Source organism: Rheinheimera sp. D18, from assembly GCF_004345025.1.
Classification (GTDB): Bacteria; Pseudomonadota; Gammaproteobacteria; order Enterobacterales; family Alteromonadaceae; genus Alishewanella; species Alishewanella metallidurans.
In genome coordinates, this window is the sequence record NZ_CP037745.1 from 1,209,898 (window position 1) to 1,267,568 (window position 57,671).

42 protein-coding genes and 2 pseudogenes (1 of these 44 running past the window's edge) are annotated in these 57,671 nt (G+C 44.6%); 28 read left to right on the forward strand and 16 right to left on the reverse strand.

Annotated elements, in window-relative coordinates:
• The first annotated feature begins 18 nt into the window (after window positions 1–18).
• The 3 genes from E0Z06_RS05810 (at window position 19) to E0Z06_RS05820 (ending at window position 1,623) form a co-directional block, all read left to right on the forward strand.
• A complete protein-coding gene (locus tag E0Z06_RS05810; protein WP_132582770.1) occupies window positions 19–777 on the forward strand; it encodes an SDR family oxidoreductase in 759 nt (252 codons plus the stop codon).
• A 95-nt stretch (window positions 778–872) separates the two neighbouring features.
• The gene (locus E0Z06_RS05815) at window positions 873–1,301 is read left to right on the forward strand and encodes a nuclear transport factor 2 family protein (RefSeq protein WP_132582772.1); all 429 of its coding nucleotides are present in this window, start codon (window positions 873–875) and stop codon (window positions 1,299–1,301) included.
• 88 nt (window positions 1,302–1,389) lie between these two features.
• Window positions 1,390–1,623 (forward strand): hexameric tyrosine-coordinated heme protein, encoded by a 234-nt coding sequence (locus E0Z06_RS05820; RefSeq protein ID WP_132582774.1) that lies wholly within the window; start codon window positions 1,390–1,392, stop codon window positions 1,621–1,623.
• A 66-nt stretch (window positions 1,624–1,689) separates the two neighbouring features.
• On the opposite strand, the gene E0Z06_RS05825 is transcribed toward E0Z06_RS05820, so the two are convergent.
• Window positions 1,690–2,796: a phosphoribosylaminoimidazolesuccinocarboxamide synthase gene (locus E0Z06_RS05825; protein ID WP_132582776.1), complete on the reverse strand. Its 1,107-nt coding sequence runs from the start codon at window positions 2,794–2,796 to the stop codon at window positions 1,690–1,692.
• Between the two features lie 193 nt (window positions 2,797–2,989).
• Between E0Z06_RS05825 and E0Z06_RS05830 the strand changes: the two genes are divergently transcribed.
• From E0Z06_RS05830 to E0Z06_RS05840, 3 genes are all read left to right on the forward strand, one after another.
• Window positions 2,990–3,403, forward strand: a complete 414-nt coding sequence (locus E0Z06_RS05830) for a GNAT family N-acetyltransferase (RefSeq protein WP_132582778.1) — start codon at window positions 2,990–2,992, stop codon at window positions 3,401–3,403.
• Between the two features lie 146 nt (window positions 3,404–3,549).
• A complete protein-coding gene (locus E0Z06_RS05835) occupies window positions 3,550–4,770 on the forward strand; it encodes a DUF4397 domain-containing protein (protein WP_165907374.1) in 1,221 nt (406 codons plus the stop codon).
• A 76-nt stretch (window positions 4,771–4,846) separates the two neighbouring features.
• Window positions 4,847–6,031 carry an IS4-like element ISEc29 family transposase gene (locus tag E0Z06_RS05840; protein ID WP_132582782.1) on the forward strand — a complete coding sequence of 395 codons (1,185 nt, stop codon included), beginning with the start codon at window positions 4,847–4,849 and terminating at the stop codon, window positions 6,029–6,031.
• Window positions 6,032–6,065: 34 nt separating this feature from the next.
• On the opposite strand, the pseudogene E0Z06_RS05845 reads toward E0Z06_RS05840, so the two are convergent.
• The 4 genes and pseudogenes from E0Z06_RS05845 to E0Z06_RS05865 all read right to left on the reverse strand — a co-directional run.
• A pseudogene (locus E0Z06_RS05845) lies at window positions 6,066–6,284 on the reverse strand (transposase); the annotation flags it as partial.
• Window positions 6,285–6,610: 326 nt separating this feature from the next.
• On the reverse strand, window positions 6,611–8,026 hold the full coding sequence (locus tag E0Z06_RS05855) for an efflux transporter outer membrane subunit (protein WP_170919401.1): 1,416 nt from the start codon (window positions 8,024–8,026) through the stop codon (window positions 6,611–6,613).
• On the reverse strand, window positions 8,026–11,163 hold the full coding sequence (locus E0Z06_RS05860; protein ID WP_132582784.1) for an efflux RND transporter permease subunit: 3,138 nt from the start codon (window positions 11,161–11,163) through the stop codon (window positions 8,026–8,028). Before E0Z06_RS05860 ends, E0Z06_RS05855 begins: the two co-directional genes overlap by 1 nt.
• A 28-nt stretch (window positions 11,164–11,191) precedes the next feature.
• The gene (locus E0Z06_RS05865) at window positions 11,192–12,331 is read right to left on the reverse strand and encodes an efflux RND transporter periplasmic adaptor subunit (RefSeq protein WP_125891654.1); all 1,140 of its coding nucleotides are present in this window, start codon (window positions 12,329–12,331) and stop codon (window positions 11,192–11,194) included.
• Between the two features lie 136 nt (window positions 12,332–12,467).
• On the opposite strand from E0Z06_RS05865, the gene E0Z06_RS05870 reads away from it, so the two are divergent.
• The gene (locus E0Z06_RS05870; RefSeq protein ID WP_132582786.1) at window positions 12,468–13,010 is read left to right on the forward strand and encodes a TetR family transcriptional regulator; all 543 of its coding nucleotides are present in this window, start codon (window positions 12,468–12,470) and stop codon (window positions 13,008–13,010) included.
• Between the two features lie 120 nt (window positions 13,011–13,130).
• On the opposite strand, the gene E0Z06_RS05875 is transcribed toward E0Z06_RS05870, so the two are convergent.
• Both E0Z06_RS05875 and E0Z06_RS05880 read right to left on the reverse strand, forming a co-directional pair.
• Window positions 13,131–13,292: a hypothetical protein gene (locus tag E0Z06_RS05875; protein WP_243695569.1), complete on the reverse strand. Its 162-nt coding sequence runs from the start codon at window positions 13,290–13,292 to the stop codon at window positions 13,131–13,133.
• 43 nt (window positions 13,293–13,335) lie between these two features.
• Window positions 13,336–13,665, reverse strand: a pseudogene (locus E0Z06_RS05880) (integrase core domain-containing protein); the annotation flags it as partial.
• 107 nt (window positions 13,666–13,772) lie between these two features.
• On the opposite strand from E0Z06_RS05880, the gene E0Z06_RS05885 reads away from it, so the two are divergent.
• Both E0Z06_RS05885 and E0Z06_RS15565 read left to right on the forward strand, forming a co-directional pair.
• The gene (locus E0Z06_RS05885) at window positions 13,773–14,957 is read left to right on the forward strand and encodes an IS4-like element ISEc29 family transposase (protein ID WP_002001451.1); all 1,185 of its coding nucleotides are present in this window, start codon (window positions 13,773–13,775) and stop codon (window positions 14,955–14,957) included.
• Between the two features lie 4 nt (window positions 14,958–14,961).
• The gene (locus E0Z06_RS15565) at window positions 14,962–15,120 is read left to right on the forward strand and encodes a hypothetical protein (RefSeq protein ID WP_165907375.1); all 159 of its coding nucleotides are present in this window, start codon (window positions 14,962–14,964) and stop codon (window positions 15,118–15,120) included.
• A 79-nt stretch (window positions 15,121–15,199) separates the two neighbouring features.
• On the opposite strand, the gene E0Z06_RS05890 is transcribed toward E0Z06_RS15565, so the two are convergent.
• Window positions 15,200–16,669 carry an outer membrane protein transport protein gene (locus tag E0Z06_RS05890; protein WP_132582788.1) on the reverse strand — a complete coding sequence of 490 codons (1,470 nt, stop codon included), beginning with the start codon at window positions 16,667–16,669 and terminating at the stop codon, window positions 15,200–15,202.
• 305 nt (window positions 16,670–16,974) lie between these two features.
• Between E0Z06_RS05890 and E0Z06_RS05895 the strand changes: the two genes are divergently transcribed.
• From E0Z06_RS05895 to E0Z06_RS05910, 4 genes are all read left to right on the forward strand, one after another.
• Complete coding sequence (locus E0Z06_RS05895) at window positions 16,975–18,048, forward strand: efflux RND transporter periplasmic adaptor subunit (RefSeq protein WP_132582790.1); 1,074 nt, start codon at window positions 16,975–16,977, stop codon at window positions 18,046–18,048.
• A gap of 15 nt (window positions 18,049–18,063) precedes the next feature.
• A complete protein-coding gene (locus tag E0Z06_RS05900) occupies window positions 18,064–21,333 on the forward strand; it encodes an efflux RND transporter permease subunit (protein ID WP_132582792.1) in 3,270 nt (1,089 codons plus the stop codon).
• Window positions 21,330–24,383 (forward strand): efflux RND transporter permease subunit, encoded by a 3,054-nt coding sequence (locus E0Z06_RS05905; RefSeq protein ID WP_132582794.1) that lies wholly within the window; start codon window positions 21,330–21,332, stop codon window positions 24,381–24,383. The genes E0Z06_RS05900 and E0Z06_RS05905 overlap by 4 nt, the downstream gene beginning before the upstream one ends.
• Before the next feature lie 138 nt (window positions 24,384–24,521).
• Complete coding sequence (locus tag E0Z06_RS05910) at window positions 24,522–26,204, forward strand: Zn-dependent hydrolase (RefSeq protein ID WP_132582796.1); 1,683 nt, start codon at window positions 24,522–24,524, stop codon at window positions 26,202–26,204.
• Window positions 26,205–26,283: 79 nt separating this feature from the next.
• On the opposite strand, the gene E0Z06_RS05915 is transcribed toward E0Z06_RS05910, so the two are convergent.
• A complete protein-coding gene (locus E0Z06_RS05915) occupies window positions 26,284–26,931 on the reverse strand; it encodes an energy-coupling factor ABC transporter permease (protein WP_132582798.1) in 648 nt (215 codons plus the stop codon).
• 76 nt (window positions 26,932–27,007) lie between these two features.
• Here E0Z06_RS05915 and E0Z06_RS05920 point away from each other — a divergent pair, with 76 nt between their 5' ends.
• The 6 genes from E0Z06_RS05920 to E0Z06_RS05945 all read left to right on the forward strand — a co-directional run bounded on the left by E0Z06_RS05920 (window position 27,008) and on the right by E0Z06_RS05945 (window position 33,864).
• Window positions 27,008–27,421, forward strand: coding sequence for a hypothetical protein (locus E0Z06_RS05920; RefSeq protein ID WP_132582799.1), 414 nt, complete (start codon window positions 27,008–27,010; stop codon window positions 27,419–27,421).
• Between the two features lie 81 nt (window positions 27,422–27,502).
• Window positions 27,503–29,356 carry a protein translocase subunit SecD gene (gene secD / locus E0Z06_RS05925; protein ID WP_132582800.1) on the forward strand — a complete coding sequence of 618 codons (1,854 nt, stop codon included), beginning with the start codon at window positions 27,503–27,505 and terminating at the stop codon, window positions 29,354–29,356.
• Between the two features lie 11 nt (window positions 29,357–29,367).
• Complete coding sequence (secF, locus tag E0Z06_RS05930) at window positions 29,368–30,312, forward strand: protein translocase subunit SecF (protein ID WP_132582801.1); 945 nt, start codon at window positions 29,368–29,370, stop codon at window positions 30,310–30,312.
• Between the two features lie 101 nt (window positions 30,313–30,413).
• A complete protein-coding gene (locus E0Z06_RS05935; RefSeq protein ID WP_132582803.1) occupies window positions 30,414–30,890 on the forward strand; it encodes an NYN domain-containing protein in 477 nt (158 codons plus the stop codon).
• A gap of 65 nt (window positions 30,891–30,955) precedes the next feature.
• Entirely contained in the window at window positions 30,956–31,561 is a 606-nt protein-coding gene (locus tag E0Z06_RS05940) for a HutD family protein (protein WP_132582805.1), read from the forward strand.
• A 62-nt stretch (window positions 31,562–31,623) separates the two neighbouring features.
• Window positions 31,624–33,864, forward strand: coding sequence for a YgiQ family radical SAM protein (locus E0Z06_RS05945; protein WP_132586711.1), 2,241 nt, complete (start codon window positions 31,624–31,626; stop codon window positions 33,862–33,864).
• Window positions 33,865–33,892: 28 nt separating this feature from the next.
• Here E0Z06_RS05945 and E0Z06_RS15860 read toward each other — a convergent pair whose 3' ends face one another.
• Window positions 33,893–35,647 (reverse strand): PAS domain-containing methyl-accepting chemotaxis protein, encoded by a 1,755-nt coding sequence (locus E0Z06_RS15860; RefSeq protein ID WP_132582807.1) that lies wholly within the window; start codon window positions 35,645–35,647, stop codon window positions 33,893–33,895.
• A 269-nt stretch (window positions 35,648–35,916) separates the two neighbouring features.
• Between E0Z06_RS15860 and E0Z06_RS05955 the strand changes: the two genes are divergently transcribed.
• The 7 genes from E0Z06_RS05955 (at window position 35,917) to E0Z06_RS05985 (ending at window position 51,122) form a co-directional block, all read left to right on the forward strand.
• Complete coding sequence (locus E0Z06_RS05955) at window positions 35,917–41,733, forward strand: MG2 domain-containing protein (RefSeq protein ID WP_132582809.1); 5,817 nt, start codon at window positions 35,917–35,919, stop codon at window positions 41,731–41,733.
• 20 nt (window positions 41,734–41,753) lie between these two features.
• Window positions 41,754–44,084, forward strand: coding sequence for a penicillin-binding protein 1C (gene pbpC / locus E0Z06_RS05960; RefSeq protein ID WP_132582811.1), 2,331 nt, complete (start codon window positions 41,754–41,756; stop codon window positions 44,082–44,084).
• A gap of 68 nt (window positions 44,085–44,152) precedes the next feature.
• On the forward strand, window positions 44,153–45,298 hold the full coding sequence (gene rlmC / locus E0Z06_RS05965; protein WP_132582813.1) for a 23S rRNA (uracil(747)-C(5))-methyltransferase RlmC: 1,146 nt from the start codon (window positions 44,153–44,155) through the stop codon (window positions 45,296–45,298).
• A 73-nt stretch (window positions 45,299–45,371) separates the two neighbouring features.
• A complete protein-coding gene (gene imuA, locus E0Z06_RS05970) occupies window positions 45,372–46,040 on the forward strand; it encodes a translesion DNA synthesis-associated protein ImuA (protein ID WP_132582815.1) in 669 nt (222 codons plus the stop codon).
• Between the two features lie 4 nt (window positions 46,041–46,044).
• Window positions 46,045–47,439 (forward strand): DNA polymerase Y family protein, encoded by a 1,395-nt coding sequence (locus tag E0Z06_RS05975; RefSeq protein ID WP_132582817.1) that lies wholly within the window; start codon window positions 46,045–46,047, stop codon window positions 47,437–47,439.
• A gap of 9 nt (window positions 47,440–47,448) precedes the next feature.
• Window positions 47,449–50,565 carry an error-prone DNA polymerase gene (locus E0Z06_RS05980; protein ID WP_132582819.1) on the forward strand — a complete coding sequence of 1,039 codons (3,117 nt, stop codon included), beginning with the start codon at window positions 47,449–47,451 and terminating at the stop codon, window positions 50,563–50,565.
• Between the two features lie 11 nt (window positions 50,566–50,576).
• A complete protein-coding gene (locus E0Z06_RS05985) occupies window positions 50,577–51,122 on the forward strand; it encodes an isochorismatase family protein (RefSeq protein WP_132582821.1) in 546 nt (181 codons plus the stop codon).
• A gap of 39 nt (window positions 51,123–51,161) precedes the next feature.
• Here the strand turns inward: E0Z06_RS05985 and E0Z06_RS05990 are convergent, their stop codons facing one another.
• Both E0Z06_RS05990 and rlmJ read right to left on the reverse strand, forming a co-directional pair.
• Window positions 51,162–51,941: a S1/P1 nuclease gene (locus tag E0Z06_RS05990; protein WP_132582823.1), complete on the reverse strand. Its 780-nt coding sequence runs from the start codon at window positions 51,939–51,941 to the stop codon at window positions 51,162–51,164.
• A 15-nt stretch (window positions 51,942–51,956) separates the two neighbouring features.
• Window positions 51,957–52,793, reverse strand: a complete 837-nt coding sequence (gene rlmJ, locus E0Z06_RS05995) for a 23S rRNA (adenine(2030)-N(6))-methyltransferase RlmJ (RefSeq protein ID WP_132582825.1) — start codon at window positions 52,791–52,793, stop codon at window positions 51,957–51,959.
• A 202-nt stretch (window positions 52,794–52,995) separates the two neighbouring features.
• On the opposite strand from rlmJ, the gene E0Z06_RS06000 reads away from it, so the two are divergent.
• Both E0Z06_RS06000 and E0Z06_RS06005 read left to right on the forward strand, forming a co-directional pair.
• On the forward strand, window positions 52,996–53,220 hold the full coding sequence (locus tag E0Z06_RS06000; protein WP_132582827.1) for a hypothetical protein: 225 nt from the start codon (window positions 52,996–52,998) through the stop codon (window positions 53,218–53,220).
• A gap of 187 nt (window positions 53,221–53,407) precedes the next feature.
• Window positions 53,408–54,298 (forward strand): tRNA/rRNA methyltransferase, encoded by an 891-nt coding sequence (locus E0Z06_RS06005; RefSeq protein WP_132582829.1) that lies wholly within the window; start codon window positions 53,408–53,410, stop codon window positions 54,296–54,298.
• A 120-nt stretch (window positions 54,299–54,418) separates the two neighbouring features.
• Here the strand turns inward: E0Z06_RS06005 and E0Z06_RS06010 are convergent, their stop codons facing one another.
• The 4 genes in view from E0Z06_RS06010 to E0Z06_RS06025 are tightly spaced (at most 15 nt apart) and all read right to left on the reverse strand, a layout consistent with a single transcriptional unit that may run on beyond the window.
• Window positions 54,419–55,657 (reverse strand): ABC transporter permease, encoded by a 1,239-nt coding sequence (locus E0Z06_RS06010; RefSeq protein ID WP_132582831.1) that lies wholly within the window; start codon window positions 55,655–55,657, stop codon window positions 54,419–54,421.
• Window positions 55,650–56,357 (reverse strand): ABC transporter ATP-binding protein, encoded by a 708-nt coding sequence (locus E0Z06_RS06015; RefSeq protein ID WP_132582833.1) that lies wholly within the window; start codon window positions 56,355–56,357, stop codon window positions 55,650–55,652. Before E0Z06_RS06015 ends, E0Z06_RS06010 begins: the two co-directional genes overlap by 8 nt.
• Before the next feature lies 1 nt (window position 56,358).
• Window positions 56,359–57,519 (reverse strand): efflux RND transporter periplasmic adaptor subunit, encoded by a 1,161-nt coding sequence (locus E0Z06_RS06020; RefSeq protein WP_132582835.1) that lies wholly within the window; start codon window positions 57,517–57,519, stop codon window positions 56,359–56,361.
• 15 nt (window positions 57,520–57,534) lie between these two features.
• On the reverse strand, window positions 57,535–57,671 hold the 3' portion of the coding sequence (locus tag E0Z06_RS06025) for a YIP1 family protein (protein WP_132582837.1). It continues 556 nt past the right edge of the window; 137 of the gene's 693 nt are visible here — the last part of the coding sequence; its start codon lies beyond the right edge, outside the window; its stop codon occupies window positions 57,535–57,537.

Sequence of the window (57,671 nt, forward strand, 5' to 3'; positions counted from 1 at the left end):
GACTACGGAGAAAGACAAATGAACCTGCAAAACAAAACCATCGTTATCACGGGCGGTGCTCAAGGCCTAGGCTTAGAAATGGCGCGTATGTGCGCCGAGCAAGGTGCTAAGTTAGCGCTAATTGATATGAATGCTGAGCAACTGGCTGCGGCCAAAGCCGAGCTGTCGGCAACCACTACCGTGCACGTTTATAGTGCAAACGTAGCAGATGAAGCGCAGGTTGAAGCCACGTTTGAGCACATTGATCGCGACTTTGACGGTATTGACGGCTTAATTAATAACGCGGGTATTTTACGTGACGGCTTATTGCTGAAGTTTAAAGATGGCGAAATTCAAAGCAAATTGTCACTGGCACAGTTTCAATCGGTTATCGACGTAAACCTTACTGGCGTGTTTCTGTGTGGCCGTGAAGCGGCAATCGTTATGGTTAAGCGTGGTCGTAAAGGCGTTATTATAAATATGTCTAGCGTTGCTCGTGGCGGCAATATGGGTCAAACCAACTATGCCGCGGCAAAAGCCGGTGTAGTGGCAATGACAGTTACTTGGGCACGTGAACTTGGCCGTTATGGCATTCGGGTGGGTGCTATTGCCCCGGGTGTTATTCGTACTGCAATGACCGATGCCATGAAACCTGAAATGCGTGAACGTTTAGAGAAAATGAAACCGGTCGGTCGTTTAGGTGAAGCTAGCGAAATAGCCCATACAGCGAAATACATTTTTGAAAATGATTTCTTTACTGGCAGAGTAGTAGAAATTGACGGCGGCATTAGCATGTAACTACAGTTATTGCTTATGGTTACTGCTTAAAAAGTGTTACAAATGAAGGGCGCAATTAGCGCCTTTTTCATGTGCGAAATATAAGGAAAACAAGAATGAAAATGCTTTTTTTATTAACTACTTTACTACTAGCACCAACATCTGTGTTTGCGGATGACAAGGCTGACTTAACCGCTTTACTAACTGAGTTTCTTGATGGCGCAACCCGTAATGATGCCGCTATTCATAATAAATTTTGGGCTGATGAGCTAATTTATACCAGCTCTAGTGGCAGCCGTTATGGTAAAGCTGAACTAATGCAGGGTGTTACCAGTTCGGGTTTAATAAAACCTGCAGATATTGATGCCGTTTATGGCAGTGAAGATGTGCGCATTATGCAGTATGGCGACATAGCGGTTGTGGCTTTTGTACTAGTAGGGCGTTCAGGTGAGCAAACCAAGCGTTACTTAAACAGTGGCACTTTTGTAAAACGTAATGGCCAATGGCAAGCAGTAAACTGGCAGGCAACGATTAAAGCCATATAACTGTGTTGCTTACTGCTATATTTAAACCTGCAAGATAAGAAGTAAAATAATATAACGACCAGCAAGTTAAAAATGAGGAGAGAATACAATGTCAGATGTATGGCTTAATACGTTAATAACGAACACTCCGCAAGAAGGCTTTGAGCTAGCAATGACACTAAGTCGTCGCGGTGTAAAATATACGCAGCCAAATCCAGAAACACTAAAAGCATTGCGGCCAGAATATGCAAATTCGGCAGATGGTTTAACGGCGGCATCACATGTTATTGCCGTGAATTTTCAAACGGTTGCTGCAGCAAATAATTATTGGCGTAAAGGTTAATCGTTTAAATATTAACAAGGTTATCGGCCCATTTCTGGGCCGTTTATTTAATGGCGTAGCAAAGCGTTATTTAGCAATAAGGCCGTATTGCGTATCTAATACCTGGATTATTTCTGCTTTAGGATTAGCTGATAACGTAATTTTACGACCAATCACCTTTTCTGCTATAGCCAAATAGGTGCGCGAAATATCCATCATCACATTGGTTGGTAATGCATTGTCACGAGCTAATGCTGCGCGTTCTGGCATGCGATCCTTATTAAGTAAAATATCCGCATCAGGGAAGTGGTTAAGCAGCCATTGGCGAAAGCCTTCTTTTGACTGCTCAACAATATTACCACTGCGCCAGCTGGCACCATCCCATATACGAGAACTATCGGGTGTGCCTACTTCGTCCATATAAATTAACTTTTCAGTACCGTCAGCCGCACTCACGTAGCCAAATTCAAACTTGGTATCAACAAATATTTGGTCTAGCGCTGCTAGCGCATCACTAATGACGACAAAACCTTGTTTTAATAGCGTTTCGTACAAATTGATATCATCTGGCTTAGTAAAACCAAAAGCGTGGCTGTGGCGTTCAATATCTGCACGTGAAATATTTACATCATCAGCTTCAGGCACCCCAGCAAGGCCAGTTAAAACCCCTTTAGTTGAGGGCGTAATTAAGATTTCAGGTAGCTTTTGGTCTTTTTTCAAGCCTTCAGGCAGCGTGATGCCGCAAAACTCGCGTTCGCCTTTGCTGTAAGCGCGCCACATTGACCCAGTAATATACTGGCGGGCAATAGCTTCAATTTTTACCGGCCGAGCTTTTTGTACTATCCAAACCAACGGATGTGGAATATCAAGAATATGGCTGTCGGCTAAACCCTGTTGCTTAAACAAAGAAAACCAGTGGTTAGAAATAGCATTTAATGCAGCGCCTTTGCCTGGTACGCCATCTAAGCCGTTTTCGCCATGCCAAATGCAATCAAAGGCTGAAATACGGTCGCTAATTACCATAATAGCTAAAGGTGTATCTGCGGCGACCGGATATTCTTTTTCACGAATAAGCCGAGCACTATCATCAGCGGTTAACCAATAAACGCTGCGCACCTTGCCGGAATGCACCGGTAAATTTGTACGAATTGGCAGATCGTCATTGACCGCCAGAACCTGAGTTGCAAGAGTCATCTTCACTTCTTTTGGAAACTGAGAAAAGGCGCGCTGAGTTTACCAGATTATATTGTTGAACTGAATCGGTCTAGTGCAAGCAAATAGCGGATCAATGCCAGATTAAACGTTATTAACGTTAAGTCGTCTTTTACTCGATTACGCTTGGTGGTAGTTTAAGCCGTACTTTTTAGCAGAACAAAACGGAGACACGATGAGCAACTTTATTACCGATCATAGCAGCGATTTTGCTGATACGGCAAAACAGAAAATTATTGAATTTAACGCCCAGCATTGGGATGCGTCTACCCGTTTACCGCTAGGGTTAAAACGTTTAAATGCTAGTGGCGAACTCGTTGCAGCGCTGGCTGGGCGTACCTTTGGTAATTGGTTCTATTTGGAAACATTGTGGCTGGCTGAGTCGGAGCGCGGGCAGGGCACAGGCTCGGCAATTTTAGCTGCTGCAGAGGCTATTGCTAAGGAACGCGGTTGTCGCTTTGTGATGCTTGATACCTTAGATTTTCAAGCTCGACCGTTTTATGAGCGTTTGGGTTATGAAGTGCAATTAACCCAACAAGATTATCCGTTTGCCGGTGGTGCTAAATATTTTATGATGAAAGTGCTCTGAGCTATCTGTCACTACTGCCGCAACGTAATTAATTTTATTAGTCTGTAATTGAGTGTAACTAACTGTTGTTAATGGTAAGTAGATATAGAGTTATTAGCGTGAAGTCCTTACCCTGATCCGGTTTAAATTACCTTTGGATGGACTTGATGAAAGCAGTGTATTTATCTTCAATTTTGGTGTTGTCTGCCGTGCTAGCGGGTTGTGGCGGCAGCAGCAATAACGATGATGCAACAACGGATAGCTATATCCAGTTTTATAACGGTTCAGCTATTGCTGGTAGCACAGAGCTTAAAGCGGGTGAAACTAGCGTAGGCTCTACTACTTATGGCGATGTAAGCTCGGTGGTGGGTATTAAATCAGGTGAGTATGAATTAGCCTTTACCGATAGCGCAACATCAACGGAGTTATTGAAAAAAACCGTTAGCCTAGCTAAAGATAATAAAGCGCTATTTATTCTCACTAACGAAGGTGAGCAATATAATCACCTAAACGTGAGTTTTAAATATGATGAACAGTTAGATAAAAAATTTAATTTACATTTAGCTAATTTATCTAGCCAGCAACCTGAACTCGATGTCTATATTGCTGCTGAGGGGAAGTCTTTTGCTGATGCCGAGTTACTGGATTCACTTAGCCGCAATGAAGTAACTAGCGCGGCGAAAACCCGTGATATTGGCAAGTATAATTTGTATCTAACAAAGCCCGGGCAAACTACACCGATATTTACTACTCAAGCCGTCAATTTTGCTTATGAAAACACCTATGTTGTGTTAATACGTGATAAAAATGGCCCATTAGCGGGGCAGTTATCGTTAGATGTTGTGCTAAATTCTTCTAGTGTGCAGGCTAATAATAATATAAATGCTAAGGCGCAATTTCGTTTATACAACAGCCTTCAGCAAAATGTAGAATTGGCTTTAGATTCGAATGTTGTTGCTAGTGTTGCAGCTGGGCAAATGAGCCCTTATATTGCCAGCGAAAAGGGCGATTACAGCCTGTCAGTTCGTAATGACAGCGCTGACTTACTATTAAACAGTGCCTTACTAAGCATCAATGCTGGTGACAGCAAAATGGTGTTGTTGTACCAAAATGCGAATGCTGTGGTTGAAGCCTTAACCAGCCAAGAAAAAGATACGCCGCAGCTACAAGCACATGATGTGCTAGTGGCCAATTTAGTGTCTGATTTACCTAAACTGCAGTTTTACTTTGTGCGTCAAAATGAAACGATAAATACCGCCAGATATAACATCAAAAATGCAGAGTTTAAAAAGCAACAAAGTATTAATTTACCAAAAGATTACTACGCAATTGCTTTAGTACACATTGCTGAAAATGGTCTGAGGTATCCCCAGAAATTCTGTAGTTAAAATAAAATGTTAGTTGATTGGGGAACATTCATGGCGGTTCCTGATCTGATCATTCGCCAAAACTCCCACACCGCGGATGCTCACCATGAATGTAAAAGCTATGCTCGCTGATTTCCTCACCTTTGTCACGCCAAAATCAATGCATAAAGCCCGATTTTCGGTTTTGCTAGATGCGGTAACCGCCCTGGCAAAGGATGCGTGTTGCACCGTTACTGCGATTGGCCGGGCGATGCCTGGCTCTTCAGATAAGGTCAGTATCAAACGGGCAGATCGTCTACTCAATAATCCTAACCTGCAACGAGAGCTGCCATTGATTTATGCTGCGCTGACGGCTTCTAGTGTTGGCCATAAAACTAAGCCGATGATTTTGGTTGACTGGAGCAATGCCGATACTGCCAAGCGACACTTTACCCTGCGTGCCAGCATTGCCGCTGACGGTAGAGCGTTGACTCTGCTACAGAAGATTGCCGCCGCAGAAGATTATACCTGCCCACACCTACACGGGGCGTTTTTAAAGCAGCTTAAAGCCATGCTACCCAAGGACTGTAAGCCCGTAATTGTCACTGACGCGGGGTTTAAAGTTCCATGGCTGAAACAAGTGCGTAAGCTGGGATGGCATTATGTAGCTAGAGTTCGAGGCAATGTGAAGCTTAAATTGGCAGAGCAGGACAAGTTTATCAGTGTTAATCAGCTTTATCGGCAAGCGAAGAAGGATCCAAAAAGTGTAGGAAAAATCATGCTTGCCCAAACACAACACTATGAAACGCAGGCCGTCCTGGTTGGCAAAGGTTATAAGCTATTGAAACGCGATAAAAATAAGACGTATAAGGAACCATGGTTGTTGGTGTCATCCTTAGCTGACTGCCATGGGTATGCGGATAAAATTGCTAAGTGCTACAGTAGCCGAATGCAAATTGAAGAAAGCTTCCGTGATCAGAAAAGTCACCGCTATGGCCTGGGTAGCGATTTGCATGGTACCAAGAAGAAATCTCGCTTAGAGATACTGCTACTACTGGCCGCATTGGTTAATTGGTTTCATTACCTGCTAGGTAGCGCAGCGGAGAAAGCGGGTTTGCACCTGCGTTATCAAGCTAACACCGTTAAAAATAGGCGGGTATTGGCCCTGAATTTCCTTGGGATATTACTTTGCAAAGAACCCAAACAGCGAATACGCAGGCAATATTATCAGCAGGGACTTAAACAAATACTACAGTGGGTGGTTCAGTGGGACTGGGCAGTAATCAAACAGGCTGATAGCTGATTGTATGAATGGAAATTTTGTGGGGATCCCTCAGGCGCACTGATTTACGACTTTTACCGTTGCGGGAGTTACCGGTGTTTTTACCGGCGGCATCATGTTTGGCATAACCTAGATGCTGCTCCATCTCGGCTTCAAGGGCGCGTTCGGCAAGCTTTTTGGTCAACTGCTTAAGGATACCTTGCTCACCAAGCAGGTCTTCCGGGGATTTGTAGTCAGCTAATAACTGGTCGATAAGCTGGTCTGATACTGGCATTCTTCATTCCTTTCAAATACATGGATAGAATGCCACTTACACAGATTTTTTTATACTCTCTATTCTTCGGCGCTGTTCATTGACGCGTGAAAAATATTTATTTATAAAAACAACATGTTAAATTAGGATTTGTGAAAAAAAATCAGGATCCCGTTACCACCTCTTGTTGTTTAACACTCAGAGCTTGCTGTGCCAACCGTAGCTCTGCCTGCAGCCGCTGCAGCTCTTGCTCACGTTGAGTTTGTACTGATATTCTGCAAACAAAAAAACAGCTCACTGTAATAGCGAGCTGTTTTACTTTACTGAGTATTTTATTGAGCCAGTAATTAATGCGTTTTGGTATACCAGTTACCGCCAAGTGCTCGAAATAAATCGACAAGTGCGAGTTGATGCTGTGTACTTACCGTGATCAGATTTTGTTGGGCACTAAAATGCTGACGCTGTGCATCCAAATAACGCAGATTGCTATCAACACCCGCACGATAACGCGCTTCGGCTAATTGCAATGTTTTATTGGCTGAACTCGCCAGTTCCGCTTGAGCGTTTTCTTCCCGTTGCAATGAACTACTTGCTACTAAAGCATCGGCAACTTCGCGAAAAGCACTTTGGATTTGGTACTCGTACTCTGCTATTGCGATATCTTTTCTGACCTCGGCCAGTGTTAAGTTAGCTCGGTTGCGGCCACCAGTAAAAATAGGTAATGAAATTTGTGGCATAAAAGCCCACGCCTTTGAACCACTTTCAAATAAACCCGACATTTCATTACTTGCTGTACCAAAATTGCCTGTTAATGAAATTCTCGGGAAAAAAGCAGCGCGTGCGGCACCAATATCGGCATGCCGCGCTTTTAAACGATGCTCACTGGCCAAAATATCTGGCCTATGAGCAATTAAAAGCGATGGCGTGCCAGCCGCAATACGCTGCACAATGCGTTTTTCATTAGGCTGTGCCAATAATGTACTTTGCAACAGCGTTGTAGTATTGGATGTGCCTAGCAATAACACTAAGGCGTTCTGTGCCTGTTGATGTGCCCGATTAGCTTGTTCCAAGGCAATATTTGCTTGTTGTAATAAGCTATAAGCCTCTTGATAATCCAGCGCTGATGCGTCACCTAAACTACGTCTTTGCGTCACCAATTCTAACGATTTTGCGCGCGTTTCACTGGTGCTATTAGCCAAAACGGCCTGTTGTTGGGTACTTTCGTAGGTTAAAAATGCTTGAATAACCTCAGCGATAAGCGCAATTTGCGTAGCCCGACTCCCCGCCTCTGTTGCCAAATATTGCTCTAATGCCGCATCTGAGAGGTTTTTTACCCGAGCAAACAAATCTAGTTCATACTCCGGCAAACTCAGCCCAACCTGGTAGTTGCTGCTAACGCCTGCTACACCAGTTGGAGATAAACTGGCTGGTGTTTGCTGCCGATTACCGCTACCAGTAGCTTGCAGCTGTGGTAATCGATCAGATTGCACAATACGGTATTGTGCTCTGGCGCTTTCTATATCCAACAACGTTTGGCGAAATGAGCGGTTGTTCGTCAAGGCCGTTTGCACTAATTCTCGTAGTGCTGCGTCGGTAACAAAGGCTTCCCAGCCGTGTACTTCTGCTTGCTCGGTTACAGCGGTATCAGCACTTTGCCATGCACTCGCAACTGGCGCCTGTGGCTTTTGATAGTCAGGTGCCAATGAACAACCAGCCAGCGCAACAGATAATGCGATTAACGATGGGACTTTATAAAGCATCATTATTGCGCCTCCTTATTAGGTTGAGTGGTTTGCTCGGCTTTTTTGGCGTTAAATAGACCAAGCACTGCAACAAAGAAAATTGGTGCAAAAATAACACCCAGGACTGTAGCACTAAGCATACCGCCAATAACCCCTGTTCCAAGCGCCTGCTGACTTGCTGCACCCGCACCAGATGCTAACGCCAGTGGTACTACGCCTAAAATAAATGCCGCAGAAGTCATGACGATGGGTCTGAAACGTAATTTTGCAGCTTCAATAGCGGCTTCGCGTAACGAGTAACCTTGTGCCAATAGATCTTTGGCAAACTCCACGATTAAGATAGCGTTTTTAGCTGAAAGCCCGATAATCGTGATTAAACCAACCTTAAAGTACACATCATTGGCCATATTGGCGACAAGTACGGCAAGCACTGCACCTAATGCACCGATTGGGACAATCAACATAACTGATAACGGGATAGACCAACTTTCGTACAAGGCAACCAATAATAAAAACACAACTAAAATAGAGAGTGCTAATAATTTAGGTGCTTGGCCGCTGGCAAACTTTTCCTGATAAGACAGTGCCGTCCACTCATAACCTATTCCTTCAGGCAGCGTACTGATTATTTGCTCCATTGCCGCCATAGCATCACCAGAGCTGACGCCAGGTGCTGCATCGCCACCAATTTTAAAGGCTGGATAGCCGTTATAACGTGACAATTGCACTGGGCCTTTGCTCCACTGTGTTGTGGCAAAAGCGCTAAAAGGTACTTGTTCACCCTGATCATTACTAACATAAAGCTCTAGTACGCTTTCAGCTGTGGCACGGCTATTGGCTTCAGCTTGCACGATAACACGTTGCTGTCTGCCGGTGTTTGAGTAGTCGCCTACCACCATTGAGCCAAATGATGTAGAAAGCGCATTACTAATGGCATCAAAACGCACACCGAGTGCACTGGCTTTTTCACGATCGATATGTAAACTTAGTTGCGGTGCGTCCGCCAAACCTTCCATATAGGCATAGGCAAATGCTGGATTTTGAAATACGGCCCCTAATAATTGATCTCTGGCTGCAATAAGTGCTTCGCGCCCTACACCGCCGCGATCTTGTAAGCGTAATGAAAAACCGCCGGAATTACCTAAACCTTCAATAGGAGGTGGTGACACAGCCATCACTGCACCATCGTTATGGCCATAGAAATGTGCATTAACGGCTTGCACTTCATCGGCGGCGGATTGCCCTTTACCACGCTCAGACCAATCCGTTAAGGTTGGAAATGCTAATGCCGCATTTTCGCCCATACCAGAAAAGCTAAAGCCCATCACTAAAAACGTTGATGCAACACTTTCTCGTTCGGCTAGAAAATTTTCCAGTTCTGCGCTAACAGCATCGGTTCTACCACGGCTGGCACCTGCGGGTAATTGAATATCAACGAACATAAAACCTTGATCTTCTTCAGGTACAAAAGACTCGGGTAAACGCAGGTATACAAATGCCAGTAATGCCAAGATAGCGGTATAAACCAGCATATAACGGCCGGTTTTACTGACTGTGTTGGTCGTTAAATTAACATAACGGCCGGTTAAACGATTAAAGCCACGATTAAAAGCACCAAAAAAGCCCTTTTTCTCATGATGTCCGGCGGGAATTGGCTTTAGCAAAGTGGCACATAGTGCAGGAGTAAAGGTTAATGCTAAAAAGCCAGAAAATAAAATAGATACCGCTAAAGACAATGAAAACTGCTGATAAATAACACCAACAGAACCGGACATAAAGGCCAGCGGTAAAAATACCGCGGTAAGTACCATCGTAATACCGACAATAGCACCCGATACTTGCTGCATCGCTTTTATTGTGGCGGCTAATGGCGGTAATCCTTCTTCTGCCATAATACGTTCGACGTTTTCTACCACAACGATGGCATCATCCACCAAAATACCGATGGCGAGTACCATACCAAACATCGTCATCATATTAACTGAGAACCCCAGCCAATACATAAACACCATGGTTCCCATCAAACAAACGGGTACAACGATAGAAGGAATTAACGTGTAACGCACGTTTTGTAAAAACAAATACATGACAATAAACACTAAGATCATCGCTTCAACTAACGTATAAATAACCTTTTTGATGGCCACATCAACAAAGCGTGAGGTATCGTAAGGTACAGAATATTCGACATTATCTGGAAATGATGCCGATAATTCCTGCAAGCGATCTTTAACGGCTTTCGCCGTAGCGATGGCATTAGCCCCCGGCGATAACTGAATTGCAGTACCAACGGTAGGTTTACCATCTTGCCTGGACATAAAGCCATAGTCTTGATTTCCCACTTCAATTCTGGCCACATCAGATAATTTAACGGTGGCGCCATTGGCGGTAGAACGTAGTAAAATATTGCCAAACTCTTCTGGGTTTTCCATCAAGCCTTTTACTTGTAAAGTAATGGCCAGCTCCTGCTCTTTTAACGAAGGGCTGCTACCAAAGCTGCCGGCGGCAATCTGAATATTTTGTGCACTAATGGCATTATTAACATCCGCAATAGATAAGTCGTAAGCCAGTAACTTTTGTGGATCAACCCAAATTCGCATGGCGGCTTCAGAGGCAAAAAACTGGATTTTACCCACGCCAGGTACACGCAAAATTTCATTATTAACATTACGCACTGCATAGTCAGCAAGTTGCACAATGTCGGCACCTGGCGCATTACCGTCGGTATAACTCAATGAATAAATCATTAAGAAGCCAGAACTGGCTTGTTCAACCTGTACGCCAAGATCCAGCACTACTTGTGGTAAGCGCGATTCAGCTTTTTTCAGGCGATTTTGTACATCAACCTGGGCTAAATCTGGGTCCGTACCGGGCTCAAAGGTAACCGTGATTTCGGCGATGCCGTTGGCATTACTTGATGATTCAAAATACAGTAAGTTTTTGGCACCATTAAGTTCTTGTTCGATAATACTGGTAACAGAGTCCGTTAATACCTGTGCCGAAGCACCAGGGTATGTTGCGTAAATAGTAACTTGCGGTGGCGCCACCGTTGGGTATTGTGAAACAGGTAAATTTGGCAAAGCCAGTAATCCACCTAACGTGATAAACAAGGCTACTACCCAAGCAAAATTGGGCCGCCTAATAAAAAATTGAGACATGGTGTATCCTCTGCTGCTAAAGCATCAATTACTGGGCCGCTGTGGTTTCCACTACCGCACTACCAGGCGTTAAGGCTGATATACCACCGGTAATCACTTTATCGCCGGCGTTTAATCCTTGCGTAACCTGCCAGTTTTTTCCTTGCATAATGCCAAGCTCAACAGCCACTTGTTGTACCGTATTATTAGCATCGACCACCCAGACACTACTTTTGCCGCTGGCATCAAACTGCACGGCGCGTTGCGGGATCAAGATGGCATCCGCTATCTGAGCTTGTGGTGCTTTTACTCTTACGTACATACCCGGTAACAGCATATTCTCAGTATTATCAAACTCACCGCGCAAGGTGATCTGTCCGGTGCTGCGTTCAACGGCAATATCGCTAAAAAGCAAATCGCCTTTTGCTTCATAACGCGTACCTTCGATGGTTGCGGTTAGTTTTTTATCTTGGCTATCAGCAAGTTGGCCGCTTTTCAGCAACTGCTGTAATTCCAGTGCTTTTGCCACCGGCTGGGTAAAATCGACATACACTGGGTTAAGTTGTTGTATGGTAGTTAGCAATGTTGCTTCGCCCTGCCCAACTAACGCGCCTTCGGTTGTTAATGCCCGGCCAATTCGCCCAGAAATTGGAGCGGTTACCGTGGCATAACTTAAATCTAGTTTGGCACTAACAACACTTGCTCTTGCCGAACTAACAGCAGCTTGCGCTGTACGAAGCTCTGCCAAGGCAGTATCTAAATCTTGCTGGCTAATCGCTTCTATTTTGGCAAGCGGTTCATAACGTGTTACTTTTGCTCGTGCATTTACCAACTCTGCATCCGCTTTTGCTTGTTCGCCTTCGGCCCGTGTTAAGGCCGCTTTTAACGGTGCTGGATCAATTTGAAATAATACATCGCCCGCAGCGACATCCGCACCTTCTGTAAAATGCCGCTGTAAGATAATACCGGCAACACGTGCGCGCACTTGTGCAACTCGCATCGGCTCTACCCGGCCTGGCAGATCACTAATCAGCACTAACTTTTCAGCCCTAACGCTAAGTGTGGTTACCGGAAGTGCCCCTGCCTCTTGTGGTACCGCTGGTGTTGAGTCGGAGCATCCCACAAGTGACAAAGCACTGGACAAAAGCACAACAGCGGTAATGCTGCGGCGAGTAAACGGCTTATTCATGATTCACCTTACAAGTTAAAGTACAAAACGCGGCTATTATACACCCTAAAATCAAATGAGACAATATCGTCTCATTTGACACTTTGATGAATTAAGCGCAAACTATCGCAATAGAATTACTAATTGTGGGGTTATCATGCAACTAGACGATAACTTATTAAGAAAGCTAGCAAAGGCCATGGTAGAGCAACCACGCGCAACGGTTAAAGATTTAGCGGAAGCCATTGGTGTGAGTCGTGCCACCTTACATCGTACCTTTGGTTCAAGAGAATCGATAGTTGAGAAAATTAACGAGTACGGCACAGCAGTACTTAATCATATCGCTGATACCATTTCAGCTAAGAGTGTCGAACCTACAGATGCCTCGTTATCATCACTTATCAATATGCATCTTGAACATCGGGAAGTATTGATTTATCAAATGTTTAATTACACAGCCGAAGTTTGTACAGTAGAAAATACCCTATGGGCACATTATAGTAATGCGATTGATCGCTACTTTTTAGCGGGGCAACAAGTGGGCTTGTTTCGTATTGATATTAATGCTGCCGCACTAACAGAATATTTTGTGTCTTTGATTTATAGCACTGCAGATGCTGAGCGACGCGGCCGTTTGGCTAATGCCGAATCAGTTAAGTTACTTACGCGATTTTTTTTACATGGCGCCAAAGGAAACTAGGAGCTGTTTATCTTTTGTGATGAACCGTAACAGTGGAGATATTCGTAATATAACGTTTGAATATCTCCACTGTATACCGATATGGGCAGGGCGAAGCGCTAAAGTACAACAATCTTATTGTTAGCTATTGTCTTGGCGTTCCAGAAAATCTTTAAACTCAATAGTATAAAGCCGTAACAGCACCATGGTTAACGCAAAAATAATTGGCCCATAAATCAAACCAATTAAACCAAAGAGTTGCAAACCACCCAACAGTGATAAAAATATCAGCAAGGTACTCATTTGCGAACTGCCCTGCATCAAAATTGGCCGCAAGATGTGTGATTCATAGAGATCGTTTCAATCTTCTCAGCTCTAATTCAAGCCTGTAGTTTTGTTCTTGTAGGGGTTCTTTTGCTGGCTCATAAAGCTCCTGAACCTCTTCAGAATAAGGCGTTTGTTCAGCCATTTCGAAGTATCGTTCCATGGGTGTTTTTCCATGGTGTGCGCTATGAGGCCTCTCCCAGTTGTAGTAATGCTGCCATTCAGCAAGCAGGCTATCTAAATCGTCTGATGCTAAGTCTACCGTTGCATAAAACTCTGTTTTATCAGTTTTCTGTGAGCGCTCTACTTTGCCATTTAGGTGAGGTGAAGCAGGTTTATTTGGTCTGAATTTGCTGAGGTATCCCCAGAAATTCTGTAGTTAAAATAAAATGTTAGTTGATTGGGGAACATTCATGGCGGTTCCTGATCTGATCATTCGCCAAAACTCCCACACCGCGGATGCTCACCATGAATGTAAAAGCTATGCTCGCTGATTTCCTCACCTTTGTCACGCCAAAATCAATGCATAAAGCCCGATTTTCGGTTTTGCTAGATGCGGTAACCGCCCTGGCAAAGGATGCGTGTTGCACCGTTACTGCGATTGGCCGGGCGATGCCTGGCTCTTCAGATAAGGTCAGTATCAAACGGGCAGATCGTCTACTCAATAATCCTAACCTGCAACGAGAGCTGCCATTGATTTATGCTGCGCTGACGGCTTCTATTGTTGGCCATAAAACTAAGCCGATGATTTTGGTTGACTGGAGCAATGCCGATACTGCCAAGCGACACTTTATCCTGCGTGCCAGCATTGCCGCTGACGGTAGAGCGTTGACTCTGCTACAGAAGATTGCCGCCGCAGAAGATTATACCTGCCCACACCTACACGGGGCGTTTTTAAAGCAGCTTAAAGCCATGCTACCCAAGGACTGTAAGCCCGTAATTGTCACTGACGCGGGGTTTAAAGTTCCATGGCTGAAACAAGTGCGTAAGCTGGGATGGCATTATGTAGCTAGAGTTCGAGGCAATGTGAAGCTTAAATTGGCAGAGCAGGACAAGTTTATCAGTGTTAATCAGCTTTATCGGCAAGCGAAGAAGGATCCAAAAAGTGTAGGAAAAATCATGCTTGCCCAAACACAACACTATGAAACGCAGGCCGTCCTGGTTGGCAAAGGTTATAAGCTATTGAAACGCGATAAAAATAAGACGTATAAGGAACCATGGTTGTTGGTGTCATCCTTAGCTGACTGCCATGGGTATGCGGATAAAATTGCTAAGTGCTACAGTAGCCGAATGCAAATTGAAGAAAGCTTCCGTGATCAGAAAAGTCACCGCTATGGCCTGGGTAGCGATTTGCATGGTACCAAGAAGAAATCTCGCTTAGAGATACTGCTACTACTGGCCGCATTGGTTAATTGGTTTCATTACCTGCTAGGTAGCGCAGCGGAGAAAGCGGGTTTGCACCTGCGTTATCAAGCTAACACCGTTAAAAATAGGCGGGTATTGGCCCTGAATTTCCTTGGGATATTACTTTGCAAAGAACCCAAACAGCGAATACGCAGGCAATATTATCAGCAGGGACTTAAACAAATACTACAGTGGGTGGTTCAGTGGGACTGGGCAGTAATCAAACAGGCTGATAGCTGATTGTATGAATGGAAATTTTGTGGGGATCCCTCAGGAAAATGGTAGTACAACCTTATTAGATAAAACCGAGAGTATAATGTTAGAACTGGGTAAGCATTACAGCTTGCTAGCAGAGAAAAATAACGCAGCGCCATCGGGTTATCAGTTAAAACTAGTGCACTAGCTTGGGCTAAAATAAAAAAGGCGATCTTAAGATCGCCTTTTTTGTTATCAGCACTTATGCGGTTATCCGCGTCGCTTAATTAAAAGCTGTAGTTAGCGCCCAAGGCAAATAATTGGCCTTTGTTGCTGTAATCACCTTGATAACCGCTGTTATATAAGCGTTCATCTTGCTGATTGTATTCATGTTCATTTACCTGCACATCGCCAGTAAATAAATAGCCGTAAGCCAAATCTACACTTAAATTATCCGCCAGCTGCCAGTTCGCACCTACTGATAACCAAACCCGATTATCGGTTGGAATACGTGCGGTTTTACGTTCTGATTTAATCGGGTTTTCATCATAAGCAACACCGGCTTTTAACGTTAGGTCGCTTTGCAATGCATAACTAGCGCCAAGGGCAAATGACCAGCTATTCGTCCAATATTCAGGAATATAACCAATTTGACCTGGGTTGTTCAGATTAGCCTCTTGCTGGGTATTTAATGAAATACTAGGTTGAGCATCGGTGCTGAGGATATCGATGCTTTGAAACTTGCTCCACTGGGTCCATGCTGCGCTAAATTGCACAGACAACGCTTTGCTAAGTTGCTGGTCTAGGCTAAATGCCAGTGTCGCAGGCGTGGTTAATGCAAGTTTGCTTGCTTCAGTAAGTAAGCTTTGTGCTGCAAGTTTACCGGTTTTTAAATCAATTGCCGGTAAGTGAGGTTTAGTCACCATATAGTTTGGGTTGCCAACAACATTGGCGCTAGTAATAGGTGTGTTGGTAATGGTTGAATCACCCGTTAAGGTAAAGTGAAGTGCCGAATGGTAGGTTAGTGCTAAACGAGTACCAACCACAGGCTCACCATGAATACCTAGAGTGTAACCAAATGTAACATCGTCACCTTCCACTTCGTAGTGGCTATTGCAGTAGGCCTCGTTATATACCGGTGCACCGAACATAGCATTAATGGTTTGTTCACCTAGCTCACACAGGCCGCTATGATCTTTCGCTTTAGATAGGGTACCGGTCGCGCGGTTAATTGAAATACCCATACCCACTGACCATTGCTCATTTAGCTTATAACCAATACTGGGTTGTAAACTAAGCACTTGTATTGACGTTTCATCAGCAAAGTATCGGCCAACAAAGTCGTCGTCATAGTCAGATGACAAGCCATAGGGTACATAAAGCCCAATACCCCAACTTAAGGTTTCAGAAAAAGTATCACTATAAAATACATAGGGCACTAATTCGTTAAGGCTATTACTTCCTTCGCTACGGCCAAGTACTGGCTGACCATTAGCACTTTGCGCTTGGGCATTGCTGTAATGTGTTTTTGCCGTAATAAAATTAAGACCGCCACTGAGTTGACGACCAGAAAGCCGTGTTAGGGCAGCTGGGTTCGAATACACTAAGCTAGCATCGGTAATTTGCGCACCACGGCCAGCATAAGCATTACCCATACTACTGACAGACTGTTCAAATAGCTTGTAGCCTTCAGCCTGCGCCGACAGACTAAATAACACAGAACATACGCCAATTGAGATGGCGGTTTTTCTAATCATATATACATACCCTGTTGAACGTAAAAACCTGCAGTATAAAGAGGTCATACCATGGAGTACATACTCTAATTCGTAAATAATTGTTGCTTGGTCGTTAAATTAACAAAATTACTATAGTTAACTATCGTGCATCTGACTAAAAATTCGTGGTTTAGGCCACTCATTTTTAATCCAATTTAATTTGTTAGTATTTAAGCGTTCTATCTTATTGAAAAACAACTGAAATAAGTTGTTACACAAGCTGGCACACGCTCTGCATTATTGGTGGTAACTTATTCAGTATTATGTTTTCCGAAGGATGGACCATGAAAACGCCAAACCATTTTAAACTTACCGCGCTCGCCGCTATTTTCAGTTGCTTTGTTCTAACTGCGTGTAATGGCGCGAATAGCTCAACGGCCAGTAGCACCGCAGATGTGATACTGACGATTCCCGTTGAAGCGGTATTAACCCGTCATGGCGAAATTAGCAGTAGTTATCGCACTACGGCAACACTTGAAGCCCGCGGTGAGGCTGAGGTTATTAGTAAAGCAACGGGTATAGTGCAACATATTTTGGTTGAAGAGGGCGATGCGGTTAGCGCTGGACAATTATTGGCACAGCTAGACAATGAACGTCAGCAATATAGCTTGAATAAAGAAAAAGCCGAGTTGAACCGTTTGGCTAGCGAGTTAACCCGAACCAAAGAGATGCACGAACGTAAGTTGATCAGTAGCGACGTATTTGAAAAGTTGCAATGGCAGTTTGATGCAATGCAAGCCTCGGTTAACTTAGCTGAACTCGCGTTAAAAGAAACTGAGGTTCGTGCGCCAATTAGCGGCGTAATATCGCGTCGTTACGCCAAACTAGGGCAATTGGTTAATCAATACGCAACCCAATCATTATTCCATATTGTCTCTAATCAGCAATTAGAGGCGGTAGTGCATTTGCCAGAGCAGCAGCTAGCCCAAGCGCGTATTGGCCAAAATGCGTTATTAGAATTTGCCGGTATGTTACCCGTTAACGCCGAGTTAGTGCGTATTTCGCCAGTAGTTGATGCGGCTTCAGGCACTGTGCGCGCGGTTTTAAGAGTGGCTAACGAACAGCAATTATTAAAGCCCGGTATGTTTGCTCAGGTGCAGTTACAGTTTGATGTTAAAGCCGATGCATTATTACTACCCAAACGTGCCTTAATGACGACCGATAATAGCCCAACCGTATTTGTGGTTAACGCTGAAAATAAGGTTAGCCGTAAATCGGTAAGCTTGGGGTATCAGTCTGACAACACAGTAGAAATATTGTCCGGTTTGGCACTGGGTGACAAAGTGGTTATTGCTGGGCAGTCTGCGCTTAAAGACGATGCTTTGGTTAATGTGGTTAGCGTTAAACAATTCGAATAGTTCAAGGATGATGCTATGAAGTTAGTTGATACCGCGGTAAACCGTCCTGTTGCTATTTGGATGTTTACGCTAGGCATTTTGCTGTTTGGTTTAGTTGCCGCTGGGCGTTTAGCGGTAAATTTATTACCCGACTTATCGTATCCGTCATTAACCGTACGCACTGAATTTGTCGGCGCTGCACCGGCTGAAGTAGAGCAGTTGGTGAGTAAACCTATAGAAGAGGCCGTCGGCATAGTTAAAGGCGTGCGTAAAGTACAGTCGGTGTCGCGCTCTGGTCGCTCTGATGTGGTCATGGAGTTTGATTGGGGCACCAATATGGATGTTGCCGCGCTAGATGTGCGCGAAAAGCTAGATGTTTTATTCTTACCGCTAGAAATAGAAAAGCCGTTATTACTGCGTTTTAACCCTAATTTAGATCCTATTATTCGCTTTGCGTTAAGCCGTGATAATGCCGGTAACGCCATAAGCCCCGCACAGTTAGTAAGCTTACGCACCTTTGCCGAAGAGGATTTACGTCGCGCACTGGAGTCGGTGTCGGGCGTTGCAGCGGTGCGGCCTGATGGCGGTTTAAGCCAAGAAATTCAAATTTTGGTCGACCCGCAGAAGTTGAGCCAATTACAGCTTGATATTAGCCAAATCAGTTCGCGCTTACGCGAAGAAAACCTAAACCAAGCCGGCGGCCGTTTAGAAACGCCAAGCTATGATTATTTAGTCCGAACCATTAATCAATTTGCCGACTTAAAACAAATTGAAAATTTGTATATTGCTGAAGTGGCAGGCAGCCAAATACGCTTAAAAGATATTGCCCAAGTTAAAGATAGCTTTGTCGATCGACAAAGTATTACCTATGTTGACGGTAAAGAAGCCATCGAGGTGGCGATTTATAAAGAGGGCGATGCTAACACGGTGCAAGTGGCTAAAACCCTACTTGCTCAACTACCAAAATTAGAGAAAACCTTACCGGCTGGCTATAAGCTAACGTTGGTTTATGATCAGTCTGAATTTATTAAGCAAGCTATAGATGAAGTAAAGTCGTCGGCGGTTGTTGGTGGTTTGCTTGCCATGCTGGTGTTATATCTATTTTTACGTAATGTCTGGGCAACAATCATTATTTCAATATCTATCCCGTTATCGGTTATAGCGACCTTTAATTTGATGTATGGCCAGGGCATAACGCTAAACATGATGAGCTTAGGCGGTATTGCATTAGCGGTGGGCTTACTGGTTGATAATGCCATTGTGGTACTAGAAAACATTGCACGACATAAAGAGCTAGGCAAGGACGCATTTAGTGCGGCTAAAATTGGCACCAGTGAAGTTGCCATGGCGATTACCGCGTCAACATTAACTACTGTTGCGGTATTTTTCCCCTTAGTCTTTATTGAAGGCATTGCCGGCCAGTTGTTTCGTGATCAAGCACTAACGGTTACTTTTGCGTTACTCGCATCTTTAGTGGTTGCGCTAACGCTTATCCCTACGATGGCAGCCCGTGAACGCAGCGTTAAAGCCGAGCCGAAGTTAGTAGCGGCTGAACCGGATAAGGTATTGGTGCGTCGTTGGTATTATTGGCCAACCTGGCCGTTGCGAATAGTAGGCCGTGCCCTTAGCGGTTTATTTATGCTTATTGCTACCTTATTCACGCTAGGTTTTCGCCTGATTAGCCGTTCATTAGCCTTTATTTTTAAACCTTTGCTATCGCTAGTGCAGTGGTTTTTAGTTTTGCTAGAAAAAAACTATCGGCGCGCACTGCAAGCGGCATTAGGGTTAAAAGGCTTAACTATCGCTCTGACCTTATTGGTTGCTGGCGGATGTTATACCTTGCTACCTCGATTAGGCGCCGACGTTATTCCTGCTATGAGCCAAGGTGAGTTCTTTGTCGAAGTGCAATTGCCGGTCGGTAGCGCCATTGAACAAACCGACAAGGTATTGGTTAACCTTGCCGCTATTGCGGGTGAGCAAGCTGCGGTTAAACGTAGTTATGCGCAAGCGGGTACAGGTTCGCAAATGACGGTTGATCCAAGTGTGGGCGGTAGCCATTGGGGTAGGTTAAATGTTGTACTCAACAGTGGTACTAGCAAAGAACAAGAACAACAGGTTATTGCTCATTTACGTGACTATTTAGCTCGACAACCTGACATTATGGTGAAAATTGATCGGCCACAGCTGTTCAGCTTTAGTACACCGTTAGAAATAGAGCTGTCTGGGTATGAATTAACACAGCTAAAAACCGCGGCAGATAGTTTAGTGATAGCGCTAGAGGCGGATGCGCGTTTTACTGATGTAAAAACCAGCTTACGTCAAGGCCAGCCTGAAATTACGCTGTACTTTAATCATGCCTTGTTATCGCAACTCGGTATGACATCTCACGATGTCGCCAAACGGGTAGCGGCTTATATTGGTGGCGAACTCGCCGGCCAGTATTCGGTCAATGATCGTAAAGTTGATATTCGCGTACGTTTATCCGAAGAGTATCGCCAGTCCGAGCAACAGCTAGCGCAGCTGATTATTAACCCGGGCAGCAGCAAGCCGTTACCGCTTTCTGCGGTGGCGCAAATTAAACGTGAAACTGGACCAAGCGAAATCACCCGTATTGGTCAGCAGCGGGTTGCTGTTGTTAGCGCCAACCTCGCGTTTGGCGATTTAGAGCAAGCTACTCAAGCCGCCACTGCCGTATTAGCGGCTCAGCGTTTGCCCTATGGCGTAACTGCAGCAGTAATGGGCCAAAGCGAAGAGATGGAACGGGCCTATACCTCGCTAACAATGGCGCTACTATTAGCGGTATTCTTGGTGTATTTAGTTATGGCATCGCAGTTTGAAAACCTGCTACAGCCATTACTTATTCTTTTTACGGTGCCATTAGCTGGCGCCGGCGCAATACTGGGGTTGTGGTTAACCAATACCCGTTTATCTGTCATTGTTTTTATTGGTTTAATTATGCTGGCCGGCATAGTGGTAAATAATGCCATTGTATTGATTGACCGCATTAACCAGTTGCGAGCAGAAGGTTTGGGCATACAGCAGGCAATATTAGATGCGGGTACTAGCCGGTTACGGCCAGTATTAATGACTACACTAACCACCATATTAGGCTTGTTACCTATGGCAATTGGTGGTGGCGACGGCAGCGAAATTCGTGCGCCTATGGCAATTACGGTTATTTTTGGTTTGGCTTTAGCCACCATGCTTACCTTATTATTTATTCCTGTGTTGTATGCATTGTTTAGCCGAGATCATGCACAAGTGGCTGTGAATAATAGCGCCAGCGCTGTGGAGACAAGGCTATGAACCAGCAACCGCTTGGCTTAACTCGCTTTGCTTTAAACCGCCCAGTAACCATTTGCATGTTGTTTTTATCCATGTTGGTATTTGGCATTATTGCTAGCCGGATGCTGTTGTTAGAGCGGTTTCCGGGTATTGATATCCCGCAAATTTTTATTAACGTGCCGTATAACAATGCAACCCCAAACGAAATTGAGCGATTGATCACGCGGCCACTTGAAGAAGCACTGGCAACGGTAACCGGCGTGAAACAAATGCGCTCTTGGTCTAACGAAAACAGCGCAGAGGTGTCGTTAGAATTTAAATGGGAAGAAAATATCAATAGTAAAAGCATTGAAGTACGTGAACGGCTCGATAGCATTCGTCATTTATTACCCAAAGATGTTGAGCGGGTATTGGTATTTCAGTTTAATACTAATGATATGCCGATCTTTCAGTTGCGTATTTCTAGTGAGCGCGATTTGGCAATGGCTTACGATCTGCTTGAAAGGCAAATAAAACGACAGCTAGAGCGTGTGCCCGGCGTATCAAAGGTTGAGCTGTATGGCGTAGAAAAGCGTCAAGTTATTATTCGGCTTAACCCCGATAAGATGCGAGCGTTAAACATTGATGCTGCCGCTATTGTTAATACGTTACGACAAAACAACTTCGCCATGACGGCCGGTGAACTTCGCAATAGCCATAATAGTATTTTGGTTAAACCGGTAGGTGAATACCGCTCGTTAGAAGAAATAGCGGCACTGCCACTGCGCCCGGGCTTAAGTTTACGAGAGGTGGCCACAGTGCAGCTTGAGTTGCCTAAGCGTGAAGATGGCCGGCATTTAGATCAAAGCTATGCGGTTGGCATGAATGTATTTAAAGAGTCAGGCGCTAACCTAGTTGAAGTGTCGCGCGCAGCATTAGCCGTGGTTGATAACGTGCGAAAAGACCCTGCGTTTAATGGCATTAGTTTATTTATTATGGATGATACCGCCAAAGGCGTAACCACATCGTTGGCTGATCTATTAAGTGCCGGCAGTGTTGGTGCACTGTTATCTTTTGCCGTGCTGTATTTATTTTTACGGCACATAGGCACTACCTTAGTGGTGGTGCTTGCGGTGCCAGTTTCGATCAGTATTGCCCTTGGTATCATGTATTTTATGGGTTACAGCCTAAATATTCTTAGCATGATGGGGCTAATGTTAGCTATCGGCATGTTGGTAGATAACGCCGTGGTGGTTACAGAAAGCATTTTTCGTGAACGAGCACTGGATGGCGATGTTAAAGCGGCAACCGCCCGAGGCGTGCGCCGCGTTAGTTTGGCGGTCGTGGCCGGCACTGTAACTACCGTTATTGTGTTTTTACCCAATATCGTTGGCCAAAAAATGATGCTAACTATCTTCCTTGAGCATGTGGCCATTGCCATTTGTTTATGTTTAGCCATTAGCTTATTAATGGCGTTAACGTTAATTCCGCTATTAACTACCATATTAAAAGTGCAAGTGTTACAAGAGCCTAAGCCCGGTGTATCTGATGTTATTTATCGCAAAGTCTTAGGTTGGACGATGGCGCACCCGCGCTGGTCTACCTTTATTTCTATTGTCTTGCTGTGCAGCATTGTTATTCCTATTGGCGCGGTATCTGGCGGCGAAGAAAATAATGATGATCAAAACCGTATTTTCCTCAATTACAACGTACAAGGTAATTATGCGTTGGCTGAAGTTGAAGCCGAAGTGAATACGATGGAGCAGTACCTGTATGCTAACAAAGACAAATTTGATATTGAGTCGGTGTATAGTTATTACAGTGCTGGTAATGCGAGCTCAACGTTAATTCTAAAACCACAGCTAAGCCAGCCGCTTATCGAATTAAAAAAAGCCATTCGCAAAGATTGGCCAACCTTAGTGCGTTCTAAGCCCTCGTTTGGCTGGGGCAGTGATGGCGGCTTGCAGGTACACTTGCTGGGTAACTCGACTGAAATTCTAATGCAACTTGCCGGTGATATTGAACCCATATTAGCGAATATGAAAGGGCTTGAGGATGTCAGCTCAGATATTGCCCGTGGCCAACAAGAAATTCAAATAACCCTTAAATTAGAGCAACTGCAGCGCCATGGTTTAAATGCGCAACAAGTTGCTAATGCAGTGGCACTGGCACTGCGCGGTACTAACTTACGCACCTTTAGAACTATTGAACAAGGTGAGCTGTTAATGCGAGTACTTTATGATGAACGAGTAAGTCACTCTTTAGCGGAATTGTCGGCATTACCTGTTTTAACTAAAGATGGCGTCGTTATTAGCTTGCAGCAATTAGCTGACCTAAAAGCCGCGCCACGCTTAGATAGGATCAGCCGGTTTGATCGACAAACCGGTATCGCCATTCGGATGAATTTAGCTAAAGATTACAACATTGATAAGGCGCGTGAAGATATTAAAAAAGTGATGGATCAACTAGCCTTACCGCCGGGTTTTCGCTGGTCATTTCAAGGCAGCTTTCAAAGCCAAGATGAATCACAACAGGTAATGGTCGTAAACATGCTACTTGCAGTGGCGATGATTTATCTGGTGATGGCTGCGTTATTTGAGTCATTGTTATTGCCTACAGCAGTGATAGGTTCATTACTATTTTCAATGGTTGGCGTGTTTTGGACCTTTATGTTTACCGGCACCACTATTGGCATTATGGGCATGATTGGCATGTTGGTACTAATGGGTATCGTAGTTAATAACGGCATAGTATTAGTCGACCGTATTAATCAGGAGCGAAATGACGCGCCCAACGCACCATTAAAAGAGTTAATTCTTCACGCCAGTGAATCGCGTTTGCGGCCGATATTAATGACGGTAGCTACGACGATATTAGGCCTAGTGCCGCTGGCATTAGGTGGAACCCAATTAGGTGGCGACGGCCCAAGCTATGCGCCAATGGCGATAGCTATTATTGGCGGTCTGCTATTTTCTACTTTAACCAGCTTAGTTTTAGTGCCACTTACTTATTGGGGGCTCGTTAATATGACGTATCGCTGGGCTAACTGGAAAGCGAATACTAAACGATGGGCCGATAAAATTTGGGCTTAGGTTTAACCTGTACTTAGTGTAAAAAGCGAAGCAGCAGCTTCGCTTTTTTTATGGCGCTGATCCATGATTAACTGTTGCAACAATAGGGCGCTTTACCTACCCTATAGTTGATTTTACTAAAAACAACAGGAAACACTTATGCGATATAACGCCTTGTGGTTAGCGCTTGCGATTAGCGGTGCATTAACTGCGTGTTCGCCAGCGGATAAAGCCTCAACTAATGCCGCCACTCAGTCTAGCGACACTGCAACGACAGCCGCATTACTGCCTGAATTCAATAAGCGTTTAGATATTTATTATAACGTTGATTTAACTGCCGATTTATCAGGATTAAATGTTAAGCAACGTCAAATGCTAGGTAAGCTTATTGATGCCAGCAAAGTAATGGATGATTTATTTTGGCGCCAAGCGTTTGGTGAAAATAAAGCCGAGTTTTTGGCAAAGTTACCCGAGGGCAAGGTACGTCAATTTGCCGATATTAACTATGGACCTTGGGACAGATTAAAAGGCGATGAAGCATTTTTAACTGGTTATGCCGAAAAGCCTGCTGGTGCTCAGTTTTATCCTGCTGATATGACTAAAGCTGAATTTGAAGGTGCTGAGCTTGCCGATAAAACCGGTTTATATTCTGTTATTCAACGTAATAGCAGCGGCGAGTTAGTCAGTGTACCTTATTCAGTAATATACAAAACTGAGCTGGAAGCGACAGCCAAGCTACTAACAGAAGCGTCGTTACTGTCTGAGGATAAAGAATTTGCTAATTATTTGCAGTTACGCGCTCAAGCGCTGTTGACCGATAATTACCAGCAATCAGACTTTGCCTGGATGGCAATGAAAAATAACCCTATTGAGCTGGTACTTGGCCCAATAGAAACCTATGAAGACCAGCTATTTGGTTATCGCGCAGCGTTTGAAGCCTATGTGCTGATTAAAGATTTAAGCTGGAGTGAAAAGCTGGCTAAATATGCTGCTACCTTGCCAGCTCTACAAGTAGGTTTACCCGTAGCTGATGCTTATAAAACCGAAACACCTGGCGGCGATGCCGACTTAAATGCCTATGACGTGGTGTATTATGCTGGCCATTCTAATGCGGGCTCAAAAACTATTGCGATAAACTTACCCAATGACGAGCAAGTGCAGCTAGAAAAAGGCACGCGCCGCTTACAGCTGAAAAATGCCATGCAAGCTAAGTTTGAGCACATTATGCAACCGATTGCGAATTTGCTGATTACGCCAGAGCAACGCAAGCATGTCACTTTTAATGCGTTTTTTAATAATACAATGTTCCATGAAGTGGCCCATGGTTTAGGCATTAAAAACACCATTAATGGCAACGGCACGGTACGCCAAGCGTTAAAAGAGTATGCCTCGGCATTGGAAGAGGGTAAAGCCGATATTCTTGGCCTCTATATGATTACTCAGCTGATGCAGCAAGGTATGTTAGACGAGGGCGTACTCGAAGATTACTACACCACATTTATGGCCGGTATTTTTCGCTCGGTACGCTTTGGTGCATCCAGTGCGCACGGTACTGCTAATATGATCCGCTTTAACTATTTTGCCGAGCAGGGGGCTTTTGTGCGTAATGATGACGGCACATACAAAGTAGATTATGAAAAAATGCAGCAGGCGATGACCTCGTTATCTGAGCTTATTCTTACCTTACAGGGTGATGGTAATTACGCAGGTGTTAGCGCATTAGTTGCGGATAAAGGCATTATTAAAGCGCAACTAGCTGCCGATTTGGCCCGCTTAGCCGCTGCTGATATTCCGGTTGATGTGGTGTTTAATCAAGGCAAGAAAGTGTTAGGCCTTAATTAATTTTATAAAGCTGAAAATAAAAAAGGCGCTTTTATAGCGCCTATTTTTGCGTTTACTATTTAAGCTTAAATTTAACAGTTTACTTATCGGGTGCTAAATATTCTCGATCATAAAAGGTGCGTAACCAATGGGGGCGGTAAACCGCCATTAGTGTAATAGCACTGCCATTTAATAAGGCTTCTGGAAACCAAATAAGTAACGACAGCTGCCAATAATCGTTATAAATAGTGCGCCAATCAAAACGACCTTCTAAGCCAAACCAGAGTGCAGTTAAACTGATATGCAGTGTTATGGTTAACGCGGCACAAATAAAACCGGCTACAAAAATATAGACAAAAAGATGCCGCGTTAAATACCTATAGCTTGCCAAAAATAAGGTATAGCTAAATAAGCTGGGTAAAATAAAGGTGCACAAGGAAAATAGCCCAGCATCTTGCCAAGGTAATTTTGCAAACACAATTAATAGAATAGTGGGCAATATACAAATCCAGCAAGCAATACGCCAGCCATGGCAAAGCACCAAGGTAGTGACTAATAAAAAGTGCAAATTAAGGCCATCTTTAATACCTGCCTGCACATTCCAAAATAAACTTAAGGCGACAGCAGAGGCAAAAACTAAATGTTGATAGTCAGGTTCTGAGAGTAATTTAGGTAAAAATTCGCGCGGAAAATAGTATAACAGTAACGCTAATGCGATTAACGCACCGGCAATTTGCCAGCTGGTCATGCGATGGGTTCTCGTAGTAACAAGATGGCAGCATTATAGCGTCTTCTAGCGATGTCGTCATTGGACTAAATTAAATTTGTCGCAGCAACAGCTTGTATTTCTCATTGTTGGCGCTCACTATATTGGCTTGCGGCAATTATATTTTGCCGGAGCAATAGTGTTTTGGGGTGTTATGCGTTGGCTTAGTTTTTTTGCCATTCTATTTTACATAGGTTTATTGTGTACTCCGCAATCTTTTGCTGTGCACGATGTTCGCTTATCACCGTTAGCCGACACTCAGCTACAAGCGTTATTGCCAGGTTTGCCGGCGCATGCTGTTGATAACACACAAAATAATGATGATGACCCTCCAGCGCTTCCCAGCACCCTAATTCCTAATGTACTTAAACGGGTTAGCTGCAATGTTATTGCCTATAGCCGTGTAGTAAGTAATTTCCCTGTATTTAGTCACTACCGCGTACGCGCGCCACCCGCTTTTTTCTCACTATAAATTTATGCGTTTGAGCTTATAAGCTCAATTTTTTGCTAAACCGACGCGGCTATGCTGCGCGGGATTGTGGGAATACCTAATATGTTAAATAAAAACCCTGTATGGCGCTATGTCGTCGTGCTTGGCGTGTTGTTGCTTGCGTTCTTGTATGCCTTACCTAATTTATATCCGGAAGATCCGGCGTTAAATATCAGTGCGAGCCGAGGTGGCGTTATTAGTACTGAAACGACTACGTCACTGTCTGAGCAGTTTACGAAAGAAAATATTGACGTTAAGGCGTTAGCCTTAAATGAGGGCCGGCTGTTAGTACGCTTTAACAGTACTGATGATCAGTTAAAAGCCCGTGAATTAGCCAGCCAGTTTTTAGGCGATAATTATATTACCGCGCTTGATTTAGCGCCGACAACGCCGGCTTGGTTAACAGCTATTGGTGCTAGCCCTATGACATTGGGCTTAGATTTGCGCGGCGGCGTGCATTTTTTGTTAGCCGTAGATATGAAAGCGGCTATTGATAAAAACCTAACCGATTTAGCCCAAACCCTGCGCAGTGAGCTAAGAGAAAATGCCATACGTTATCGTAGTGTGCAATTAGATTTGGCGGGTGCACAAATAGGGATAAATTTACGAAGTAACGATGATTTGGCGGCAGCACAGGCAATACTGAAAAAGTATGATCGTAATTTACTTATTAGCGCAAAAAGCGATGCTCAAGTGTTGCAAGTTAGCTTAAGTGAACTGCAATTAAAGCAAATACGTGAATATGCACTTGAGCAAAACATTACCATTATTCGTAACAGAGTTAACGAAATTGGTGTCGCTGAACCCTTAGTGCAGCGTCAAGGTGCCGATCGTATAGTAGTGCAGCTTCCGGGGGTGCAAGACACGGCTAAAGCAAAAGAAATTCTTGGTGCTACCGCCTCATTAGAGTTTCGTTTAGTGGATGAACAAGGTGATATAGCAGCAGCACAGGCGGGGCACGTGCCAGCAAATGCCGAGTTATATGTTACTCGAGATGGCCGCCCGTTGTTGCTGGAAAAACGCATTATGCTAAGCGGCGAGCATATTACCGGCGCTAATAGTAGTTACGACGAGTATGGCCGGCCACAGGTAAATATTAAGCTTGATACTAAAGGCGGCGACATGCTGTTTGCCAGCAGCAAAAACGCTGTTGGTCGGCGCATGGCATCGGTATTTATTGAATATAAGCCCGGTACTAAAGTCGCTGAAAATGGCACCCCCATACTGGTTAAACAGCAAGAGGTGATCAATGACGCCACCATTCAAATGCGTTTGGGGCGCGACTTTGTTATCTCGGGTTTAAGCTCGCCGGGCGAAGCACAAAACCTTGCCACCTTATTGCGTGCTGGTGCGTTAATTGCACCGGTGCAAATTATTGAAGAGCGCACCATAGGCCCAAGTTTAGGTATGGAAAATATTACCCTAGGCGTTAGCGCTATTATCTGGGGCATGGCCGCTGTGCTGGTGTTTATGCTGGTGTACTACAAAGCGTTTGGCATGGTAGCCAACATAGCGCTAGTGGCTAACTTAGTACTTATTGTTGGCGTTATGTCGATGATACCCGGCGCAACGCTTACCTTGCCCGGTATGGCCGGCATAGTGCTAACTGTAGGTATGGCGGTAGATGCCAACGTACTCATTTTTGAGCGTATCAGAGAAGAGTTAGCCGACGGACGTTCAGCGCAGCAAGCCATACATTTTGGTTATGACCGCGCTTTTGCCACCATCACCGACTCAAATATAACCACCTTACTCGTTGCACTTATTTTGTTTGCCGTTGGTACTGGGCCGGTAAAAGGGTTTGCCGTTACCTTAGCCATCGGCATTATCACGTCGATTTTTACCGCAGTGGTAGGCTCGCGCTTACTGGTTAATTTAATTTGGGGTGGCCGCCGTTTGCAGTCACTACCCGTGTGAGGAGTTAAGCTATGCAAATATTTCAGTTTTCTCAACCACTTAATTTTATGCGGATAAAATGGTTAGCCGTTGGTTTGTCAGGGTTATTAGTTGTGCTATCGCTAGTGTCGGTAGCAATTAAAGGCATTAACTGGGGCTTAGATTTTACCGGCGGTACTGTGGTTGAGCTGGGTTTCACCCAGGCAGCCGATTTATCGGCCGTGCGACAAACGTTAAGTAAAGCCGGTTTTGATGATGCGGTAGTACAGTTATTTGGTACTAGCCGCGATGTGTTAATTCGCATTCCGTTGCGTGCCGATATTGATCAAACTAAAGTGGGTGAAGTCGTATTAACTGCGATTAGTGCACAACACGCCGAGCCCGTAACCATGCGCCGCGCCGAATTTGTTGGCCCAAGTGTAGGTGAAGAGTTAAAACAAGATGGTGGCATGGCGATGTTGGTGTCGTTGTTAGGTATTTTGGCCTACGTTGCTATGCGTTTTGAATGGCGATTATCAGTAGGTGCGGTGGTGGCGCTGGGACACGATGTTATTTTAACCGTGGGTTTGTTCTCAGTACTGCAAATAGAGTTTGATCTTACTGTGCTAGCCGCGATACTGGCATTAATTGGCTACTCTATTAACGACACTATAGTGGTGTTTGACCGTATTCGTGAAAACTTTCGTAAACTACGCGATACCAGCACCACTGAAATTATTAATGTGGCCATTACCTCAACGCTAAACCGTACTGTTATTACATCCTTAACCACTATTTTGGTGTTAGTGGTATTGTTTTATATGGGCGGGGCGCTAATACATGGTTTTGCCACAGCCTTATTATTTGGCGTCATAGTAGGCACGTATTCATCCATTTATATTGCTAGCGCAATTGCCGCTATTTTGGGTATTAGCCGCGATGATATGCTGCCGGCAACGGTAATCGAAGACGTTAAATCAGACGGTGCCGTATTGTAATGCGATAACATTAGCTCACTTATGCCAGCGCGCAATAAATAACGGCTGGCATTTTTCTTGGTCGACAGTTACCGTACTGTTTTATCTTATTAAGGTTTGCCGTGAGTACTGTTACTATTTTGGTCGATGTGCAGAATATTTATTACACCAGCCGTGAAGGTTTTAAGCGTAATTTTGATTACAACGCCTTTTGGCGTCAGGTAACTGCCGATCGTACTGTGGTTAAAGCCATCGCTTATGCTATTGATCGCGGTGATGAAAAACAGCGGCAATTTCAAAATATTCTGCGGGCTATCGGTTTTGAGGTGAAATTAAAACCGTTTATTCAGCGCAGTGATGGCAGTGCAAAAGGTGATTGGGATGTTGGCATAACGCTAGATGCGATTGAATACGGCCAGCATAGCGATATTTTAGTGTTGGCATCCGGTGATGGTGACTTTGATTTGCTGGCGCAAAAATTATGCAATAAATATAACACCGAAGTTGAAGTATATGGCGTTGAAGGCCTAACCGCACAAGCGCTGGTAAAATCGGCTACGCGCTTTATACCCATTAATGAGTCCTTGCTGCTAACCTGATATTGGCCTCATTAACTTTACTAATACGCGCTTTAAACAACGCGCTAAACGGCAAGTAACAGCGAATGAGCATAGACCTGATTACGCCAGCACAGTGGCAAACGCAACCTTGGCAAAATGGCGGCGGCATAACTCATCAGTTGTGCCGACAAGACGACGCCCAAGGCTTGTTGTGGCGCCTATCTATCGCTGAAGTGGCCAGCGATGGCCCATTTTCGCGCTTTAATAACATTGACCGTATTATCCTACTGCTTAGTGGCGCGGGGTTTTGTTTGCATGGTGTAGGCAATAACCCTCAGCGAATAAACACACCGCTGCAACCGTTTTCTTTTGCCGGTGAAACAGCAATTGATTGCCGCCTATTACAAGGCCCAGTGCGCGATTTTAATTTAATGACCCGGCGCAACGCTGTGCAGGCAGAACTGCGGGTACTGACTATTGGCAGCGTGGCACAACCGTTACCGTTATATGCAAACCGGCTTGTTTATGTTGCCAGCGGCACGGTTACGGCGCTGTTGGGGGCAAGGCGTATACCGCTAGATACAGAGCATACGCTTTGGCTTAATAATGAAAGCGTAAACCTGCGGCTAATTAGCAGTAACGCCGCACAAGTGATTGATATCGCCTTTCCCTCACACTCCTTGTACACTACGCGCCCTCGTTATCCTTAGGTGCTTAATTTATGTCCATTGTTGCTAGCGTTAATCTTCGCAAATCTGCTCCTGTAGCACGCATGGCGCCTGAGCGAGACCTATTTTCTTACCCAAAATATTGGGCAGAATGTTACGGTACTGCACCATTTTTGCCAATGTCTCGTGCTGAGATGGACACTCTCGGCTGGGATAGTTGCGATATTATTTTAGTTGTTGGCGATGCCTACGTTGATCACCCAAGCTTTGGTATGGCGGTGGTTGGGCGCATGTTAGAAGCGCAAGGCTACAGAGTGGGTATGATTTGTCAGCCTGACTGGAATAGTAAGCACGACTTTATGCAGCTAGGTAAGCCAAATCTGTTTTATGGCGTATCGGCGGGTAATATGGATTCGATGATTAACCGCTACACTGCAGATAAAAAAATACGCCATGACGATGCGTATACCGCTGGCGATATTGGCGGTAAAAGACCCGATCGTGCGGTTATTGTCTATACACAGCGCTGTAAAGAGGCTTATAACGATGTGCCTGTTATTATTGGCGGTATTGAAGCCAGCTTGCGCCGTATTGCCCATTATGATTATTGGTCAGAGAAGGTGCGACGCTCGGTTATTTTTGATGCGAAAGCTGACATACTTATTTACGGTAATGCCGAGCGGCCATTAATAGAAGTGGCATATCGTATCGCCTCTGGTGAGGCCATAAGCGACATACAGGATGTGCGTGGCACCGCAGTTATTCGTAAAGAAGCTTTACCACATTGGCGCGGTGTTGATTCTACCGCCATTGATAAAATTGGTCGTATTGACCCTATTTATAATCCTTATGGTGCAGATGATGTAGGCTGCAGCAGCTATTCTGAATTTGCTAAAGAAGGTATCGACTTAACCAAGCCGGTTGCGGCTGAAGCTAAACCTATTATGGTGCAAACAGCTCGGCCAAAGCCTTGGGAGCAAACCTACGTTAAATTGCCAGCATTTGAGCAGGTCAGTGTAAACAAGCCGCTGTATGCTCATGCATCTCGTATTTTGCACCAAGAAACTAACCCCGGTTGTGCTCGCGCTATTATGCAGCGCCATGGTGATAGACATATTTGGGTAAACCCGCCAGCATTTCCGCTTAGTACCGAAGAAATGGATTTAGTATTTGGTTTGCCATACCAGCGTGTGCCTCATCCGGTATATGGACAAAATAAGATACCCGCCTACGAAATGATTAAAACCTCGATAAACATTATGCGCGGTTGCTTTGGTGGCTGTTCATTCTGTTCCATAACTGAGCATGAAGGCCGCATTATTCAAAGTCGGTCAAAAGAATCGATCATGCAAGAAGTTAAAGATATTCGCGATAAGATCCCAGGGTTTACCGGCATAATCTCTGATCTTGGCGGACCAACGGCCAACATGTATCGCCTAAACTGTCAAAATCCCAAGGCCGAGCAAACTTGTCGCAGGCCCAGCTGTGTCTATCCAACTATTTGCGAACATATGGATACCGATCAAAGCCCAACGGTAGAGTTATACCGTGAAGCCCGCACTATACCGGGTATTAAAAAGGTATTAGTTGCATCAGGCGTACGCTACGATTTAGCAGTGCAAGACCCTAACTATGTGCGTGAACTAGTGCAGCATCACGTAGGCGGTTATTTAAAAATAGCGCCTGAGCACACAGAGGATGGCCCACTGTCAAAAATGATGAAGCCTGGCATGGGAGCTTATGATAAATTTAAGGAAATGTTCGACCGCTTTAGTAAAGAAGCCGGTAAAGAGCAGTTTTTAATTCCGTATTTTATTTCTGCTCACCCAGGTACGACAGACTTAGATATGGTTAACCTTGGCTTATGGTTAAAAGAACGTGATTTTAAACTGGATCAAGTACAGAACTTTTATCCTAGCCCTATGGCCAACGCGACCACTATTTATCATACGGAAATGAATTCGCTAAAAAATATTAATAAAGCGAACTCCGAAGTGGTGCCGGTACCTAAAGGTGAGCGTCAACGTCGCTTACATAAAGCAATATTGCGCTACCATGATCCTAAAGGTTGGCCGATGATCCGTGAAGCGTTAATACGCTTAAAGCTAGAGCATTTAATTGGCCGTAGTAAAGGTTGTTTAGTGCCGGCAGAAAGTAAAGATGAACAATTTAAAAAGCCCAACCGCAGTGGAAAGCCCGCACTAAGTCGACATACAGGCTTAAACCCTGCAGCAAAAGCGGTGGCGCAAACAGCGAAAAAGCCGTTCGCAAAAAACCATGAACCTGCGGCTAATAATGCAGGGCAAAAAGGCAAGCCTAAAGTAAGAAGCAACCGGCAGCCTTAATCGGCTGCTACTGCGTTTATTGTTGGCGTTAATGTTGTTGGCTATTTAAGGTGTTTAATGTTGCGGCTAAGCTTTTTAGTAAGCTTTGATTTTGGCTAACCACAGCGTTAATTTCGCTAGCCGACTGACCCGCTTTCAATGCCAAGGTACGTACTTCATCAGCTACTACCGAAAAGCCTCTACCGGCGTCGCCAGCACGGGCCGCTTCAATAGCGGCATTTAGTGCCAACAAGTTAGTTTGATCAGCAATAGTATTAATGGTTGAAACAATATTATTAATACTAGCGCCTGATTCTAATAGTTTAGTCATCACCACTTCCGATTGCTTAACTACGCTAATACGCTCGGTAATATCAGTACCATACAGAATGATTTTACTAACGTTATCATATACATCTTTTACTGCGGTGAGGGTAGTGCCAAACCAAATATCTCGTTTATCAACACTCAGCTTTAAATCGATATCTACCGTTTTCCCCTGCAGTAAGGCGGCTTTTTGTGGTTCAGTTAATAGTGTGGTCCAGCTGGGGATTGCTTGCTCAAAACGCTGCTGCATAAAACCTAATGTTTTACTGGGGTAATTATTAGCTTGAATAAATACACCGGCTTTATCCCATTCTACTAACAATTGTGACTGACTAATGGTGCTAAGCCGAGTTTCAAAGTCTAAGGCATTGGTTTTTACGGTAGTAATATCGGCTAAAATAGCAATAAAGCCAATGTGTTTATTCTGTGTGTTAAACACGGGGTTACTGGTTATCGATACCCAGAGCGCATTATTATTTTTTTTATGTATTTCTATTTCATCGTAAAATGGGTTAGGCGCGTCTAATTCGGCAATAATACGTTTTGTGGTGTCGGGATGGGTTTTAGGCCCAACTAAAAAGTTTTTTGGGCTACAACCCATAATTTCAGCGGCATCGTAACCCGTCATTTTAGAAAAGCCTCGGTTTACGTACTGTATTTCACGTTTAGGATTGGTAATAATCACGGCATTATCGGTTTCATTAGCTACCATCGACAGTAAGCGAAACTCAGCACGTTGCTGTACTTCTGCGCTAATGTCATTGGCAAATTTAATAATTTTAATCACTTTGCCATCAGGTGTTTTAATTGGGTTATAAGTTGCGTGGATCCACACTTCTTTATTATGTTTACCAAGGCGTAAGTACTCTGCAGTTTGATATTCACCGGCGCGTAATTTTTGCCAAAACTGCTGGTAGGCATTACTGTTTGCTTCAGTGTCAGAAACAAAAATTCGGTGATGCTTGCCTTTAATTTCGGCCAGTTGATAATCAACTAACGTAAGAAAGTTATCATTAGCGTCAATAATAGTGCCATCTAGTCCAAACTCGATAACGGCCTGGGCTTTATGTATGGCACGTATTTGCGATTCCAAATTTGCCCGAGCCAACACTTGCTGTGTAATATCGGTAGCAAATTTAATTACGCGTTCAACTTTACCATTTTTTACAATTGGCGTGTAAGTTGCCTGGATCCAGACATCATTACCTGCCTTTGTTTTGCGTTTAAACTCGGCGCTGCTCGAGTTGCCGGCACGAAGTTGCTGCCAAAATAACTTGTATGATTCAGAGCCTACTACGTCAGTATCAATAAAAATACTGTGGTGTTTACCAACAATGTCGTTCCTGCTGTAACCCAAAAGTTTAAGAAAGTTATCATTCGCCGATTGAATAATACCGTCTAACGAAAATTGAATAACGGCTTGGGTAGCATTAATAGCTGTGATGATATTGCCAGCATTTGAAGAAAAACTGAACATAGGCGTTCTCTCTAAGTTGTGACCTTATTAAAGCTAGTAAGTGGTTGTTGATTACGCAAATTTTTTCTACTTTTCATATATCTAAAGCATTTGAGTAGGAAGAGTTGTGGTTGAAAGCTGCTATAATTCATCAGTGATTAACATTTGCCGTTTATACTAGCTGCGGCTACAGCGCGGCTAAGTTGTTAAGGTAAGTTGTTTAAACAAATTAGCGAAATACAATAAAGCATCATAAGAAAGCATCAATTTTGACAATACAAGGATAGTTTATGCCTGGTTCAGCGTCTTTTCTTAACAAAGTTTTTGGTTCGGTAAATTGGACTGCACCTCATTGGCTACAACGGCTTAACTATCAGGCGAAACAGCAACCTATTAAGTTTTGGGGTGGCTTTGTATTGTTAATTGCCATGATTGGCGCTGGAATAGGTGGTTATTACTATTATCAGCATTTACCTAAACCGTTGCAGGTAGTGGCGAGCGTACACGGCCCTGAATTAGGCGATTATCAAGACGATGTGGAACAACCAACTTCGGTTACGCTAACCTTTGACTACGATTACGACACAGGCAGCCGCCAAATTATGCCGGTTACGGCACTGTCAGCTGCGCGTTTAGATTTAATTGGCGAGGTGTTAACCGATGGTGTGACTATTAGCCCCGTTATTGCCGGTAAATGGTTATGGCAAGATGAAAACAGCTTAAGCTTTACCCCCGAGCAAGCGTGGCCAGCAGGACAGCAATATCAGGTAACACTGAATAAAAGTATTTTTGCTAACGATATTAATTTAAGCAAGCAGCAATACCGTATTGATAGCCAACCGCTAACGGCAGAAATTAATCGCTTACGTTTTTATCAACACCCGACCGAGCCGAACACGCGTCAGGTAGTTGCGACGTTAAACTTTAGTCACCCAGTGTTACTTGATAGTGTGAAAAAACAATTGTCTATGCTGATGCGCGCCAGTGGCAGTGATAAAAATAGTAAAGCACAAAGCCTCGATTTTACTTTAACAGCCGATAAAACCAACCGCGAGTTTTACCTGCAGTCTGTGCCGTTAACCTTGCCAGAACGTGAGCAATATTTAACCGTATTATTAAACGCTAAGGTTACGGCGTTGCAAGGTGATGGCAAAACCACCGAGCAACAAAGCGAGCAGCTACTGGTACCTGATAAAAGCAGCTTTTTAAAAGTGGATGAAATACGCACTGACATTATTCGCACGCCAGAGTTAGAACCCGAACAAATGCTGCTGCTTAGTTTTACTGATCGTATTAGCCGGCAAGAACTACAACAAAAACTGAAATTATATGTATTACCTAAACACCCAAAGCGTAAGTCAAATTATTGGGCTGTGGGTGAAGTAAATAGTACCGTGTTGCAGCAAGCCAGTTTGCAGCAGTTTGAGTTAATGCCAACCCCAGAGGCACACAGTAATGGCTTTAGTATTAAGCTAGATTTGCCTGAAGGAACTAGCGTATTTGTTAGTGTACCTAAAGGGCTGCAATCTATTAGCGACTTTACCCTAGCGCAAGAATATCGTGCCGTAGTTAGTGCACCAGAATACCCTAAAGAAGCGCGGGTAGTAGGTGAAGGCGCCATGCTTACGCTAAGTGGTGAACAAAAGCTGCAGTTACTAACTCGGGGCCTTAAAGGCGTAAAAGTAAAACTATTTAAATTATTACCGGATCAGCTTAATCATTTTATTAGCCAAACCGGTGGTGATATCAGCCAGCCTTATTTTAATAGCTATGGCTTTGATGAAACCAACATTAGTAGTGTGTTTGAAAAAACCTTTAGCTTAGCCAATAGCCATGCAAAACAAGCTAATTACTTAGCCTTAGAGTTAAAACCTTATTTAGCTAAAGCTGGCATGGGCATGTTTTTTATTCAGTTGTCTGAATTTGATCCTAAGCACCCAGAGGATGAGGGCTCACAGTTAGATAAACGCGTGGTCTTAGTCACCGACTTGGGCTTATTGGTTAAGCACAATGCCGATAGCTCACAACAAGTATTTGTTATGTCGGTAGCCAATGGCAAACCGGTAGCTGGTGCTAAGGTATCGTTACTGGGTAAAAATGGCGTGCCAGTACTTAGCGGTACAACTGATGCACAGGGCTCGTTACTGCTAGGTAAAACTACCGGCCTTAAGCGTGAGCGCGAACCTGTGGTGTATTTAGTTAGTGCCAACCAAGCCGGCATTAGCGACAGCAGCTTTATACCTTATGACAGATACAGCCGCCAGCTTGATTACTCTAAGTTTAATACCGATGGCCGTTATCAAGATGAGCAAACTGCCAAGGCGCTTAGTGCCTATATGTTTAGCGATCGTGGCATTTATCGCCCGGGTGAACAGGTGCAATTAGCGGCTATTATTCGCCATAACGACTTGTCATTAGCCGAGCAAAAGCTGCCATTAAAAATACAGGTGCAGGGGCCGCGCGGTACCACATTTTGGCAACAGAATTTCAGCTTAACTGAACGTGGTATGCACACTTTTAGTTTGGACACTGAGCCTAGCACCGACACCGGTAACTATAACGCCAGCATCAGTTTGTTAGACAGTAAAGGTAACGCTAAGCAATATTTGGGTTCGGTAGATTTTTCCGTTGAAGAATTTCAACCCGACACGCTGAAAATTAGCAGCAGCTTTAACCAAAGCGGTAAGGGCTGGTTAGCGCCAGAAAACTTACAAGCAAATATACAACTAGATAACCTGTTTGGTACGCCGGCGCAGCAGCGCAGAGTAACCGCCAAGTTTGAATTAATTCCTGCCAGCTTTAGCTTTACTGAATATCCCGAGTATCGTTTTATTGCGCCACAAGACGACAATATTAAAACCACGCGAATTAAACAAGACCTAGACGAACAGCAAACCGATACTGATGGTAAAGCCAGTTTTGTTTTACCGTTACAGCAATATAGCGGGGGCACCTATCGCTTAATGTTAACCAGCGAAGGCTTTGAAAGCGGCGGTGGTAAAAGTGTGCGTACTATGAGTAGTGCGCTGTTATCACCGTTAAGTGCGTTAATTGGCGTGAAAAGCGATGGCGAACTAAGTTATTTGAAAAAACAACAAAGCCGCAGTTTAGCGTTTATCGCCATTAATAATGCGTTACAGCAAATAACCTTAGATAACTTAAGCCTGAAGCTAGTAGAAAAACGCGCGCTGTCTAGCTTAGTAAAACAAAACGATGGTACTTATCAGTATCAAAGCATAGTGCAAGATATTACCGTATCTGAAACGCCATTTAGTATTGCCGCAGTGAGCACCCCTTATCAGTTACCCACCGACAACGCCGGTGATTTTGAATTGCAGCTAAGCCAAGACGGACAGCTAATGGGTAAAGTGGCTTTTAGCGTAATTGGCGCAGGTAACATTAGCGCGATGCTTGAGAAAAACGCCGCCCTAAGTGTGCGTTTAGATAAAAGTGATTATAAAGCTGGCGATTGGATAGAACTTAACATTACCGCGCCTTACACCGGTGCGGGTTTAATTAGCATTGAAAGTGACAAGGTGCATGGTTTTAGCTGGTTTACTGCTGACACTACCAGCAGCATACAGCGTATTCGTTTACCAGAGGGCATAGAAGGTAATGCCTATATTAACGTTAGCTTTGTTCGCGGTGCTGATTCTGATGCGCTGTTTGTTAGCCCACTCAGTTATGCTGTGGTGCCGTTTAATATCGACCGTAGCAAGCGCCAATTAGCTATTAGCTTAGTAGTGCCAGAAGAAGTGCGGCCAGGTAAAACCTTTACTATCGGCTATAAAACTGATCGCCCAGCCGATTTACTGCTTTACGGTGTAGATGAAGGTATTTTGCAGGTCGCGGCTTATAAGCTTCCGGATCCGCTGTCGCATTACCTGCAAAAACGGGCACTGCAAGTACGTAGCTTGCAAATGCTTGACCTTATATTGCCAGAATTTAATGCCTTACAACGCCAGCGCGCCGGTATCGGTGGTGACACTGAACGCATGGCGATGGCAGGTATGATGCTAAATAAAAACCTGAACCCCTTTGCGCGTAGAGCCGAGCAACCAGGCGTGTTTTGGTTAGGTAAGGTAAAAGCTGATACTGAACTTAACACCGCGCAAGTAAGCGTACCGGCTAGCTTTAGCGGCAACCTTAAAGTAATGGCGGTAGCGGTAAGCGAAGAAGCGCTATCGGCAACCAGTAAAGATTTACGCGTGCGTGGCCCCTTTGTGTTAACACCTGAAGTATTAACCAGCGCCGCGCCCGGCGATGAATTTGACGTAAGTGTGGCAGTGGCCAACGGCGTTAAAGGCTCAGGCAAAGATGCCGCTATTACGGTGCAGTTAAACTTGCCTGCTAATTTAACGGCAATAGGCGAGATTAAACAGACATTAAACATAAGCGAAAATAGCGAGAAAAGTGTGCATTTCCGCGTAAAAGCGGGTGAGCAGCCCGGCGAGGCTAGTATTGGCTTTAGTGCTCGCTATCAAGAGGATGAACTACTCGAAGAAGCTAATCGCAATGTGAGTTTAAGCATTCGTCCTGCCAGCAATTATCAATCAACACTGCATGCGGGTTATGCCAATAACGGGCCGGTAAAGCTAAATACTCGTATGGGTTTATATCCCGAATTTGCTGAGTTAAATGTTATCGCGTCGGCTAAGCCGTTGGTATTGGCTGACGGCTTTACCAATTATTTAGCGCAATACCCGCACGGTTGCACCGAGCAAGTTGTGTCGCAAGTTTTTCCTTGGATCGGTTTAGTGCAACAACCATCGTATCAAGCACAATGGCCGCAGCTTAATGAGAAATTTGCCGTACTGATACAAAACTTAGCGCAACGGCAACAAAGTGATGGCGGCTTTAGCTTCTGGCCGGGAGGCTACACCAGTGCTGATTTCCCTAGCATTTATGTCATGCATTTCTTGCTAGAAGCCCGTGAGCAAGGCTTAGCCGTGCCAGATTATATGTATCAGCAAGGGCTTGAGTATTTGCTTAATGTTGCGCGGTTAAGTGGTGCCAACTTATATCAGGCTAGGTTACGCGCTAACGCTATTTATTTGCTAACCCGCAGCGGTGTTGTAACTACCAACTATTTGGTTGAGTTACATGAACGCCTAGAAAAGCAGCATAAACAGGCATGGCAAGGTGATATTACCGCTATTTATATGGCAGCCAGTTACCAGTTGCTACAAAAGCCTGAGTTAGCTCAGGGCTTATTGTCTAGTTATCGGTTAGGCAAGGTATCAACCTTGCAACACGATTATTTAGCGCGCATTGCTGCACCGTTGCCGCCCTTTGCTAACCCTGAGTTTCAGTCGCAGCTGAGTTTAGACGCGCAGTATGTGTATCTATTGGCAAACCACTTTAGTGATAAGGCGAAAGCCGTAGATGGCAAGCAAATTTTGCAACTGCTGCAGCCGGTATTTGATGGCCAGTACAATACGATATCTACCGCCTATTCGGTATTAGCGCTGGCGGCATACAGTAAATTGCAACCTAATATTGATGACGCATCGGTAGTGTTTTATCAGTTAGATGGCAAAGGTGAGCGAAGTCCGCTAGCCCTAGCTGATAATAAAACGGCGATGCCAAGTGCGGCCTTTAATGTTGCCGCTGAGCAGATCGTCATTGAAAGCCAGCAACAATTATTTTATGCCGTAAACGAAGCGGGTTTTGCTAAGCAACCGGCAACGAAAGCGGTAGCTAATCAGTTAGAGGTGGTGCGTGATTACCTAAATGCAGAAGGTAAGGTAGTAACGACGGCCAAACAAGGCGAGGAATTAACCGTGCGCTTACGTGTGCGCAGTTTAACTGATACTTGGCATAATAACGTGGCAGTCATTGACTTATTACCTGCTGGTTTTAGCGTAGTACGCAGCTCAGTTGCCAGGCAGCAACATGGCTGGCGCGCCGATTATATTGATATTCGCGAAGACCGTATTGTTTACTTTGCACCGTTTGGTCCGAAAATGACCGAGCTGACTTACCAAGTAAAGGTAACCGCAGCCGGTAATTTTGTCATACCAACGGTGCATGCAGAATCAATGTACGATCGTTCTGTCAACGCGAATACGGCGGCTGGGCGGTTCGTGGTAAGCCCGGCACACTAGATGTTATTAACAGTATGGCCATGTTAAAGCGTAAATGGGTGCAAGCGTTATTAATTGCACCCGTGCTATTACTGCTAGCGGGGTTACTGGCGTTACTGCTAACGCCTAAGCCCCAGCTCTATCCGCATTATCAACAAGCGAGTGCCTATTTTGCCACTAATGGTCGGTTGCTTAGCTTGCGCTTAGCTGCTGATGAGCGTTATCGTTTACGGGTAGCACTTAGTGATATTGCACTTGAGTTACAACAAGCCACCTTGTTGTATGAAGACCGCCAGTTTTATCAGCATATTGGTGTCGATTTTTTAGCGGTAGGCCGTGCCTTTTGGCAAAGCATTATTAAAAGTGGCCGTCGTCAAGGCGCGTCAACAATTAGTATGCAGTTAGCAAGGTTACGGTTTCAGCTAAACACCTCTAACTTTAGCGGTAAGCTGCAACAGCTGTTTTACGCGTTATGTTTAGAGTGGCACTACAGTAAAGATGATATTTTAGAGGCCTATTTTAATTACGCGCCCTATGGCGGTAATATTGAAGGAGTAGAAGCCGCAAGCTTAATTTACTTTGGTAAAGAAGCATCACGACTAACCTTACCAGAAGCCTTAGCGCTGAGTGTCATTCCACAAAACCCCAATTTACGTAGCCCACTAAGTAAGCAAGGTCAGCAACAACTTGAACTAGCGCGTCAGCGTTTAATTAACCTATGGCTAGAACATAAACAGAATACAGCACTAAGTAGCAGTAATACCAAGCGTTTAGCTTTACCGCTAAGCTATTTTACCCGCGCTGATATCCCTTTTAACACACCACATTTTATTAACCAACTGCAGGCTCAGCATCATACTGAAGGCCGGTTTTATACCAGTATTGAACATGATTTACAGCAACGGATACAGCGTCAGGTTAGGGCGTACTTAACCCGTCATAGCGATAAGGGATTTACTAACGCCAGTGTATTATTGGTAAAACGAAGCACCTTACAAGTGCAAGCTTGGCTAGGTTCGGCCGACTTTGATAACACTGAGATCTTCGGTCAGGTCGATGGCGTTACGGCAGCACGCTCGCCAGGCTCGGCATTAAAACCCTTTGTCTATGCGTTAGCATTGCAACAAGGCATTATTCATCCACAAAGCTTACTTAGTGATTTACCTCGGCGCTATGGCAGTTTTAACCCCGAAAACTTTGACCGCCAGTTTTCAGGGCCTATTACCGCAACTGATGCGCTAATTAATAGTCGAAATTTACCTGCGGTGCAGCTACAAGCAAGGTTAAGCCACCCTGATTTTTACCAGTGGTTAAAACAAGCTGGAGTGCCACTGGCCAAAAGTGCGGACTATTATGGTTTAGCCTTAGTGCTTGGCGGTATGGAAATAAGTATGGCGCAGTTAGTGCAGCTTTACGCCATGCTGGGCAATTCTGGCAACTGGCAACCTCTAACTTGGCAAGCTGAGCATAAAGCGCAGGCCACAAGCCAGCAACTTTTAAGCCCTGAAGCGGCATTTTTAACGCTAGATATGCTGCGACAACAGCCAAAACCACAGGCGAGTTTAGTGCAACAGTTAACAGAAAGTGCCCATGTTGCTTGGAAGACAGGCACTTCCTATGCGTTTCGTGATGCCTGGTCTATTGGTTTAAGCGGTGATTATGTGCTCGCCGTATGGTTGGGTAACTTTGATGGTAGCAGTAATCCCAATTTAGTGGGGCGCAGTGCTGCCGGGCCATTATTATTTGAATTGCTGGCGTTATTACCCGAACAGCCCGAGCTTAATCAGCGGTTGTTTACCCCTTCAAGCAAATTGAATGTTAAACAGGTTGCCCTGTGTAGTCGTAGTGGTGACTTGCCAAATAAGTATTGTCCGCAAACACAACTAGGTTGGTTTATACCCGGAGTGTCGCCAATTAAGCTGTCTGATGTACATCGTGCGGTGCCAATATTTACTAATACAGGCTTGCGAGCTTGCTGGCACCAGCCACCTAAAACCCAGCTTAAGGTATTTGAATTTTGGCCATCTGATATTGCTAAGGCCTATCAGTTATCAGGTGTGGTGTTGGCACAACCACCGGCTTATCAACAGGCTTGTATTAACCAGCCTATAGTGTCACAGCAGAGCCCACAAATTCGTTCGCCACAAAAATATGTTACTTATCAGCTAGGTAAAATAACTGAACAACAAATTGCTTTGCAAGCCAGTTTTGATGGTGCGGTAACTCAAGCGCACTGGTTTATTGATAATCGCTATCTGGGTGCAGTTGCACCAGGTGAAACACTATTTTGGCAAGGCGAGGTGGGGCAGTTTCAGCTGCGTGTCGTAGATAACCTAGGTGGTGTAGCCAGCCAGTATTTATCGATAGAATAAGTTAATTTTTGCTGCGTGATTATAAAAAGCTGCGTTAAAATAACAGCTGAATATAATCAGGCCATTGTATGTATTGTCACCATTTTGAAGCCAAACGCTGCCAGTCTTGCCACTGGTTATATAAGCCTTATTCACAACAGTTAGCCGATAAACAACAAGAATTAACTCAGTTAATTGCGCCGTTTAATGCCGAAAAAATACTTGACCCCGTACCAAGTAGTGAACAAGCGTTTCGGTATAAAGCAAAAATGGTGGTGCTAGGCACAACAGAGCAGCCGATCTTGGGTATTACTAATGCACAAGGTGAAACTGTCGATCTTGCTGATTGTCCGCTGTATCCCAGCAGTTTTGTGCCGGTGTTTGCCTTGTGTAAGGCCTTTATTTCGCGCGCTAAGCTTACGCCGTATCATATTAGTTCGCGCTGTGGCGAGCTTAAATATATCTTGCTAAGCCAAAGCCTGCATACCGGCCGTTTTATGCTGCGTTTTGTGTTGCGGTCAAAAAATTGTCTAGCCTCAATACAAAAGCATTTACCTTGGTTATTGCAACAGTTACCCGAACTTGAGCTCTGTTCAGTTAATTTGCAGCCACTACCGGCAGCGGTATTAGAGGGTGACACTGAAATTTTACTAACCGAGCAACACCTATTAGCCGAACGTTTAAACCACATTCCGTTATATTTACAGCCGCAGAGCTTTTTTCAAACACAGCCGGTAATGGCGGCATGTTTATATCAAACGGCGGCGAACTGGGCCGCAGAGTTACAGCAGCAACAGGGTAGTTTTAACACTATTTGGGATTTATTTTGTGGCGTTGGTGGTTTTGGTTTACATGTTGCCACGCCAAAACAACGCTTGATAGGCATTGAAATTGCGCCAGCGGCTATAGCTTGCGCTAGTCGCTCAGCTACTGAGCTAGGTTTTGTTGATATGCAGTTTCAAGCTCTTGATTCAGCAGCTTTTGCACATTCAGTAGCCCAAGCGCCGGATTTAATGGTCGTTAATCCGCCACGACGTGGCCTTGGCCAGCAGCTATGTCAGGACATAACCCGTTTAGCCCCAGCATGGTTACTGTATTCTAGCTGTAATGCAAAAACCTTAGCCGACGATCTCACGTTGCTTACGGGGTATAAGTTATTAAAAGTTCAGCTGTTTGACATGTTTGCCCACAGCAATCATTTTGAAGTGCTAACACTATTACAGCGTCAAGCCTAACAAGGCACTTGCATCCTGGTTAACACGGATTATACTGTATCAATATACAGTGTGGTTTGGCGGCGAGGCGGCAATGTCGGCTTTATTAGAGCAGTTAACACGGCGTCAACTGTTGTGGCGCGGTAACAACCAACAAACGGCTTATCAAGCGGTTGCAACTGGCTATGCCGAGTTAGACCAACAACTGGCGGGCGGTTTTCCGGCAACTGGGCTAATAGATATTCAAACCGCTTTCGGCATTGGTGAGTTGCGTTTGCTGCTACCTTATTTGCAACAACAGCAACAGCATTCCGCGCGCTTGTTAGTGCTTATTTCACCGCTAGCCCAGCCCAGTGCCGATATGTTGGCTGCAGCAGGCATTAACCTTGCTCAGTTAGTGATTATTTCACCAAAAAATAATAAAGAGGCGTTATGGGCGGCAGAGCAATGCTTACAAAGTGGTTGTGCTAGTGCGGTGTTGTTGTGGCAAACGCCTATTAAACTGGCACAGGCTAGGCGTTTGCAGCTTGCTGCCGAGCACGGACAGGCTAGCTTAGTTATATTTAGGCGACCACACCTTGGTTTAAGTTTACCCGTTAATTTAAGTATCAAGCTGACCGCACACCCACAAGGCCTGCAGTTAACGGTATTAAAGCGTAAAGGCGGTTGGCCCACATCACCATTTTTACTCAGAATGCACAGCCGTTGGCCGCAACTTTGTCTTAATAGCCAAGCGTGGCAAACCGAACGTAAAGTGGGTTAACGCTGTGCTGTATTTATATTTGCAGTTTCCGGCGTTGCAGCTAGAAAGCCTAACGAGTGAAACCACGGTAAAATTACCTATTGCCGTGGTAGATGAAAAACACCAAATTGTGCAGTGCAATAAGCAGGCAACAGAGCTTGGTATTAAACTGGGTATGCAGTTAGGCACGGCTGCCGCGTTATGTCCTAACTTACAGCTTATTCCTTACCAAATTGATGCTCAGCAACAAGCACTACAAAGTGTGGCGCAACAGTTGTACCAAGTAAGTAGCGATATTGCCTTAGACCCACCATCGGGCTTGTATTTACGTTTATGTAATATGCTGGCGCTGTATCAGGGGATTAACGGTTATTGGCAAGCGGTAACGGCAGAACTAGCTTTACTGCCATATCAGTATTTTTATGCTACCGGCGGCACGCCTTTTATTGCCAAATGTTTAGCTCGGTTACAATTAAATAGCGTATCGGATAACGTCAGTTCATCTTTTGAAATAGTAAAGCGCAGCCCGCTTAATGCCACCGAGCTAGACACCGATATACAGCAGCAACTGACTCGGTTAGGGATCCATAATCTTGGTCAATTACTTAACTTAGCAACCGCAGAGCTGGCGCGACGCTTTGATAGCCGGTTACTCAATTATCTTGGCCAATTACGGGGCGATTTTTACCATGCACTTAATTATATTCAGCCACAGCAAGGTTTTAGCCGTTATCTTGAATTATTGTACGACATTACCGACACCAAGGGCCTAACAGCACCGCTGTCTTCACTGTTAACGCAGTTAGAACAGCAGCTCACACGGGCCAATGCTCGGTGTCATCAATTGCAGATCAGCCTGTTTTTTCGTGCTAAACCCGCTTTGTTATTAGAGGTTGGCTCAGCTCAGGCTGAAAGCAGTGCAAAGCGCTGGCTCACCTTATGCCAGCACCATTTAGAGCGATTAATGTTGCCGGAGCCGGTAACCGGCCTAAAGCTTAAAGTACATAGCTTTACTCGCCCGCAGCAGCTTAATGATGACTTGTTTCAGCCGCAACAAGGCAATGTTTCTGCGTTACAGCTAGTTGCTACGCTGCAAGCTAAGTTGGGTAACGCGGCGGTAACCGGGCTTAATTTAGAAAATCAACATTGGCCCGAACTGGCCAGTAGCCAGCATTCCCCTCTGATGTCGGCCAATCAACAGATAGCAGCATTAACGCTTCGGCCCGCATTTTTATTAGCTAAACCCTTGCCACTTAACGAAACAATAGAGATTAATAGCGGGCCAGAACGTTTATGCCAAGACGGTTGGCAGCTGCATGCACAGCGCGATTACTTTGTTGGCCGCAGTAAGACGGGGCAATGGCTATGGCTATATCGTACGCCAGAGCAGCGCTGGTTTGTGCAAGGGCTATTTAGCTAAGGGCTAGTTATGCAATATGCTGAATTATTTTGCCAAAGCCATTTTAGTTTTTTACAAGGCGCTTCTAGCCCACAAGAGTTGGTGCAACAAGCTGATGCCTTGGGCTACAGCGCACTGGCTATAACCGATGAATGCTCGGTTGCGGGCGTGGTTAGGGCTTATCGACACATTAAAGACCAACAACTCAATATTAAGCTTATTGTTGGCAGTTATTTTCAGCTAGAACAATTAAAGCTGGTGCTGCTTTGCCCCAATAAAACCGCTTACAGCGAGCTATGCCGAATTATAACCAATGCTAGACGGCGCAGTGCCAAGGGCGAGTATTGCCTAACCGAATGGGATCTTATGTCGGTTAAGCACTGTTTTGTATTATGGCTACCCAGTGGCGAAGCCGATAGTGATAATCATTGGGCTGTATGGTTAAAAAAATATCATGGCGAACGATTATGGCTAGCCATGCAGCGTCAGCTAAGCCATAACGAAGCTAGTTTTATTGATTACTGTCAGCAGCTTGCTCAGCAATATCAGCTTACGCTGATGTGTTGTGGCGCAATATTAATGCACACACCTGAACGCTTAGCACTGCAGCATTGTATTAGTGCCATACGCGCCGGCAAACCTATTAGTGTGCTGGGTCGAGCGCTACTGAGTAACGCCGAGCGTGCACTGCGGCCGTTGTCAAAATTAGAAAAACTATTTACTGCCGACTGGTTAGCTGAAAGCGTGGCTATTGCTTCGCGCTGCGAGTTTTCTTTAAACGAGCTTAAATATCAATATCCAGCAGAGCTAGTGCCTAAAGGCGAAACCGCTAGCAGCTATTTAGCCAAGCTCGTGGCTAAGGGCAGTAAACTGCGGTTTTCTGGCGCAGTGCCGCCGCGTATTCAAGCTATTATCGATAAAGAAATGGCGCTGATCACTGAGCTGCAATATGAATACTTTTTTTTAACTATTCATGATCTGGTGCAGTTTGCTAAAAACCACGGCATTTTATATCAAGGCCGTGGTTCTGCTGCTAATTCGGTGGTGTGCTATTGTTTGGAAATTACCGCGGTTAACCCTGAGCAAATTCAGGTGTTGTTTGAACGGTTTTTGTCAAAAGAGCGCCAAGAACCACCCGATATTGACGTCGATTTTGAACATGAACGGCGCGAAGAAGTTATTCAGTACTTATATAACAAGTATGGCCGCGAGCGGGCAGCACTGGCGGCAACGGTTATTAGCTATCGCTTTAAAAGTGCGCTGCGTGACGTTGGCAAAGCTTTGGGTTTACCTATTAGCCAATTAGATTTTCTGATTAAAAATATTCAACGTCGCGATGCCAACCAAAGCTGGCAGCAGCAACTTAGCCGTTTAGGGCTAGATACCAGCAGCAAGCTTACCCAGCAATTAGTGCAATTAGTAGAGCAGCTACGCGGTGCGCCACGGCATTTATCGCAGCATGTTGGCGGCTTTGTTATATCACAAGGGCCGCTATATGAGCTGGTGCCGATAGAAAATGCCGCTATGAATGAGCGCACGGTTATTCAATGGGATAAAGACGATTTAGAAACCTTGGCGTTATTAAAAGTAGATGTATTAGCACTGGGTATGTTAAGTGCTATTCGTAAATGTTTTTCACTGGTAAAGCAGCATTTTAACCGTGATCTTAGTATTGCCGGCATTGGCAACTTAGGTGATGACAGCGCTGTATTTTCCATGATCCAACGCGCTGATACGGTGGGTTTATTTCAAATAGAATCGCGCGCACAAATGAGCATGCTGCCACGGCTTAAACCAGCCAGTTATTATGATTTAGTGATCCAAATTGCTATCGTTCGGCCAGGACCGATCCAAGGTGATATGGTGCACCCTTATTTAAAACGTCGGCATGGCGAAGAGGCCGTTACTTACCCATCTAAAGCCGTTGAAACCGTACTTGGCCGCACCTTGGGTATACCTATTTTTCAAGAGCAAGTAATTCAACTGGCGATGGTGGCCGCTGGTTTTAGTGGTGGCGAGGCCGATAAGTTGCGCCGCGCCATGGCGAGCTGGAAAAAGACCGGCGAACTACTGCCATTTAAACATAAGCTGGTTGATGGCATGCAAAGTAGGGGCTATAGCCAAGAGTATGCTGAGCGTATTTATCAGCAAATTTGTGGCTTTGGTGAATATGGTTTTCCCGAATCACATTCTGCTAGTTTTGCCGTATTAGCCTATGTGTCAGCGTGGTTAAAATATTACTATCCGGCAGCGTTTTGTTGCGCGTTACTCAATAGTTATCCAATGGGGTTTTATAGCCCATCTCAGTTATTACAAGATATTAAACGCCATGGCGTAGCGGTGCTACCGGTATGTGTTAATGCATCGCACTACGATTTTACGTTAGAGCAACAAGGTAAGACTATTCGGCTTGGCCTGCGGCAAATAAAGGGGCTAAGCAGTGCTGGTGCTAAACAGCTGGTTAGGCTTAGGCCAGTTGGCGGGTATCGCACTTTGTCACAGCTGCAACAATTAGCGCTTAACCGCAGTGACTTACAAGCCTTGGCTAGTGCTAATGCCTTAATTAACCTTAGCGGCGATCGCTATAATAGCCGTTGGCAATTATTAGATACCGAGCATACCTTGCCATTGTTTAGCGCTGAATTACTGTTACAACCCAGCGAAACCGCAGCTATTAATCAAAGCTTAGCTACGCCGTATACAGCGGCGCCATATTTAGCTGCGCCAAGCGCGGTAGCCGAAGTACTAGAGGATTACAGTGCTACCGGCCTTAGCTTACAGCACCATCCTATTGGCTTATTGCGCCAAGCAGCAAAATTGCCGCGTAGTGTAGCTGCCGCTGACCTTGGGCAAGTGCGGCATAATAGCCCTGTACGAGTAAGTGGCTTAGTAACATTGCGTCAACGGCCGGGTACCGCCGCCGGTGTTACCTTTATGTCGTTAGAAGATGAAACCGGCACCTTAAACATTATCGTGTGGTTAGCTACTGCGCAGGCACAGCAGAAAAGCTTTTTAACCGCGCGTATTTTGCAAGTAGATGGCATTTTACAACGCGAAGGTGAGGTTACGCATATTATCGCCGGTAAGTTAGTTGACTTATCGGCACTTTTGGCCGAGCTTAACCTGTCATCGCGAGATTTTCATTAATGGGAAAGCTTATGTTATTGCAGGCTGAGCAAGCGTTAGTACTAGTTATAGATATTCAGCAAAAACTGGCTCCGGCCATTTTTGAAACTAAAGAAGTAGAACAAGCCGCAGCTTGGGTGTTACAAATTGCCGTGCAGTTAGATGTGCCAATTTGGGCCACCGAGCAGTACCCGCAAGGTTTGGGCAGCACTTTACTCTCAATTGCCGAGCTTGTACCCGAAACGCAGGTGTTAGAAAAAATGCATTTTAGTGCGCTAAAAGAGCCGCACATAGTAAGTGCTTTGGTCTCAACCGGCCGTAAGCAGATTGTTATTTTAGGCACCGAAGCCCATGTTTGTGTATTGCAATCGGTACTGGATTTACTGGCTTTAGGTTATCAGGTTTTTGTGGTGGTAGAGGCTGTAGGCTCGCGCACTATAGAAAACAAACAGTTAGCGCTTAACCGTATGGCGCAGTGCGGTGCACAAATTATTAGCAAGGAAATGCTAGCCTTTGAGTGGCTACAGCGCTGTGGCACCGATACCTTTAGGCAAATTAGTAAAGGTTGGATTGTATAATAGTGTATAACCGCAACCCAAATTAGGCCTGTTACCGGCCTAAGGGCGGTAATTAAAGGTTTTATCTAGAACTAAAGCTAAGCGCACAGCAGCTTGCTGCACTCGTGTTTCTAAACTGGTTTGGTATTGTTGTACGTAGTTATCGCTAAGTAGCATATTGGGCTGATAATGATGATAGATGTCCTTGGTTAATACCGCTGATTCATTGGCCCAATCCAGTACGGTAGATTGTTGCCATTGGTACGCGAGCTTGCTATCAATGGCTTGTAATAATTGCTGTTGTGCTGTGGGGTTATTATTATAGCCAAGCTTGGCTAATATTCTCGAATCCCATACTGAGTGCAAATTAGTGGCTTGTTGAAAAAACGTAACCTGGGTTTTATTACCGCCAAGATCATCGGCATAGCTAACATGCAGTGGTTGGTGCAAATCGGCAATAAAGTGCGCTAAAAACAGTAACGCCTGCCAGTCATTATCGTCTTTGGCTAAACGTTGTTGCATATCGGTAATTGCCGATAGCACGCAGCCGAGCTTGGCACAGTCAGCTTGGCTTACTGTCGTATTGTGGCGAGCAAAGTTTATATAATGTAAAGGTGCGGACCATTTAAAGCTGTCATCATCACGCAAAGTATCAGGCCAAACACAACCTTCGGCAAAGCTACTTAACCCTGATGCCTTTACTACCGTATCAATATGGGCTTGAGTTTGTGGTTGGCTTAATTGGTAGGCCATATCGCAAATCATTTTATGGCCAGTTTGGCCAAAGGCAAATACAGGCTGTGCGCTTAACGCTAATAAGACAAAAAATAAAATACGCATAGGGTTACTTCAAATCTATTCGGGAACAAGTTGGTGTACTTGCCAGTCGCCATTAGCTGCAACGTGCGGCTGAATTTCAGTTAATACCTCACGCATAGTAGCCGCAAGAGTATAGGGCGGATTAATAACTAACATACCGCTGCCAGTCATACCATAGCCGCTACTGTCGCTATGCGGGCATAATTCAATACGTAATTGGTTTTTAATGCCGGTATTCACTAACTCACGAATAAACGCCTCTACTGCGTCACGCTCTATTACCGGATACCAAATAGCATAGGTTGCTTGCGGAAAACGCTGATACGCCAATTGCAAACCCGCAACCACATCTTGGTATTCGGTTTTTAGCTCGTAAGGTGGGTCAATGAGTACTAAGCCACGTTTATAGAGCGGCGGTAGCATCGCTTTAAAGCCGGCCCAAGCATCCATATTTTCAATACGGCTATAGCGGCGGCGCGCAAACTGGCTAGCTAAAATAGGGTAGTCGGTTGGGTGCAGCTCTGTTGCTTGAATGCTATCAGTGCTGCGTAGCATTAATGCGGCAATTTTCGGTGAACCAGGGTAAAACGCCAGTTCATCATCAGTATTAAGTTGTTTAATTACGTCAATGTACCGCTGTAGCGTTGGGTTTTGTACCTCATGCTGCCATAACTTGGCAATGCCGCCTTGGTATTCGTTGGTTTTTTGCGCTTGCTCAGCTAATAAACTATATAAACCGGCACCGGCATGGCTGTCGTGATAGCAAAACGGTTTATCTTTTTTCAATAAATAGTCAAGAATAGCAACCTGCACCAAGTGCTTAACCACATCGGCATGATTACCCGCATGAAAACTATGACGATAACTTAGCATAAACCTAGCCTACAGCTTAAAAATTAAGGCCGTCAGCATACTGCCCAGCGAGAAAATTACAAGTATTGTTGCTATGTAGTGGGTAAAAACACAAACTGCGTGGTGTTAACAACAGGCTTACTTTATATACCCGCACTATGAGAATGAATAATGGCTAATGCAAAAACTCGCGTAAAACCTAGCACAAAATTAAAGTGGCTCGGTGGCGCCAGCATTTATCAACTATGCTGACACTCGCTTAAGTAGGGCAATGGTTGAGTATCCGAGTGATTTTATTATTGAAGAAGCATCAGAAAACATCGCTCGGCCAATAGTGCGTCATTTTGCCGATACCGATGTGGCTTACTACGTTATATTTCGACCCGACAACTACAGCTTAATTCACCAATTACAATTAATTTCAATTCCGCATGAGTTGACTGAGTAAATAACTACATCAGCTTTGGTGTTATGCCAATGGTTATAACTAGACTGAGATTTTAGTTAGTGCTCAATACACAATTTTGCGCTTAGCAAGGCTGAATGCTGAAAATGCAAGTATTGCAGGCTTGTAGCTGGTAAAATCTGCGGCATCATTTGTTTTTCACCGCTATAGGGTGCAAGTAGGAAAGCGTATGTCACAACACAAAGGCAAGGGTGGTAAAACCGCTAACCCATTGCAAAAACCTTGGACTAAAGACGCTGCGGCAAAAAAGCCAGCGAATAGAACACAGCGCGCTGCTAGTGTTAAGGCTCCGCAAGCTAATATCCATGCTGGCAAGCCAGTGCGCGCCGCGCTAGATAATGAAAGTAAAGTATATGGTGAAAACGCCTGCCGAGTGCTATTTACGCAACGCCCTGAAAGTGTAATACGGCTTTACGTATCACAGCTGATGGCCGCAAAGTTTGCTGATGTAATGAAGTATTTAGCTGCAGCGAAAAAAGCCTACCATATTGTTGATGGTGCCGAGCTTGAGAAGGTTGCCGGTAGTGGCCATCATGGTGGCGTAGTGTTATTGGTTAAGCGTAAACCGCTGCAAAATTTGGCCACTTATTTGCAGAAAAAAGACCGCAAACAAGACTGCTTGTTGGCATTAGATGGCGTAGGTAACCCACACAATTTAGGTGCTATTACCCGCAGCTGTGCCCACTTTGGCGTTGGCGGCATTATTATGAAACAACCCGAGCTGTTACAATCGGGCGCTGCACTGCGCACAGCGGAAGGCGGTGGTGAGTTTATTAATGGCTTATCGTGTGACAATTTGCCTTTAGCGTTAAAGCTATGTAAGGAAGCCGGTTATACCCTAGTAACTACCTCTAGCCATGGCGGCAGCTCGTTATACAACAGTAAATTACCCGCCAAAGTGGTTATTGTATTTGGTGAAGAAATGTTTGGTGTATCGCAAAATGTAGCAAAAAGCGCCGATATTGCACTACAAATACCCGGTACTGGTAAGGTAGAGTCACTTAACGTTAGCGTGGCGGCGAGCTTAATTTTGGGTGAGTGGTATCGCCAGCAGCTTTAAATATGCACAGCAATAAGTGAAAGCGAACAAGCAATACTGCATAAGTAATATGAATTGAGTTGCTGCCAATAAGTGCTTATCTATGCTTATTGGCAGTATTTAAAGCGCTGAACTTAATAGCTATTCATAGCGTAAAGCATCTATTGGGTTTAACCGAGAGGCTTTTATAGCTGGTGCTAGGCCGAATACCACACCAATTAGTGTAGTAAAACCTATAGATAAAAATATTGCCCACATGGGTACTAAAGCTTCTGGCATAGAGGGCATCATTAGGCCAATAAAGGCCGCAATACCATAACCTAGCAGTAAGCCAATTAAGCCACCAAACAAGGATAACACCAGCGCTTCAACTAAAAACTGCAACAAAATAAATTGTGGTGTTGCACCTAATGCTTTAACAATGCCAATTTCTCGGGTTCGTTCTGTTACTGATACCAGCATAATGTTCATTACGCCTATACCACCAACTAGCAAACTAATACTTACTACACCTGCGGCTACTAGGGTAATACTTTGGGTAATACTAGAGAATTGTTCGATCATTCGCTCGGCGCTGATAAATTCGAAGCTATCTTTATCATCTTTTTGTAAACGATAACGCTGGCGTAATAGTTGACGCATTTGCTCTTGCACTTGTTTTGCATCGGCATTGGCCGCGGTGCGAAACATAACTTCGATATTGCTAGCGGCTCGCTCACCAGTTAGTGAGCGGATAGTGCTAAAAGGGGCAATAATATAATTATCTTGATCAAAGCCAAACAGTGAGCCGCGCGTTTCTGCTACGCCAATAATACGAAACCAGTCGCCAGATAAGTTAATAAACTCGCCAACCGGATTTGCTGGTAAATTTAGTTTTTTGATTAGTGACGAGCCGACAAAAGCTACGCGGCGGCGATGATCATCATCACTTAGCGATAAAAAACGGCCAAATTCTGGATAAACCCTAACCACATTTTGGTAACTGCTATCGGTGCCTATAATCTGAGTTTGAGCATTGTTCCGGCCATACTGTACCTGACTGCCCATACTAAAGGCTTGCATGGTAGCGGTCATATCCTCAACGTTTTGTACTCTGCTTTTCAGCATTAAAAAATCATCGTGGTGCAGCCGGTTAAATATGCCCAACATTTGCTGTTCGGTAGAGGTATAGGCCCGTAATGTAATCATATCGCTACCTAAATCATCTAATTGGCTGCTAACCGTATGGCTTAAGCCCTGCATAATGGCAACAACGGTAATGACGGCAGCCACGCCAATGATAATACCTAACGTGGTTAGTGCGCTGCGCAATGCATGTGCTCTAATTGACAACAGTGCGGCCTTAGTGCCCTCAAGCGCAGCATGTAGTCCTTTAAACATGTTGTTTTTCTCCGACTGCGGTAAGGCTATCTTGTGCTAACTGTCCATCTACTAGTCGGATAACTCGATGACAGTGATCGGCAATTTCTTGTTCATGCGTAACCAGAATAACGGTATGGCCTTCCTGATGTAGTTCATCAAACAACGCCATAATTTCGCGCGTGGTTTTGCTATCAAGATTCCCGGTTGGTTCATCACCAAGCAAAATTCCGGGGCGAGTTACCAATGCCCGCGCAATAGCAACCCGCTGGCGTTGACCACCAGAAAGCTGATTAGGTAAATGTTGGGCTTTATCGGCTAGACCTACTCGGCGCAACGCCTCTTTTGCCATGCTTTGCCTGTCGCGATTACTGATTAAGCGATAAACCAGCGGTTGCATCACATTAGCTAATGCTGTTGCTCTGGGGAGTAAGTTAAAGCTTTGAAAAATAAAGCCGACTTGCTGATTGCGCATAGTGGCAAGTTCAGCCTCGGATAAGTTGGCTACATTCTGGCCGGCGAGTTGATACTGCCCTTCATTGGGTGTATCCAAGCAACCAATAATATTCATTAGGGTCGACTTGCCGGAGCCAGACGGGCCGATGATGGCCACGTATTCATTCTTATTTATTGTCAGGCTAACATCTTTTAAAGCATAAAAGCGCTCACCGGCCATCTGATAATATTTACTGATGTGCTGTAGCGATATGACCGAAGACATCTTAAAGTTCCTGCGTCGCAAGCAGGGTAGCATTAACGGTACTGCCTTCAGCCATGCGAGTTAAAACCCTTGCTGGACCAATAATTACTGTTTGTTGCAGGTTTAAACCAGATAAAATTTGTTGCGCTGTGTCTGTTGCCATACCCAGCTCAACTTCGCGTTTTATAGCTTTGTTATTTTCAACAAGCCAGACAAAGGCTTTATTTCCTTGATGTTGAATGGCGGCTATCGGTATTTGTAAGCTGTTTTCTTGCTGTTTCAGTACTAGTTCAGCGCGGCAGCTCATACCAGAGAACAGCGCTAGCTCTTCAGGCTGCAACAGTACTTTTACTCTAAACGATAAACTTTGATTTTGCGTCATGGCACGCGCTGAAGTGGCTATTTGAATTACTTCACCGTGAATAGCTTGGCGTGGGTAAGCCGCGGCAAATACTTTAGCTTGCTGGCCTATGTATATATTCGCTATATCCGCCTCGTCTACCCGCAGCTCGGCTAAAATAGCGCTGGGATCAGCTAAGGTCATTAAAGCTGAACCGATAATATTAGTTGTACCTGCAATAACCGTTTCGCCAGCTTTAATATCAACACTGGCTAATAACCCCGAAATAGGTGCGCGGTAAATTGTTTTACGTAAGCTATCCTCAACCATGGTAAGGGTTGCCTGACTTTGTCTTAAAGCCGCCTGTGCTGATGAAACATTAATATGAGCAATATCAACCTGACTTTGCAAGCTATCAATAACATCTTGTTGTATTAAACCAACGGTAAATAGCTTTTTTTGTTGTGTTAACTGACGCTGGATATCTACTAGTAAAGCATTAGCTCGCTGCACATCAATTTCTTGAGTTTTAACTAGCGCTTGCACTCTTTCTACATCTGCCGCAAATGCGGTCGGGTCAAGTCGCATTAAAACTTGGCCCGCTTCAACTGTGTCGCCTTCTTCTACTAAAACTTCAATAATCCGGCCTGTTACTTCTGTACGGATTTGAATTTGAGTATTAAATTCTAGATTGCCAGAGGCCAAAATAGTATCGGCTAAAGTGCCTTGAGTGACTTCAGCAGTGTTGACATCAAGTTGCTGATGCCGTTGGTGATACTGACTTATGCTTACCAAACCAATTAGCAACACGATAATAATGGCGGCAATCCAGAATTTTTTCATATAACTAGTACCGAATTAAATAAATAGTGCCCAAATACCAAAGATAACCACTAGCGGTAGCGCGGCTAGTAAAATAGCTTTGCTGGTTGAATAGCCGCTCCAACTTTTTAGTCCTACAGCGACTAAGCCTGTCGACCATATGTAAATGAGGT

Excerpts from the sequence above, each read along its gene's own strand:
- pbpC (WP_132582811.1), top strand. The coding sequence starts at position 41,754 with ATGTTAAAGCGTAAATGGGTGCAAGCGTTATTAATTGCACCCGTGCTA.
- rlmC (WP_132582813.1), top strand. The coding sequence starts at position 44,153 with ATGTATTGTCACCATTTTGAAGCCAAACGCTGCCAGTCTTGCCACTGG.
- E0Z06_RS06010 (WP_132582831.1), bottom strand. The coding sequence starts at position 55,657 with ATGTTTAAAGGACTACATGCTGCGCTTGAGGGCACTAAGGCCGCACTG.
- E0Z06_RS06005 (WP_132582829.1), top strand. The coding sequence starts at position 53,408 with ATGTCACAACACAAAGGCAAGGGTGGTAAAACCGCTAACCCATTGCAA.
- E0Z06_RS05910 (WP_132582796.1), top strand. The coding sequence starts at position 24,522 with ATGCGATATAACGCCTTGTGGTTAGCGCTTGCGATTAGCGGTGCATTA.
- E0Z06_RS05915 (WP_132582798.1), bottom strand. The coding sequence starts at position 26,931 with ATGACCAGCTGGCAAATTGCCGGTGCGTTAATCGCATTAGCGTTACTG.
- imuA (WP_132582815.1), top strand. The coding sequence starts at position 45,372 with ATGTCGGCTTTATTAGAGCAGTTAACACGGCGTCAACTGTTGTGGCGC.
- E0Z06_RS06020 (WP_132582835.1), bottom strand. The coding sequence starts at position 57,519 with ATGAAAAAATTCTGGATTGCCGCCATTATTATCGTGTTGCTAATTGGT.
- E0Z06_RS05865 (WP_125891654.1), bottom strand. The coding sequence starts at position 12,331 with ATGAATAAGCCGTTTACTCGCCGCAGCATTACCGCTGTTGTGCTTTTG.
- E0Z06_RS15565 (WP_165907375.1), top strand. The coding sequence starts at position 14,962 with ATGAATGGAAATTTTGTGGGGATCCCTCAGGAAAATGGTAGTACAACC.
- E0Z06_RS05820 (WP_132582774.1), top strand. The coding sequence starts at position 1,390 with ATGTCAGATGTATGGCTTAATACGTTAATAACGAACACTCCGCAAGAA.
- E0Z06_RS06015 (WP_132582833.1), bottom strand. The coding sequence starts at position 56,357 with ATGTCTTCGGTCATATCGCTACAGCACATCAGTAAATATTATCAGATG.
- E0Z06_RS05810 (WP_132582770.1), top strand. The coding sequence starts at position 19 with ATGAACCTGCAAAACAAAACCATCGTTATCACGGGCGGTGCTCAAGGC.
- E0Z06_RS05900 (WP_132582792.1), top strand. The coding sequence starts at position 18,064 with ATGAAGTTAGTTGATACCGCGGTAAACCGTCCTGTTGCTATTTGGATG.
- E0Z06_RS05890 (WP_132582788.1), bottom strand. The coding sequence starts at position 16,669 with ATGATTAGAAAAACCGCCATCTCAATTGGCGTATGTTCTGTGTTATTT.
- E0Z06_RS05985 (WP_132582821.1), top strand. The coding sequence starts at position 50,577 with ATGTTATTGCAGGCTGAGCAAGCGTTAGTACTAGTTATAGATATTCAG.
- E0Z06_RS05815 (WP_132582772.1), top strand. The coding sequence starts at position 873 with ATGAAAATGCTTTTTTTATTAACTACTTTACTACTAGCACCAACATCT.
- E0Z06_RS05905 (WP_132582794.1), top strand. The coding sequence starts at position 21,330 with ATGAACCAGCAACCGCTTGGCTTAACTCGCTTTGCTTTAAACCGCCCA.
- E0Z06_RS05875 (WP_243695569.1), bottom strand. The coding sequence starts at position 13,292 with ATGAGTACCTTGCTGATATTTTTATCACTGTTGGGTGGTTTGCAACTC.
- secF (WP_132582801.1), top strand. The coding sequence starts at position 29,368 with ATGCAAATATTTCAGTTTTCTCAACCACTTAATTTTATGCGGATAAAA.
- E0Z06_RS05855 (WP_170919401.1), bottom strand. The coding sequence starts at position 8,026 with ATGATGCTTTATAAAGTCCCATCGTTAATCGCATTATCTGTTGCGCTG.
- E0Z06_RS05940 (WP_132582805.1), top strand. The coding sequence starts at position 30,956 with ATGAGCATAGACCTGATTACGCCAGCACAGTGGCAAACGCAACCTTGG.
- E0Z06_RS05955 (WP_132582809.1), top strand. The coding sequence starts at position 35,917 with ATGCCTGGTTCAGCGTCTTTTCTTAACAAAGTTTTTGGTTCGGTAAAT.
- E0Z06_RS05980 (WP_132582819.1), top strand. The coding sequence starts at position 47,449 with ATGCAATATGCTGAATTATTTTGCCAAAGCCATTTTAGTTTTTTACAA.
- E0Z06_RS15860 (WP_132582807.1), bottom strand. The coding sequence starts at position 35,647 with ATGTTCAGTTTTTCTTCAAATGCTGGCAATATCATCACAGCTATTAAT.
- E0Z06_RS05860 (WP_132582784.1), bottom strand. The coding sequence starts at position 11,163 with ATGTCTCAATTTTTTATTAGGCGGCCCAATTTTGCTTGGGTAGTAGCC.
- E0Z06_RS05945 (WP_132586711.1), top strand. The coding sequence starts at position 31,624 with ATGGCGCCTGAGCGAGACCTATTTTCTTACCCAAAATATTGGGCAGAA.
- rlmJ (WP_132582825.1), bottom strand. The coding sequence starts at position 52,793 with ATGCTAAGTTATCGTCATAGTTTTCATGCGGGTAATCATGCCGATGTG.
- secD (WP_132582800.1), top strand. The coding sequence starts at position 27,503 with ATGTTAAATAAAAACCCTGTATGGCGCTATGTCGTCGTGCTTGGCGTG.
- E0Z06_RS05895 (WP_132582790.1), top strand. The coding sequence starts at position 16,975 with ATGAAAACGCCAAACCATTTTAAACTTACCGCGCTCGCCGCTATTTTC.
- E0Z06_RS05830 (WP_132582778.1), top strand. The coding sequence starts at position 2,990 with ATGAGCAACTTTATTACCGATCATAGCAGCGATTTTGCTGATACGGCA.
- E0Z06_RS05840 (WP_132582782.1), top strand. The coding sequence starts at position 4,847 with ATGCTCACCATGAATGTAAAAGCTATGCTCGCTGATTTCCTCACCTTT.
- E0Z06_RS05870 (WP_132582786.1), top strand. The coding sequence starts at position 12,468 with ATGCAACTAGACGATAACTTATTAAGAAAGCTAGCAAAGGCCATGGTA.
- E0Z06_RS05835 (WP_165907374.1), top strand. The coding sequence starts at position 3,550 with ATGAAAGCAGTGTATTTATCTTCAATTTTGGTGTTGTCTGCCGTGCTA.
- E0Z06_RS05885 (WP_002001451.1), top strand. The coding sequence starts at position 13,773 with ATGCTCACCATGAATGTAAAAGCTATGCTCGCTGATTTCCTCACCTTT.
- E0Z06_RS05990 (WP_132582823.1), bottom strand. The coding sequence starts at position 51,941 with ATGCGTATTTTATTTTTTGTCTTATTAGCGTTAAGCGCACAGCCTGTA.
- E0Z06_RS05825 (WP_132582776.1), bottom strand. The coding sequence starts at position 2,796 with ATGACTCTTGCAACTCAGGTTCTGGCGGTCAATGACGATCTGCCAATT.